Annotated in this window: 48 protein-coding genes, 1 tRNA gene and 3 pseudogenes (1 of these 52 running past the window's edge); 17 read left to right on the forward strand and 35 right to left on the reverse strand. The window is 45.6% G+C overall.

Annotated features, from left to right (window positions below; all coding sequences use genetic code 11):
* Positions 1 to 467: pseudogene (locus tag QUA58_RS10960) on the reverse strand (photosystem II D2 protein (photosystem q(a) protein)); the annotation flags it as partial.
* A 203-nt stretch (positions 468 to 670) separates the two neighbouring features.
* Here QUA58_RS10960 and QUA58_RS10965 point away from each other — a divergent pair.
* From QUA58_RS10965 to QUA58_RS10995, 7 genes are all read left to right on the forward strand, one after another.
* On the forward strand, positions 671 to 1237 hold the full coding sequence (locus QUA58_RS10965) for a photosystem I assembly protein Ycf4 (RefSeq protein WP_333251357.1): 567 nt from the start codon (positions 671 to 673) through the stop codon (positions 1235 to 1237).
* A 316-nt stretch (positions 1238 to 1553) separates the two neighbouring features.
* Positions 1554 to 2339, forward strand: coding sequence for a peptidylprolyl isomerase (locus QUA58_RS10970; protein WP_445301872.1), 786 nt, complete (start codon positions 1554 to 1556; stop codon positions 2337 to 2339).
* 37 nt (positions 2340 to 2376) lie between these two features.
* Positions 2377 to 3549, forward strand: a complete 1173-nt coding sequence (locus QUA58_RS10975) for a beta-ketoacyl-ACP synthase (RefSeq protein WP_333251351.1) — start codon at positions 2377 to 2379, stop codon at positions 3547 to 3549.
* 336 nt (positions 3550 to 3885) lie between these two features.
* A complete protein-coding gene (locus QUA58_RS10980; RefSeq protein ID WP_333394041.1) occupies positions 3886 to 4995 on the forward strand; it encodes an ATP-binding protein in 1110 nt (369 codons plus the stop codon).
* A 182-nt stretch (positions 4996 to 5177) separates the two neighbouring features.
* Entirely contained in the window at positions 5178 to 7055 is a 1878-nt protein-coding gene (gene mutL / locus QUA58_RS10985) for a DNA mismatch repair endonuclease MutL (RefSeq protein WP_333251346.1), read from the forward strand.
* A 168-nt stretch (positions 7056 to 7223) separates the two neighbouring features.
* On the forward strand, positions 7224 to 8048 hold the full coding sequence (locus QUA58_RS10990) for a transglutaminase family protein (RefSeq protein WP_333251371.1): 825 nt from the start codon (positions 7224 to 7226) through the stop codon (positions 8046 to 8048).
* Positions 8049 to 8377: 329 nt separating this feature from the next.
* The gene (locus QUA58_RS10995; protein ID WP_333251345.1) at positions 8378 to 9064 is read left to right on the forward strand and encodes an alpha/beta hydrolase; all 687 of its coding nucleotides are present in this window, start codon (positions 8378 to 8380) and stop codon (positions 9062 to 9064) included.
* A 129-nt stretch (positions 9065 to 9193) separates the two neighbouring features.
* Here the strand turns inward: QUA58_RS10995 and QUA58_RS11000 are convergent, their stop codons facing one another.
* A complete protein-coding gene (locus QUA58_RS11000) occupies positions 9194 to 9658 on the reverse strand; it encodes an SRPBCC family protein (RefSeq protein WP_333251342.1) in 465 nt (154 codons plus the stop codon).
* A 148-nt stretch (positions 9659 to 9806) separates the two neighbouring features.
* Between QUA58_RS11000 and QUA58_RS11005 the strand changes: the two genes are divergently transcribed.
* Positions 9807 to 11021: a transposase gene (locus QUA58_RS11005; RefSeq protein WP_333251340.1), complete on the forward strand. Its 1215-nt coding sequence runs from the start codon at positions 9807 to 9809 to the stop codon at positions 11019 to 11021.
* Positions 11022 to 11105: 84 nt separating this feature from the next.
* Entirely contained in the window at positions 11106 to 12782 is a 1677-nt protein-coding gene (locus QUA58_RS11010; protein ID WP_333394042.1) for a mechanosensitive ion channel, read from the forward strand.
* A 166-nt stretch (positions 12783 to 12948) separates the two neighbouring features.
* On the opposite strand, the pseudogene QUA58_RS11015 reads toward QUA58_RS11010, so the two are convergent.
* From QUA58_RS11015 to QUA58_RS11055, 9 genes and pseudogenes are all read right to left on the reverse strand, one after another.
* Positions 12949 to 13879, reverse strand: a pseudogene (locus QUA58_RS11015) (IS701 family transposase); the annotation flags it as partial.
* An 84-nt stretch (positions 13880 to 13963) separates the two neighbouring features.
* Positions 13964 to 14446, reverse strand: a pseudogene (locus QUA58_RS11020) (ferrochelatase); the annotation flags it as partial.
* Between the two features lie 447 nt (positions 14447 to 14893).
* On the reverse strand, positions 14894 to 15190 hold the full coding sequence (locus QUA58_RS11025; protein WP_333251335.1) for a chaperone modulator CbpM: 297 nt from the start codon (positions 15188 to 15190) through the stop codon (positions 14894 to 14896).
* Complete coding sequence (locus tag QUA58_RS11030) at positions 15187 to 16170, reverse strand: J domain-containing protein (protein WP_333394044.1); 984 nt, start codon at positions 16168 to 16170, stop codon at positions 15187 to 15189. Before QUA58_RS11030 ends, QUA58_RS11025 begins: the two co-directional genes overlap by 4 nt.
* 335 nt (positions 16171 to 16505) lie before the next feature.
* On the reverse strand, positions 16506 to 17528 hold the full coding sequence (locus QUA58_RS11035; RefSeq protein ID WP_333394045.1) for an NADP-dependent oxidoreductase: 1023 nt from the start codon (positions 17526 to 17528) through the stop codon (positions 16506 to 16508).
* 11 nt (positions 17529 to 17539) lie between these two features.
* Positions 17540 to 18295, reverse strand: coding sequence for a DUF6920 family protein (locus QUA58_RS11040; protein ID WP_333394047.1), 756 nt, complete (start codon positions 18293 to 18295; stop codon positions 17540 to 17542).
* Between the two features lie 566 nt (positions 18296 to 18861).
* Positions 18862 to 21153 (reverse strand): DEAD/DEAH box helicase family protein, encoded by a 2292-nt coding sequence (locus QUA58_RS11045; RefSeq protein ID WP_333394050.1) that lies wholly within the window; start codon positions 21151 to 21153, stop codon positions 18862 to 18864.
* A 476-nt stretch (positions 21154 to 21629) separates the two neighbouring features.
* Positions 21630 to 21800, reverse strand: coding sequence for a hypothetical protein (locus QUA58_RS11050; RefSeq protein WP_333394052.1), 171 nt, complete (start codon positions 21798 to 21800; stop codon positions 21630 to 21632).
* A gap of 119 nt (positions 21801 to 21919) precedes the next feature.
* Positions 21920 to 22591 carry a glutathione S-transferase gene (locus QUA58_RS11055; RefSeq protein WP_333394053.1) on the reverse strand — a complete coding sequence of 224 codons (672 nt, stop codon included), beginning with the start codon at positions 22589 to 22591 and terminating at the stop codon, positions 21920 to 21922.
* A 330-nt stretch (positions 22592 to 22921) separates the two neighbouring features.
* Here QUA58_RS11055 and QUA58_RS11060 point away from each other — a divergent pair, with 330 nt between their 5' ends.
* Positions 22922 to 24139, forward strand: a complete 1218-nt coding sequence (locus tag QUA58_RS11060; RefSeq protein WP_333251319.1) for a transposase — start codon at positions 22922 to 22924, stop codon at positions 24137 to 24139.
* On the opposite strand, the gene QUA58_RS11065 is transcribed toward QUA58_RS11060, so the two are convergent.
* The 9 genes from QUA58_RS11065 to QUA58_RS11105 form a co-directional block, all read right to left on the reverse strand.
* Entirely contained in the window at positions 24095 to 24817 is a 723-nt protein-coding gene (locus QUA58_RS11065; RefSeq protein WP_333394055.1) for an HAD-IC family P-type ATPase, read from the reverse strand. The genes QUA58_RS11060 and QUA58_RS11065 overlap by 45 nt on opposite strands.
* A 309-nt stretch (positions 24818 to 25126) precedes the next feature.
* Positions 25127 to 25426, reverse strand: coding sequence for an ISAzo13-like element transposase-related protein (locus QUA58_RS11070; RefSeq protein WP_333276469.1), 300 nt, complete (start codon positions 25424 to 25426; stop codon positions 25127 to 25129).
* A 22-nt stretch (positions 25427 to 25448) separates the two neighbouring features.
* Positions 25449 to 25661 carry an ISAzo13-like element transposase-related protein gene (locus tag QUA58_RS11075; RefSeq protein ID WP_333251365.1) on the reverse strand — a complete coding sequence of 71 codons (213 nt, stop codon included), beginning with the start codon at positions 25659 to 25661 and terminating at the stop codon, positions 25449 to 25451.
* Between the two features lie 68 nt (positions 25662 to 25729).
* A complete protein-coding gene (locus QUA58_RS11080) occupies positions 25730 to 25963 on the reverse strand; it encodes an ISAzo13-like element transposase-related protein (protein WP_333394129.1) in 234 nt (77 codons plus the stop codon).
* Positions 25964 to 26667: 704 nt separating this feature from the next.
* On the reverse strand, positions 26668 to 27681 hold the full coding sequence (locus QUA58_RS11085) for a tyrosine-type recombinase/integrase (RefSeq protein WP_333394057.1): 1014 nt from the start codon (positions 27679 to 27681) through the stop codon (positions 26668 to 26670).
* Positions 27682 to 27949: 268 nt separating this feature from the next.
* Positions 27950 to 28023 (reverse strand) — tRNA-Pro (locus QUA58_RS11090).
* A 37-nt stretch (positions 28024 to 28060) separates the two neighbouring features.
* Positions 28061 to 28429 carry a DUF1818 family protein gene (locus QUA58_RS11095; RefSeq protein ID WP_333251312.1) on the reverse strand — a complete coding sequence of 123 codons (369 nt, stop codon included), beginning with the start codon at positions 28427 to 28429 and terminating at the stop codon, positions 28061 to 28063.
* Positions 28430 to 28830: 401 nt separating this feature from the next.
* Positions 28831 to 29478 (reverse strand): hypothetical protein, encoded by a 648-nt coding sequence (locus QUA58_RS11100; RefSeq protein ID WP_333394059.1) that lies wholly within the window; start codon positions 29476 to 29478, stop codon positions 28831 to 28833.
* A 252-nt stretch (positions 29479 to 29730) separates the two neighbouring features.
* Positions 29731 to 29964, reverse strand: coding sequence for a DNA-directed RNA polymerase subunit omega (locus tag QUA58_RS11105; RefSeq protein WP_333251308.1), 234 nt, complete (start codon positions 29962 to 29964; stop codon positions 29731 to 29733).
* A gap of 80 nt (positions 29965 to 30044) precedes the next feature.
* Between QUA58_RS11105 and QUA58_RS11110 the strand changes: the two genes are divergently transcribed.
* Positions 30045 to 30737 carry a GDSL-type esterase/lipase family protein gene (locus QUA58_RS11110; protein ID WP_333394061.1) on the forward strand — a complete coding sequence of 231 codons (693 nt, stop codon included), beginning with the start codon at positions 30045 to 30047 and terminating at the stop codon, positions 30735 to 30737.
* 193 nt (positions 30738 to 30930) lie between these two features.
* Here QUA58_RS11110 and QUA58_RS11115 read toward each other — a convergent pair whose 3' ends face one another.
* Positions 30931 to 32409: an amidase gene (locus QUA58_RS11115; protein WP_333394064.1), complete on the reverse strand. Its 1479-nt coding sequence runs from the start codon at positions 32407 to 32409 to the stop codon at positions 30931 to 30933.
* A 477-nt stretch (positions 32410 to 32886) separates the two neighbouring features.
* Between QUA58_RS11115 and QUA58_RS11120 the strand changes: the two genes are divergently transcribed.
* The gene (locus QUA58_RS11120; RefSeq protein ID WP_333394066.1) at positions 32887 to 34140 is read left to right on the forward strand and encodes an S-layer homology domain-containing protein; all 1254 of its coding nucleotides are present in this window, start codon (positions 32887 to 32889) and stop codon (positions 34138 to 34140) included.
* 127 nt (positions 34141 to 34267) lie between these two features.
* Here the strand turns inward: QUA58_RS11120 and QUA58_RS11125 are convergent, their stop codons facing one another.
* The 5 genes from QUA58_RS11125 to QUA58_RS11145 all read right to left on the reverse strand — a co-directional run bounded on the left by QUA58_RS11125 (position 34268) and on the right by QUA58_RS11145 (position 38826).
* Positions 34268 to 34792 (reverse strand): pentapeptide repeat-containing protein, encoded by a 525-nt coding sequence (locus QUA58_RS11125; RefSeq protein ID WP_333251300.1) that lies wholly within the window; start codon positions 34790 to 34792, stop codon positions 34268 to 34270.
* A gap of 20 nt (positions 34793 to 34812) precedes the next feature.
* A complete protein-coding gene (locus QUA58_RS11130; protein WP_333394068.1) occupies positions 34813 to 36159 on the reverse strand; it encodes an LCP family protein in 1347 nt (448 codons plus the stop codon).
* Between the two features lie 14 nt (positions 36160 to 36173).
* On the reverse strand, positions 36174 to 36521 hold the full coding sequence (locus QUA58_RS11135; protein WP_333251295.1) for a DUF6717 family protein: 348 nt from the start codon (positions 36519 to 36521) through the stop codon (positions 36174 to 36176).
* A gap of 426 nt (positions 36522 to 36947) precedes the next feature.
* Positions 36948 to 38123: an aminotransferase class V-fold PLP-dependent enzyme gene (locus QUA58_RS11140; RefSeq protein WP_333251294.1), complete on the reverse strand. Its 1176-nt coding sequence runs from the start codon at positions 38121 to 38123 to the stop codon at positions 36948 to 36950.
* Between the two features lie 97 nt (positions 38124 to 38220).
* Positions 38221 to 38826 carry a molybdenum cofactor guanylyltransferase gene (locus QUA58_RS11145; RefSeq protein WP_333251291.1) on the reverse strand — a complete coding sequence of 202 codons (606 nt, stop codon included), beginning with the start codon at positions 38824 to 38826 and terminating at the stop codon, positions 38221 to 38223.
* Here QUA58_RS11145 and QUA58_RS11150 point away from each other — a divergent pair.
* A complete protein-coding gene (locus QUA58_RS11150) occupies positions 38815 to 39039 on the forward strand; it encodes a hypothetical protein (protein ID WP_333251288.1) in 225 nt (74 codons plus the stop codon). The genes QUA58_RS11145 and QUA58_RS11150 overlap by 12 nt on opposite strands.
* On the opposite strand, the gene QUA58_RS11155 is transcribed toward QUA58_RS11150, so the two are convergent.
* Together QUA58_RS11155 and QUA58_RS11160 are read right to left on the reverse strand one after the other, a co-directional pair.
* Positions 39023 to 40087 (reverse strand): anthranilate phosphoribosyltransferase family protein, encoded by a 1065-nt coding sequence (locus QUA58_RS11155; protein WP_333251285.1) that lies wholly within the window; start codon positions 40085 to 40087, stop codon positions 39023 to 39025. The genes QUA58_RS11150 and QUA58_RS11155 overlap by 17 nt on opposite strands.
* 121 nt (positions 40088 to 40208) lie before the next feature.
* Positions 40209 to 41183, reverse strand: coding sequence for a LysR family transcriptional regulator (locus tag QUA58_RS11160; RefSeq protein WP_333251283.1), 975 nt, complete (start codon positions 41181 to 41183; stop codon positions 40209 to 40211).
* An 820-nt stretch (positions 41184 to 42003) separates the two neighbouring features.
* Between QUA58_RS11160 and QUA58_RS11165 the strand changes: the two genes are divergently transcribed.
* Entirely contained in the window at positions 42004 to 45420 is a 3417-nt protein-coding gene (locus QUA58_RS11165) for a PAS domain S-box protein (RefSeq protein ID WP_333394070.1), read from the forward strand.
* 106 nt (positions 45421 to 45526) lie between these two features.
* Here the strand turns inward: QUA58_RS11165 and QUA58_RS11170 are convergent, their stop codons facing one another.
* Positions 45527 to 46825, reverse strand: coding sequence for a HEAT repeat domain-containing protein (locus QUA58_RS11170; protein ID WP_333394073.1), 1299 nt, complete (start codon positions 46823 to 46825; stop codon positions 45527 to 45529).
* 228 nt (positions 46826 to 47053) lie between these two features.
* Between QUA58_RS11170 and QUA58_RS11175 the strand changes: the two genes are divergently transcribed.
* Entirely contained in the window at positions 47054 to 47923 is an 870-nt protein-coding gene (locus tag QUA58_RS11175) for a lipid kinase (RefSeq protein WP_333394074.1), read from the forward strand.
* Between the two features lie 91 nt (positions 47924 to 48014).
* On the opposite strand, the gene QUA58_RS11180 is transcribed toward QUA58_RS11175, so the two are convergent.
* The 4 genes from QUA58_RS11180 to hemW form a co-directional block, all read right to left on the reverse strand.
* A complete protein-coding gene (locus tag QUA58_RS11180; protein WP_333394075.1) occupies positions 48015 to 49580 on the reverse strand; it encodes an FAD-dependent oxidoreductase in 1566 nt (521 codons plus the stop codon).
* 236 nt (positions 49581 to 49816) lie between these two features.
* Positions 49817 to 50089, reverse strand: coding sequence for a DUF1830 domain-containing protein (locus tag QUA58_RS11185; protein ID WP_333251235.1), 273 nt, complete (start codon positions 50087 to 50089; stop codon positions 49817 to 49819).
* Positions 50090 to 50203: 114 nt separating this feature from the next.
* On the reverse strand, positions 50204 to 50464 hold the full coding sequence (locus QUA58_RS11190; protein WP_333251232.1) for a hypothetical protein: 261 nt from the start codon (positions 50462 to 50464) through the stop codon (positions 50204 to 50206).
* A gap of 226 nt (positions 50465 to 50690) precedes the next feature.
* Positions 50691 to 52034, reverse strand: a complete 1344-nt coding sequence (gene hemW / locus QUA58_RS11195) for a radical SAM family heme chaperone HemW (RefSeq protein ID WP_333394077.1) — start codon at positions 52032 to 52034, stop codon at positions 50691 to 50693.
* A 396-nt stretch (positions 52035 to 52430) separates the two neighbouring features.
* Here hemW and QUA58_RS11200 point away from each other — a divergent pair, with 396 nt between their 5' ends.
* The gene (locus tag QUA58_RS11200; protein ID WP_333251228.1) at positions 52431 to 53510 is read left to right on the forward strand and encodes a PIN/TRAM domain-containing protein; all 1080 of its coding nucleotides are present in this window, start codon (positions 52431 to 52433) and stop codon (positions 53508 to 53510) included.
* A gap of 308 nt (positions 53511 to 53818) precedes the next feature.
* On the opposite strand, the gene QUA58_RS11205 is transcribed toward QUA58_RS11200, so the two are convergent.
* Positions 53819 to 56029, reverse strand: coding sequence for a Tex family protein (locus QUA58_RS11205; protein WP_333394080.1), 2211 nt, complete (start codon positions 56027 to 56029; stop codon positions 53819 to 53821).
* Between the two features lie 169 nt (positions 56030 to 56198).
* Between QUA58_RS11205 and QUA58_RS11210 the strand changes: the two genes are divergently transcribed.
* Complete coding sequence (locus QUA58_RS11210) at positions 56199 to 57059, forward strand: Uma2 family endonuclease (RefSeq protein WP_333394082.1); 861 nt, start codon at positions 56199 to 56201, stop codon at positions 57057 to 57059.
* A gap of 54 nt (positions 57060 to 57113) precedes the next feature.
* On the opposite strand, the gene QUA58_RS11215 is transcribed toward QUA58_RS11210, so the two are convergent.
* A protein-coding gene (locus tag QUA58_RS11215) for a class II fructose-bisphosphate aldolase (RefSeq protein WP_333251219.1) crosses the window boundary here: on the reverse strand, positions 57114 to 57671 show its 3' portion. It continues 420 nt past the right edge of the window; the window shows 558 of its 978 coding nt (coding positions 421–978); its start codon lies off the right edge, out of view — the gene reads right to left on this strand; the stop codon is at positions 57114 to 57116.

A 57671-nucleotide genomic window follows, 5' to 3' on the forward strand; every position in this document is an offset into this window, starting at 1 on the left:
ACCGAAACAAACACGGCGATGGGGCCGGTGAATGCTAGGGCGTTGTAGGGACGGATGCCTACCAAACGGGCGATTTCGATCTGACGCAGGCAAAAGCCGATCAGTGCGAAGGCGCCGTGGAGGGCGACAAATGTCCACAAACCACCGAGTTGGAACCAGCGGGTGAAGTCCCACTGTGCTTCGGGGCCCCACAGGAACAGCAGGGAGTGTCCGAGGCTGTTGGCTGGGGTGGATACTGCTACGGTGAGGAAGTTGGCTCCTTCGAGGTAGGAGCTTGCCAAACCGTGGGTGTACCAGGATGTGACGAAGGTGGTGCCTGTTAACCAGCCACCGATGGATAGGTAGGCGCAGGGGAATAGCAGGATGCCAGACCAGCCTACGAAGACGAAGCGATCGCGTTTGAGCCAGTCGTCGAGTACATCAAAGATGCCTCTTTCGGTCTGGGCGCGTCCGACTGCGATTGTCATTGCGGTAAAATCCTCTTGCTTGTTAAAAGACCAAGGTTTCTAATTAAAGTTAACATAACTATATATTATAAGTTCATTAATTTTCAACTAGAACGGCAGGAGTTGATACAGAATCGCGATCGGTCGATAGTGATCGCGCTAGCCAAGCGTGACGCTCGGTGGGCTAATTGAATTAAGATTTGGCTTTAAGGCTGTTTAATTTTATGACTGCAAAAACAATGACCTCGATCGATTCTGTCCTGCGCTACCCGGTTTTGGGCTCCCGCCGCTTCAGCAATTACTGGTGGGCGACGGTGGTCAGCATGGGAGGGACTGGTTTCCTGCTGTCGGGCCTTTCCAGCTACTTGCACGTTAACCTGCTGCCTTTTGCTGACCCGACTCAGCTCATTTTCATCCCCCAAGGCATTGCGATGAGTTTCTACGGTGTCTGCGGTGTGCTGTTGGCGCTTTACCTGTGGCTGACTGTTCTGTGGGATGTCGGCGGCGGTTACAACGAATTTGATCGACAAACTGGTAACATTCGGATCTTTCGCTGGGGTTTTCCCGGCAAAAACCGCAAAGTTGATTTTAATTGCAAGACATCGGACGTGCAATCTGTGCGGGTGGACATTAAAGAAGGTCTCAGTCCCCGTCGCAGTATTTATCTTAAGCTCAAAGACCGCCGTCAGTTTCCCCTGACTAGAGTCGGACAGCCGATTGCTTTGTCTGAAGTGGAAAATCAAGCGGCCGAATTGGCTCGATTTTTGCAAGTTCCCCTAGAAGGACTATAGGGATTTTCGATGTGCGATTTTAGATTTTAGATTGGTAATGTCTCGTAGGGTGCGCCGGGCCGCGCACCTTACCTACCTGGTAAGTGAAAAATATCGCTCTGCGAGTAAGCCCGTTACCAATTTTTGAATCTATCAATTAACAATACTTCGGATAGTTTTTGATTTCCAACCGTAGAATAAGGGTTTCAAGGCGATTAGGCAAGTTCGCTATCCAAGGAAAATCGATTGTTTCAGACTACGAACTAAAAACAGTTCGGACTATTGAATTAAAATCTTTAGTTGCAAAGTCCGTAATTGACTCAAAGTGAAAATACAAATGCAAATGCAAATCAAAATTCAGCGGTGGTTGTTCTCACTTTTAATAATTGGCGCGTTGTTTGTCGGAGGATGCGGTAGTTCTCCTGTGGCAAACTCGACTCCGACATCGAATCCGGCGTCGGGTGAAAATATTTCTTTGTCTCCCTCTCCTTCTCCTGCTGCTGTAGCGGCGAGTTCGCAATTTAGCAATTTGCCACGATTGGAAGGAAAAGCAACGGTGATGATGACGGTTAAAGGTGCTCCAATTACGATCGAACTCGACGGCACAAATGCGCCAATTACTGCGGGCAATTTTGTCGATTTGGTTCAGAAAGGAGTCTACGACGGGCTGGTATTTCACCGAGTCGTGCGGGAACCTCAGCCTTTTGTAGTTCAGGGCGGCGACCCCCAGGGCAAAGACCCTAAATTCCCTACAGCGCGACTGGGAACTGGCGGTTTTATTGACCCGAAAACTTCGGCAGAACGCAGGATTCCTCTGGAAATTAAAGCTAAAGGTGCTGCCAATCCGACTTATAGCCAAACGCTAGAAGAAGCTGGGGTTAAGGAGAAACCCGTGTTAATGCACACTCGCGGGGCTGTGGCTATGGCTCGATCGCAGAGTCCTGATTCGGCTTCTTCTCAGTTTTACTTTACTTTGACCGATGTACCGTTTTTGGACGGTAGCTATGCAGTTTTTGGGTACGTGAAACAAGGCATGGATGTGATTGATAAGATTGAAGCGGGCGATCGCATTGAGAAGGCTACCGTTACTCAGGGTTTGGAAAATTTTAAGGCTGCTAGCTGAAGGTAGTCATTAGTCATTAGTCAGCAGTCATTAGTGAATGGATGTTGTTGTTACTGGAATTGGTCTTGTTTCGGGTTTAGGGACTCTGGAAACGGGCTGGAAAAGACTGCTGTCTGGAGAATGTGGAATCGATCGGCATCAACCTTTTTTAGAACTTGAACGGCGACCTTTGGCTTTAATTGGCAAAAAACCTGTCGATTTAATAACTTTAATTAGGCAGGTTTTAGCAGATGCTTTGCAAGATGCTAATTTGACTTTGCCTTTGCCTGATTGCGGGGTTGTGATCGGTTCTAGCCGAGGCTTCCAGGCAAATTTAGAACAGTTAGCAAGCGAAGGAAGAAGCAAGAAGGAAGAAGAAAAAGGGAAGAAGAAAGAGGGAAGGGAATTACCGATTACCGATTATCGATTAGTGAATTTTTTGCCTCACATGGGGGCGATCGCAGCGGCGAGGGCAATTGGTTCGACGGGGCCGGTATTGGCGCCGATGGCTGCTTGTGCGACGGGCCTACAGTCGATCGCCCGTGCTGTTGATTTAATCCGCACTGGTGAGTGTCAGCGGGCGATCGCAGGTGCTGTGGAAGCGCCTATAACACCGCTGACTCTGGCTGGATTTAGCCGGATGGGTGCTTTGGCAAACAATGGGTGCTATCCGTTTGATGAAAATCGTGAAGGCTTTGTACTCGGTGAAGGCGGGGCTTTATTTGTATTAGAATCCGCCCAATTGGCAAGGCGTCGTGGTGCTAAAATCTACGGTCGAGTTTCCGGTTTTGGCTTGACAAATGATGCTTGCCATGCTCATGCGCCGGAGCTGGGGGGGGAAAGTGCGATCAGGGCGGTAAATCAATGTTTGAAACGCAGCAATTTAGCGGCGGTTGATATAGATTTTATTCATGCTCACGGTACTGCAACTGAGTTAAATGACCGACACGAAGCACTGTTAATTGAGAAGTTATTTCACCGAGGAGTTGCTGTTAGTTCGACTAAGGGGGCTACGGGTCATACTTTGGGAGCTTCGGGAGCTTTGGGCGCGGCTTTTTGTTTGATGAGTATTAAATATCAGATGTTGCCGCCTTGCGTTGGAATGAAAAAACCGGGGTTTGAATTAGATTTTGTTCGCTGTTCGCGATCGGCTATTGTCAGAAATGCGGTTTGTTTAAGTTTTGGCTTTGGCGGGCAGAATGCTGCGATCGTTTTATCGGGAGAGCGTTAATTTTTGTAAACTCGGTCGATCGGCATTTAAATTACACAATCTCTCTACAGTTAAAATCTTCTGAGGTAGCCGGAGAACCCCCTGCGAATCCAATTTAAATCTAAAAAATAGTACAATACTTATGTATTTGAGTCAATCAACTGAGAGTTTTGGTGAGATTACTGCTGCTGCTATGCTAGTCTGGCTCTCCATGCCGACCCAGATCCTTGCGTCCAAGCCTGGGATGTCAGAAAATAGAGGCAGATTAAAGCAGTATTGTATTTTATTAACGCATCGATGCCGATCGGCGAAAATAGAAGAAAGAAACTGTTTAAATTAAGTCTCAGGTATTTTAACATGGATCTGGCATCTCATCGATTTATGTCTTATTTTGAACCAGAGCAAGCTGCTCACCTGTGCCAAATAGCTGTTTTGGAGAGTTTTGCTGAGGAAACGCTGGTTTTTGAAGAAGGAGAAACAGCGGATTTTTTCTATCTAGTTTTAGAAGGTAAAGTCGAGTTTAGCAAGCGGCTTGAAAACAATAAATATCAAACTGTTGCTGTGGCTAAGCCAGAGGATTATTTTGGCGAACTCGGAATTTTAGACGGAGAGCCACGCAGTGCTAGAGCTGTGGCAGTTGCAGGCTCGACTTTGGCTAAAATAGCCCGTGAAGAACTAATAAAAACTCTCCAGTTTGCTAAAGGCAGTTCGGTACTGCAAATGTTTAGTTTCATTACTAAAAATTTACGGGATACGACGGATCAATATGTTAGCCAGTTGGTACACAAACAAAAAATGGTATTGGTAGGAGAAATGGTGAGTACAATTATTCACGATTTCAAAAGTCCTTTTACCGGAATTAGACTCTCCAGTGAAATACTCAAAGAAATGCACCCAGATGAGGAAACTCAGGAGTGGTGTGAACTTATTCAATTGCAGGTTCATCGAATGTTGGGGATGGCTGAAGAAGTATTAGAATTTTCGCGCGGTAATTCTGTATTAAATAAAAAACCAGTTAATCTAATTCAGACGTTGCAGCAGTTTGAAAAGTTGAACAGAGTTTATTGTGAAGCAGCAAAAGTAGATTTAACAGTACGGGTGACAGAAGTAATAGTGGAAGCGGATGAAAATAAGATTTTGCGCGTTTTACAAAATTTAGTTGGGAATGCTGTTGAGGCTTTTGGCGGAAGAGGGGGTCGGGTGGAGATTGCGGTGACACAAAGTGAGGAGTGGGCAGAAATTAGCATTTACGATAACGGCCCAGGCATTCCACCGACAATTAAGGAAAAGTTATTTGAACCGTTTGTGACTTATGGCAAGCGGACTGGTACTGGGTTGGGAACGGCAATTGTTAAGTCGATCGTTGAGGCTCACAAAGGGAAAATTACTTATGAGTCAGAGGACGGAAAAGGCACAAATTTTTACATCAGCTTGCCGAAAAGCATGGCTTTAGCAAATAAAAATTAAGTAGGTAGGAAGATATATATTTAGGACTTTCTCACTCAGCCTCAGAGACTTGGTTGATGAATAGATATCTTGTTATAAAAAAATATTTTTCTAATAAACCGGGTTTAAGAGCGTAAGTCCTAATACTGTGTAGCGACTTGCAGAATCAAGTAGAATTGAATTAACGCAGCGCTAAAAATCTGATGCCAGTTACTATTCAAACCTTACCCACAGAAGTTATCAATTTAATTGCCGCCGGCGAAGTGATTGACTCGATCGCCGCTGCGGTACGAGAATTAGTTGAAAATTCTCTGGATGCTGGCGCAACTCGTATCGTTGTGTCTGTTTGGCCCGAACAGTGGCGGGTGCAAGTTGCAGATAATGGTACGGGAATGGATCTGGAAAATTTGCGGCAGGCGGCTTCGCCCCACAGTACGAGCAAAATTACCACTGAAGCTGACCTTTACAAAATTGATACTTTGGGATTTCGTGGGGAAGCTTTGCACAGTTTAGCTCAGTTGGGCTGTTTGGAGGTTTTGAGCCGATCGAATGATTTGGGATTGGGGGATTTTTCGGAAAATCGAGAATCGGCGCAAACCCCCGCCAAATCATCCTTTAACAAGGGGGGAGTTGAAAATGCTCGATCGGGATGGCGGGTGGTTTACAACAACGCAGGCGTTGCTGTGGAGGTGGAAACAGCGGCGATCGCTCCGGGTACGGTGGTGACTGTTGATAATTTGTTTGGCAATTGGCCTGTGCGCCGCAGTTTTTTGTCGCCGGCACAGCAAATGCGATCGATCCAATTAACTCTTCAGCAAATTGCTATTTGTCACCCGCACGTTAATTGGCAGTTGCGTCAAGGAAATACGCCTTGTTTGCACGTAACTCCTGGGAGCACAGCGGAACAACTTTTACCTCAATTCGTGCGCGGTGTGCGATCGAGCGATTTGCAGTATTTAAAGTTAGATTTGCCTGCGAGTCCTCAAAATCAGAAAGCAGCAAATTTCTTGGTAGAAACTCAACTTGTGGGCGCTACAGTTAAGCCTAATTACCAATTCCCAGTTGCTACTTCCCAATTCCAAATGCCCAATTCCCAGTTTTTAGAATTAGTAATTGGTTTGCCCGATCGCTGTCACCGCAGGCGGCCGGATTGGGTGAAAGTTGGGGTAAATCGGCGAGTTGTGCGATCGCCCGAATTAGAGCAAACGATTCTCAGCGCCTTTGCCCGCACTTGTCCGCGCGATCGCTATCCCGTGTGTTTTGTCCACCTGCAAATCTCCCCTTCGGAAATCGACTGGAACCGCCACCCCGCTAAGGTGGAAATTTATCTGCATGATCCGAGTTTTTGGCAAGAACAAGTTAGCGCAGCAATCGATCGGGCTTTGCACCTGAATGATGAGGTTTTGCCGGCTGCGCCAATTCCCGATCGAGTGGGACAATTGCTGAAGGCGTCGGAACAAAAAAGTGCTTACAGTGTCGGGATTTCTGCTCGACAGAATGATGACGGCAGCGAAGAGGCAAAACGTAATAAAATAGGATTGATGGAACTGAGGGCGATCGCTCAAGTTCACAATACTTACATTGTTGCGGAACATCCCAGCGGAATGTGGTTGGTGGAACAACACATCGCTCACGAGCGCGTTTTGTACGAGCAATTGTGCGCGGATTGGCAGCTAAAATATCTCGAAAAACCAGTGATTCTCAGTCAATTATCGGCGCTGCAAATTGAAAATTTATCCCGCTTGGGTTTGGAAGTAGAAACTTTTGGAGAACAGCTATGGGCGGCGCGGGAAGTTCCTGAATTGTTAGCTCTTCGAGATGATTGTGCGGATGCGCTTTTTGAACTCAGTAAAGTCGCAGATTTGCAAGCGGCTCAAGTCGCTACTGCTTGCCGCAGCGCTATGCGAAACGGTACTCCTTTGAGTCTTTCCCAAATGCAAAATTTGTTGGATGAATGGCAGCAAACTCGCAATCCGCGCACTTGTCCTCACGGCCGCCCTATCTATTTTGCTTTGGAAGAATCGACGCTGGCTCGGATTTTTCGCCGCAGTTGGGTGATTGGCAAAAGTCACGGGATTTGAAGGTTAAAAGTTAAGCTGTAAGGTGTGCGTTACATACAGGACTGTTTTTTTTGAACCGCAGAGGGCGCAGAGAACGCAGAGAGGAAGAGAAGAGAGATGTTTTTAATATTTTTTTGGGCAACTGGATATTCGTATAAAATGTCAATTAAAATCAAATCAATCATAAATATGGATTTTCCGATCGCCCGACAACTATTTTATCGAGAAATAAATCAGCCTGATGGCTCGATCGACCTGGCGAAAGCTGCTCTTTATATGGCTTTGGAAGAATACCCCAATTTGGAGCCAGAGGAGTATCTAAACGCTCTCGACACGATCGCAGATGAAGTGCGCGATCGCCTGCCGGCACAGAATTATCCGCTGCGGATTATTCAAACTATTAACGCCTATTTATATGGGGAGTTGCAGTTTTCGGGCAATGATGCTGATTATTACGATCCCCGCAATAGCTTTTTGAATGAAGTGATCGATCGGCGTACTGGTATTCCGATCTCTTTATCTTTGGTTTATTTGGAGGTTGCTAAGCGGATTGATTTTCCGATGGTGGGTATTGGGATGCCGGGACATTTTTTAATTAGACCGGATTTTGAAGATGCTGGTATTTTTGTTGATGCGTTTAACGGCGGGGAGATATTATTTCCTGAAGATTGTCAAGCCAGACTTTCTCAAATTTATGGGCAACCTATGGAGTTGCAGCCGACTTTTCTCGCCCCGATAAGTCGCCGGCATTTGTTGGGGAGAATGCTGGGAAATCTGAAGGCGATTTATTTGCAACAGCGAGATGCTTTGAGGGTGCTTTTGGCGATCGAACGGATTTTGCTGCTGTTTCCCGATGCGCTGGGGGAACGGCGCGATCGCGGAATTCTCTACTATCAACTGGGGCGCTTGGCCGAGGCGCGCCACGATTTGGAACTATATCTGAGAAATGCTCCTAATGCTCCTGATGCTGCTAGAATTCGCCAACTGGTCGATCAGCTCGATCGGGATATGTGAACTTAAATTTGGTATCGATCGCACACTATAAGCCGTGAAAGCGACATTCAATAAACTGCTGCCCCACGACTCAATTTCGCTTTTATAATTTTTGCAAAGGTATCTAAAATTGTCAAACCGCTAATTATAACATATTAATGGTCAATTAATACCTATCTTTTGATAGGTTAAATTTGCTTGACGTGACTGTAAAATCATAGGTCATTTACCGAACTTCCGAGTCCACTTTCCCGACTGATACCCGCACAGATACCCGCACAGATACCTGCACAGATACCTGCACAGACGACCGATCGAAAAAGTATTTTGACGTAAAGAGGCACAAACTCATGAACTTTCAGTTTCAACAAGGTTATCTCAACGGAATGCAATCGCTGTCAGCCCATTTAACCAAAAGAATGTCAAAGTCTTTATCATTAGGTTTGGCGCTTTTGGTGGGAACAAGTGCAGTATTCCTAAGCAGCGGCAAAGCCTTTGCATTAGATAATCTTACCGTAAAATACGGTGCTGTTGACGTAACATTACCGATGAGCGACTTGCAAAGCTTTGCACAAACTGGCCAAGCATCATCTCAACTGCAAAGCGTTCTGAGTCTTGCGAAACAAACTCCCGAGTCGATGCGCGAAATATTAACGCGAGAAGTGCCTTTAGATTCCCAATTGGTAGCGCGGCTAGCAAGCACTTATTTTGGGGAAATTGTTTTCAAAGAATTGGGCGAGGTTGCTTATGCGCCGACTGCTCGGCTTCAAAGCGTGCCCGCACTGCGCGATGCTTTAGTCGCAGCTTCCAAAGATGGCAAAATATCGCTGATTGAAGTGATGCAAAATTACAGCCCTGCTGCCTTAGAAGTTAACGGCAATCAAGCGATGGTTATCTACGAGCGAGTGATTAAAGATGTGCAAGATTTGCAAGCTTTGTATCAGAATTCCCCGGCTTTGCAAAATACGGCTAACCAAGCCGTGAATTCGGCGAGAGAAATGATTTGTCAGCCAAATCCATCGGGAAGTGTGAAGTAAATAACTGAAATTCCAGGGAATTGGGAATTGGGAATTGTGAATTGGTGCTTTTTTTCCTATTAGCTCTAAGTTTTCAGCTATTAGCAATTACTCATTAGCAATTACCAATTACCAATTCCCCATTATCCCTTACCCATTACCCATTTTTTGAGATAGTTGCTCGGCTACCCGCTTAAGTCGGCGCAGTTGGTCTTTCATATCTTTCTGCGTCCAAGGGGCTGCAAAGCGATTGAAACCCAATCTAATGAAACGATTGGGAATTTGAAATTCAAAGCGGTTAATCAAGAGAGTTCCTTGGATTTGGGGCTGGCATTCCCAACGATCGCATCCTTTGAAAAATCCGTCAAACCCCCACACAATTAAACCTGGTTGTCGCTCCAACACAACACTCTCTAAAGTGGGTTGCAAAACTGGAATTTTTATGATAAATAAGCTGCGACTTCCTACAGCAGTATCCCATTCGCCCTGGGGATCGCAGCGTAGCAGGGGATTGAGCCACTTGTGCATTAAAGTGCGATCGACTATACACTGCTCCACCAGAGTAGCAGCAGCGCGAATTTCAATGGATTGCTCGAAAACTTGACGAATTGACATGAGAACCTGCAACAATGATGGTATTACAAAAATTTTGCTTACTTTATAGTCCTTTATTTACTTGTACCGTCAATTTTTCCAGAAATTAAAAGATTGACACACTCATAATTACAGTGTATCATCTTGAATTAAAGTATATATACCAATTATGCAGCTAGTCGAAAGGCACATCATTAAACCAAATTATAGGTTTTATCTAGAAGCCGATCGACTATCTTGGCTATGCAAAAATTTTTACAACAGCGCTAACTACATCTACCGTCAAAACTTTTTCGCCAGCCAACAAACAAACGCTCTGGCTGTTTATCCCGCGCTCAAAACAAGTCCTGATTACAAACCACTGCCGGCCAAGGTAGCACAAAGCACGCTCGGCTTAGTCCTCAAAGCATGGACTAGCTATTATCTGGCGGTGCGAAACTATCAGGAAGACCCAACTAAATTTCAAGCGGTACCGAAAATCCCTCATTATAAAGGTTCAAGAGAGCGAAAAAGAGAGGACTGGCGCTATGTAGTTGTATTTAATTGTCAAGCTGTCAGCAAAAGAGCCTTAAAAAAAGGATATGCTCGTCCCTCTGGGACTAATATTTGGTTGCCATCAAAAGTTACCTCGATTCTGGAAATCCGGATTGTTCCCAAGGTAGGTTGTTATGTTGTCGAGGTACTCTATGAAAAGTTAGAACAGCCTTTACAAGTTAATCAGAGAGTAGCTGCCATAGATTTAGGATTAAACAATCTGGCAACATTAACCTACAATGTTCCTGGGTTAGTACCGACAATCTACGACGGACGGGCTGTTAAGTCAACAAACCAATACTGCAATCAAGTTTCATCGCCATTGAAATCATTGCTGCCCGCCGCAAAAACCACTAAAAAACTCGCCAGATTGTGGCACAAGCGTAACTGTAAAGTGGATTACCACCTCCACACGACGAGTTCCGCAATTATTAAAGAACTCGTTAATCATCAAATTGGCTTGCTGGCTATAGGCGGGAACCAGGATTTCAAAGATGGGATTAAGACGGGCAAGGTTAACAATCAAAATTTTGCCTGCATTCCCCATCGCCGATTCGTGCAAATGTTGCAGTATAAAGGACAAATTGCGGGAATTCAAGTTGTGTTAGTTGAGGAGAGTTACACCTCCAAATGTTCAGCTTTGAATTGGGAACCAATTCAACAACATTCCGACTACATTGGCAGTAGGGTAAAAAGAGGATTGTTCAGAACCAAAACTGGACAACTAATAAATGCCGATGTGAACGGTTCTTTGAATATAGGTCCAAAAGCAGTCGGAGATGGGTTGATCCCAAATTCGATAGAGGGTTTGGTAGTTAACCCAGTACGATTAAAAGTGTACAAACATTAAATTTAGGCGATGTCTAGATTTTTTGGAACTATTATTAAAGTTTCGTCTTCTCCTAGTCAAATCTGACGTTAACCTGAGAAAAAAATGAATGAAACTTGGCAAGAGATAACTCAACCGATATCTGGCCCCATAGCGGCTTTGTCCGATCGCATTTTGGCACAGGCCCAGCCCGGGAATGCCCTGACAGATGCCGAACGCGGAATTAACAATTTCATTCAGGGCTCAAACATTGAAAATCTCATCTGGGCCGTCGGTATCCTGCTCATTGGCTTGATAGTATCAGCCCTCGTGTCTTCTGTCGTCGGGGGATTGCTCAAGAAGACTACGATCGACAATCGGCTGGCTGCTTGGATTACAGGCCGCCCAGAAGGAGCTGGAGCCCCGCAAGTGGAAAAATGGATTTCCGCAGCGGTGTTCTGGATCATTTTTGTCTTTTTCCTAATTGCCTTTTTCAATCGGCTGAATCTAACGGCTGTCTCGCAACCCCTCAATACTTTTCTCAATCAAATTACCGGTTTCTTGCCGAAGTTAGCCGGGGCGCTAATTTGGTTGGGGATTGCTTGGGTGTTGGCAACTGTCGCCAAAATGGCCGTATCGCGGGCGATGCGGACTTTTAGCGTGGACGAGCGCTTGAATCAGGAGGTGGGAACTGTGCCCAGCGAGCGCCCTTTGCTGCTGAGCGATACTGTGGCGAATGCGCTGTACTGGTTCATTTTTCTGCTGTTTTTGCCGCTGATTCTCGACTCGCTGGAAATGCAGCAGGCTCTGCTGCCAGTTAATAATTTACTCAACCAAATTCTGGCGGCCATTCCAAAAATTCTGGAAGCTGTGCTGATTGGGTTTGTCGGCTGGCTGCTGGCTATGGTGGTGCGGCGGATTGTCACAAATCTGTTGGCTGCTGCTGGGGCGGACAATTTGGGCGCTCGGTTTGGAATTTCGCGGACTTCGGGCGGACAATCGCTGTCGTGGATTGTCGGGACGATCGTCTATGTTTTGATTTTGATTCCAACGGCGATCGCAGCTCTGAACGCTTTGGACATTCAAGCGATTTCGCAGCCTGCAATCGGGATGCTCAACGACATTTTGGGTGCGGTTCCCAAAATCTTCACGGCGGCGCTGATTCTGGCGCTTGCTTACATTTTGGGGCGCTGGGTAGGCGATTTGGTTACTAATATCCTGACCGGAATTGGCTTTAACAATGTCTTTTCTTGGTTGGGAGTGCAGCCACCGAAACAGTCGCTGAGGCTACCGCCAAGTTCGATCAATCCGGAGGCAACGATTCTTCAGGAACCCGAACTTCCAGCCCGCACGCCTTCTGAGTTTGTCGGCATTGTGGTGCAGGTGGGCATCCTGCTGTTTGCAGTGGTGGCGGCTACCGACGTGCTGCAAATTCCAGCGCTGACGGCGATTGTTAGCGGTATTGTCCTAGTTGCAGGCCGGGTGCTAGCCGGTTTGGTGGTATTTGCGATCGGCTTGTACTTGGCGAATCTGGCGTTTAGTTTGATTGCCAGTTCTGGAACTCGCCAAGCGAGGCTTTTGGGCCAAGCGGCTCGGATTGCGATTATTGCCTTTGTTTCGGCCTTGGCGCTGCAACAGATGGGAATTGGCAGCGATATTGTCAATTTGGCTTTCGGGCTGCTGCTTGGGGCGATCGCAGTTGGGATTGCTCTAGCTTTTGGTTTGGGCGGGCGCGAGATTGCGGCCGACCAAATTCGCGAATTGTTAGCGTCGTTTAAACAAGATAAGACGCCACGTTTGTAATTCTATAAAATGGCGTTTGTCAAGTACAAACGCCATTTTTTTTTGATTAATTTCATTGTGAGAGTCGCGAAGCAATCGCAAAGCCTTTGAATTTGAGGATACAGCTATAGACTGTAGGACTTACGCATTGACCAAAAACATTATCTATGTATTCTCGACCATAGCATCACTCTGAAGGAAAGCCAAAAATATGCTCACGTATAACTAAACTGAACATATTTCTTTGTATTTGATACCAATTACTAATTATTTTTTCAGACCGCATCAACTCCAATTTAACAAATGCTTGAAGTGAACAAAATATATGAGTTTTGATTGCATTGGTATCTCTCACCATGAACAGACAAATTCCACAGACTTGTTTGATTGCTCTGTGAAAGGTTTCAAGGCCCCAATGAATATCATGAATCGTGACAAATTGACTTCTAGTTGTTTCTCGGAGTTTTTCCGAGTTTGGTAAATATAAAATATAGTGTCTAGAGTCATATTTTTTGAACACTTTCCTCAACAATTTTATAAATCCAAATTCTTTCAAGTGAGTGATTATTCCTTCATCTGGAATGTCCATAATCCCTACTGCACAATACTTTTTGGTTTCACTTGAGACAGTTCTATTCTTTTTGACTGCGAATAAAAACCCCAATTTCTGGTTTCTGAGAAATTTTAAATTTTCTACTCCTGAATACCAACTATCACCCGTAACTATTTTGGGCTTCACCCCCCAATTCATGATTTTCGTCGTCATTTCTATAAAATATTGATTTTTTCTTTTCCCCTCTTCTCGATCATATATTCTATAATTGAGCGGGACTGAATTACCATTGATATCACTATAATACAGGGTAATCAAGTTTAACCCTATCATCGTTTTATGGTATTTGCCAGACCAAAAATTACCTATTAGTTTTGTACTTTTGGGGTCGCTATAAGGTTTTTCTATTACTGTATCATCAATACTCAGTATCCCTCCTTCGCTTGGTGATAATATTCTGAGCTGTCTCGAATAAATCTTTCGGTTCAGATCTTTCTCTTAATAAAAATCGATTGATAGAATCATGCGAAACATCTCCCAATATCTCTGCTAACCGATTACACCCCCAAACTTTGGTTATGAGATAAAAAATAACATATACTTTTCTATCTGGAGAGTGTTGAGGATTATTCTGAGGTGCGTTTGCTGCAATAACTTCATTGACTTGTTCGATCGCAATTGCTCCCGTAAAGGCAGAATCGACAACCAGCAAAGGATAGATCAATAAGTTCTGAAAGTCTTGCTGAATCAGGTCTGCGACAACCTGCTGCACAAAAGGCTGACAGAAATAAAATCCCTTGAACACTTGCACGCGATCGCCCCATCGGTCTTGCAACTCTGTTTCAATGCCGAGGCGCTGTTTTTCAAATATCTCATTTTCCGGTGACATGAACTGATGATGCTTGACCCCAAAATTGTACAAATCTTGAAGCGCCAGAAACTTGCCAGCCAAGGGGTACAGCCAATGTGGAATTGGCACAAACTGAGCCGCGATGTACTTGGTTGCAGCTTGATTGTAGCGACTCAGATCGCGGTAAGATTGCACTTCACCATAACCTGCAAGCAACACTGCAACGCGATTTTCACTTTGAGATGCGGCGGAATCGGTCGATTGAAATTGATGATTAATCATTGGATTATTGGGTTGAATATTAAATATTTCAAAAGCGGTTTTGTTTCAAAAATTATCGAATAACAAAGACTCGACTGGTATCAGATTTGATTAATGGTTATGGACTAATCAAAGACAAAATACCTCTGATAAAACAATACGGTTCACTTAAGAAAGATCCCCCCTAACCCCCCTTAAAAAGGGGGGAACAAGAAAGCTCTTAAAGTCCCCCTTCTTAAGGGGGATTTAGGGGGATCTCCGGGGAATAAAAATTGTTAAGTGAACTGTATTGTCTTATAAAAGTCGCAAACTATCTTTAATTATCTGCGTTCATCTCCGTCTATCTGCCTGACATCTGCGGTTGACCGGCTAGCCTCAAAGATTTATGCAATTCAAGTCTAAATAAACCCGCTTTCTGACCACCCATGCGTCCAGGAGCGAAGATGACAGAAATAATATTTTCTCAAGTCAAGCCTGCAATGCTTTTAGCCTGGCCCGAAGTTGGGCGATTTCCTGCGCCATATCTACAACCATTACCGCCCCTACGAGATTTAGTCCTAAATCCTGGCGCAACCGTTGGATTTGACCAATGCGCGCAATTTCCCGCGCGTGCAACATTGAGCCGATCGGCTCAATCAACCCCACTTGCACAAATTGCTCAATTATCATCGTTGAAGTTTCCGTCACCAAAGCTGCATATTCAAACGTATACAGCCGATCGCCATCTGGGGAAACAACCATAGTGGACAAGCTAAATTCGGTCATAGTCTCACCTCTTCTATTGCGGAACGCGGGTTAAAACTGCTACTCGCCTTAATTTTTTCATAACACTCCTGCTCGATTTCACTCAACTCCTTCGGAGACACGATCTGAAGTTTTACAATCAGATCCGTGCGATCGCCTTTGGGTAATATCCAACCCTTGCCGCGCAGCCGCAGCAATTGCCCGCAACTCACCCCTTTCGGCACAGTCATCATCACACCCCCCTCTGGCGTTGGCACTTGGATTTGAGTACCTAAAACAGCTTCATCTGGGCGAATAGGAACCTCGCAACTTAAATTATCACCTGAAAACTTAAAAAATGAGTGGAGAAATAGTTCGATCGTCAGATACAAATCGCCTCGCTGTTGAGAAAAAGGGCTGACGCGACCTTTTCCTTTAATCCGAATCCGACTGCCTGATTTAGCACCTGCGGGAATGCGAACGTTAAGGGTTTCATCGTCCAACTGCAAGCGTTTCTGCACGCCGTGAAAGGCTTCTGAGAACGAAAGCGCGATCGCCGCTTCAGTATCAGGTGCAGGTGCTTGAGTGCGAAATCCCGCAAAATCATCAGCCTGATTCGAGGTGCCCGAATGAGTTTGTCGCGATCGGCTTTGGCCGCCGCGACCCAGCAAATCCTTGATAAAATCATCAAAATTGCTGTATTCGTCGAAATTAGTGGACGGATCGAAATCAAATCCCCCGGCATTCGTGCTAGTTCCTCTGGGAGGAGCGCCGCCAGCCCCTGCTTGCTTCCAGTGCTGCCCAAATTGGTCATACTTGCTGCGCGTTTCAGGATTTGATAAAACCTCGTTGGCTTCATTCAAATCTTTAAATTTATCCTCAGCTTCTGGATTGCCGGGATTCACATCTGGATGATGTTTGCGGGCTAGTTTGCGATAGGCTCGCTTAATTTCTTCAGGAGTTGCAGTTTTGCTGACTCCCAGAATGGTGTAGTAATCTTTGAAGTCGGTTGCAGTTGGCATGATTTAAGTAGAAGGAAGAAGGAAGAAGGAAGAGGGAAGAAGGAAGAAGGAAGAAGGAAGAAGGAAGAAGACATACACAGCGACATTTTGAGCGATTTGTATTTGACGTTTAATTAGGTGAATTTATTGATCACTCAAAATCAGATGATTCTGCACTCAAAAACCTCATAAATAGACCTCTTGTAAAAATAGCCAGAACGGGAAAAATGCCCATCCCATTTTTTTTCTTTCTTGTGGGATGGGCGTCTCGCCCGTCCCACAAATTCATTAAAAGGACTTTTGCAAAAAGTCTAATAGGTGATGCGCGTCAAAAAACTCAATCTTTTTTGATGCTATCAATTCTTTGTTGGATCGTCACTAACCTGAACGATTAACTTGCCAAAGTTTGCCCCTTGCAGTAAACCAATAAAGGCGTGGGGTGCGTTTTCCAACCCTTTTACAACGTCTTCTCTGTACTTCAGTTTGCCTGCCTGCAACCACTGAGACATATCATTGATAAACTCTTCGTGACGCTGCTGGTAATCGCCAACCAGAAACCCTTTAATCAGCGCACGTTTAACCAATAGTGGCATCAGATTAGGGCCGGGAGGTGGATTTTCGGCATTATACTGGGAGATTAAACCTACTAAAGGAATTCTGGCTCCCAGATTAATCTGTTGCAAAACTGCTTCGAGAATCGGGCCAGCCGTATGATCGACGTAGACATCGATTCCATTTGAACAAGCAGCTTTTAATGCTGAATTCAGGTCTTGAGTTTTGCGGTTGATGCAGGCATCAAATCCTAATTCATTGACAACATAATCGCATTTTTCATCGCTGCCAGCGATGCCTACTGCCCGACAACCCTTGATTTTGGCAATTTGACCGACGATCGCACCAACAGCACCAGAAGCAGCAGAAACCACGACTGTTTCGCCGGCTTTCGGCTTGCCAATATCTAGCAGTGCAAAATAAGCGGTCATTCCAGGCATTCCGGTAATGCCTAATGCGTAAGAGATTGGTACTTGACTGGGGTCGAGTTTTCTCAAGGTTTCGGCTTTGGCGATCGCATAATCTTGCCAACCGCCATATCCCAGCACGAAGTCTCCTGCTGAAAATTTGGGGTTGTTTGATTTCACTACTTGGCTGACAGTGCTCCCCACCATGACTTCGCCTAACTTTGCCGGACTTGCATAGGACTCGCGATCGCTCATTCGCCCTCGCATATACGGATCGAGAGATAAGTAAATGGTGCTGCTGAGTATTTCTCCCTCTCCCGGTTCTGGAATTGCTGTTTCAACTAAAGCAAAATTACTCTCTTTTGGTTCTCCCGTCGGGTAACTTTTGAGCAGAATTTGTTGGTTCATTGACTTAGACATGGATGCCTCCTTTATTGATAGATTGCCCGATCGATCGAACAGCGGAAGAATTCGCCTTCAGACTCAAAGCGATCGCTCCCCAAAAACCAGCCTACCCGAAGACGAGTCGGGATTGTGTAGCCGTCAAAGGTACTGCTTTGCTCGACAATTCCCCCAAAATCCACATAGTGAAACGCTTCACCTTCTGGATTGCCCCAGCGATCGATTTTGGCTTCCTCCAACATTCCCCGATCGCTAACTGTCAGGGTGAGTTTGACAGGTTCGCCGAGGGCTGTGAAGTTTGCCTGTACCTGTGAAGCGTTCAACTCTGTCCAGGAGATGTCGGGATTGCAGAGGATGGAAGGCAGCAGCATCGACTCTACTTGAACTCCGCCCACACTAGAGCGGGTGATATCAGCACCAGATGCCTGCACCACTGGAAACAGCCCCAGGATTTTCCACTGCGACTCGCCGACACCATCCACGATGCGATCGCCTCCCCAAATCGGTAAGCCCTTCGCCCAAGTCGTCGCCCGCCAGATCATGCCACGATGACCGTAGATAACTTCTTCTCCCTTGAAGGGATGCCATTTTTGATCGAGTTTGATTTCACCGTGCATCCACAGTCGAACAGCGGATGCGAGGGGTGTACCGGGGGCGATCGCATTCTCCAAATAGCGGCGGGCTAGATTGGGAAGATTGATTAATGATTCAGGATTGAAGGGGCGATCGCTCTTCGGTGCTGATTCCCACAAATCGTCTAGAGAAATTTCTTGGATTTTAGTCATGTTTTAAAAGGTGGAAAGGGCAAGATACAGCACTTTGCGCTGAAGGTTTGGTTAAAAATACGATGTATGTTACTGGTTAAAAGCTTTTGGTTATATCATCCAGAATAGCGATCGCATCATATATATATATGTATCTGCAGGCGGATATTCTGATTGCCCATCAACTCAACAATCTAATCACAAGAAGCAGAAGCGCAACTATCAGCAAGCCACCATAGAGCGTGAAAATGCGATCGGCGAACCACTTTGGCAAGAAGAAAATGTCGATGACTTGACCGTTAAAGTTTGCTGTAGGCGATCGCTATTCCACCCAACAACAAATATTCTCAAATGATTTGATGTTTTAGAGGGCGATCGCCAATAACTTCTCCGAACTCAACAACGAAGTCTACTATATTCGCTTGCCTAATCTCGAACTGAAATAGATAATCTTAATGGACTTATCGATTCGGCATAACGGTTCGTTTGAGCGCCTGCAAGTAACCTTGAACTCAGTACCAATATCTTTCAGCAGTCTGCTCCAAGCGAATTGTTATACTGCGGATTCGTTCAAGCTTTGCGACTCACTACCTTTTTAGATTCTCCAACCGAGTTTTTTCTGCGTGTGCTTTGGGCGACAACACTTGGAGATTTTCCAATCTAGTTAAGCCACCTTCTGACATTGGTATAATGTGGTCAATTTGAAAATCTCTTCGCATCTGGCTCTTAAACCCACTAGAGGCACAGACGATGAATCCTTTCCCGTCAGTATACTTGGCAAAGACAGCATTCTTAATATCCCGATACTCTGCTGGATCACGCTCTCGGATTTCCACAAGTGAAAGGCTTTCTAATGGAACTGTATCAGGAATTACAATGGTCGGGGTAACTGTTAGATCGGGGTAAACTCCAAGTAGCTTATTGATTTCGATATCTACCTGTTTCTTGAAATAAACGTAATTATATCCAAATAAAACCTGCCAAAAGGATTTACTGTCATTCCATAGCGATGTAAGATATTCATTTATTTGCCTAAGTGTTAAATCATTCTCGTAGATATGTCTTGCCACAATTGACAAATCACACTTTCTACGCTCACTAAAAGCGATGAACTCTGGCTCCATCTCCTTTTGAGCATAGAAGCGTAAAATATTTTTAACATCATCATCTCTGTATCCAAGCAGGAAAGGATAGTCTGGGAAGTAGAGGTTCTTCGTTAGTTGCAGTAAATATTCCAGCTCCTCGTCAGTCAAGACTTCTCTATTTTGGATATTTACACTCTTAAATACAGCATCTAGGTCATTAACAAAACTATCATAGGCTTCCTCAGTGCCGTTATATAAAAGTACATCATAGTTTCTAGACACTGGTTCAGCGTTTCTAGACACTGGTTCAGCAGACTCAGAAGATTCAAGAATAGAAAAGCGATAAATTCCAACAGGAACCCGCCTCAGAAAATCTAGTTTTTCTAAAGCAGTAGTGTCGATGGAATCATCCATCATACGGGCAAACTCTTCTATCTTTTCAATTGAGATAAGTCGAGCAATTCTCTTCATTGTCTCGATATCTCTATCAACAAACTCAGCGCCATCAATATCAGTCAATTTTTCAGGATTAACCCAGTTAATTTTATCTTCCCAATTATCGATGAAGCTTACAACATAGGCTTTTTCTGTACCTCCTGCTTTCTGTCCGCGCAAAGCCCTACCAATCATTTGGGTCATTAAAAGTGTAGAAGTAGTTGGGCGTGTCAGAAAAACTGTTTGAACATTAGGCAAATCAGTTCCTTCGGTCAACATTTCTACGTTTATGAGAACTTCGAGTTTTCCGGCCCTGAAGCGCTTGATTTTTTCTGAATTTTCTTTTACAGAAATTGTAGCTCCAGTGCCTTCGTCTATGATTTTTGATGCCACGAAGTCAGAGTTTATTCCTCGTTTTTTAAATAATCCGTTTAATGCGATCGCGTGTTGGATGTCAACTGCGAAAACCAGAAGGGGCTTATACTTTTCTCGGTTCTCAACATAGTGATCGACAATCCGTTTATTGCGGATACTCGACATCGCAATTTTTTCGGCAACCTTCTTAGGTAATTTGTCGAAGTCCTCAATTGATCTAATATCTCTGTCTGTTAATTCTTTATAGAAATCTAGCTCGGTCTCTAAGTTCTCGAAAACTGGTTCTGCAAGAATTCCTCTTGTAATGAGCGTCCTCAAGTGTTCTGAAAAGATAATGTCATCGGGAAAAACTTTTTTAAGCAAACCTTGCTCACTTTTATCTGTTCTGAATGGAGTTGCTGTCAACCCTAACATTCTGAAACCATCTGCTTTTCCTCTATCTTTAAAGTTTTGCTTAATGCTGTCAATTAATTTTCGATAAGTCTTTGCTGTTGCATGATGGGCTTCATCCACTACTAAAAGTATCGCGTCGGAATGATTAACCCAATTATTTGTGAGGTAATTTAGCCCACTGTTTAAACTATCTTTGCTGGCAATAATAATATCATCACTTTTTTCGATGTTAACAGGGCGATCGTGCTTGGGATGACCAGAAATCACGCGATACTTGAATCTTTCAGTATCACTTAGTAATGATGGGTAAGCACTAAATTTTAAGGTTTCAAACGCTTGATCAAGTAGCTCATGTCGATGAGCAATCCACAAAACTTTTTTACGCTTGTCGATGAAATTGCGTAGTAACCAATGAACGGCTGTCAACGTTTTTCCACCACCCGTAGGCAAAACTAACAAACCCTCAAAAGGAGACTTATTTTTCTGATCAAGTGCCTTAATTGCCTCATTTTGATGGGCGTAAAGTTCTCTAGGATTTTTGCCTTTATTAACTTGGATTTGACCTGAGTATTCAACTTCAATAGTTTGCATATTAATGAAAAACTGAAGATAACTTTAAATTTGTGGCTTGTCCGACTGCTGCTCTATCGATAACTCCAAAGTAGGTGAACTATGGATAATGACAGATAAGCTTTCGGCTGCACCTCCACCGATAGAACGAGCAGTATACCTATCTATTATCACGCAACTGAGGCTTAATTCTTATTTTAACGTAACATTACCGCATCTTTTATTACAAGGTCATTGCGATCTCTTCAACAATCGTCTGCTAAAGCGTGCAGAGGCGATCGCAAAAAAAAATTGTGCGTGAATGTAAATTCTGCACCATAGGGAAAATATTGCCATCTCTCAGGTTCATTTTTGCTGAAGACAGCTCGCGAGCGCTTGAACTGCCGCATCAACTCCATTCTCGTTCTGAATCTTTTCTCCCAATATTTTAGCTTTCTGTTGGAATTCTTTTGTCAAAGCGTAGGCGATCGCGATGACTGCCACATCGTTTGTTCAAATCAGATAAATCTTTGTGCTTCGGGGGGTGCATTGTCAGCGTCTCGCCATTCCACGTAAATCTCAGATTGCCGTTGTGATCCTCTTCCACGTGTGCGCTCGCGCTGAGCGTCGATCGCAACTTTAATGGCATTGATGGGTAACTTCAAGCGTTCAGCGATCGTCAATTGCACCTTGCGATCGCCTCAACAATAGAAAGTGTGATGATGTCAAATGCATCACAGACTTTCCAGCATTATTAACAATGGTTTCGGGCTGAACGCTTCACCTCAGTTTAGGAAAGGATTTCCACTTAATTCAGCAGATCGTATGCCCCGCCACGTTCTAATGCACGGCGGTATGCGGGACGTGCATGAATGCGATCGAGAAATCCCATCAGTTTCGGTCGGCTGCTGTCCAACCCTACCTGTGCAGCCGCCGCCTCCAATGGAAAGCTCATCTGAATATCGGCTGCGGTGAACTCACTACCAACAAACCATAAGCTTTTCTCAAGTTCTGCTTCTACATAACCCAGATGCAGTGCGATTTGAGGATCAATGAACGATTTATTGACGCGAGCCACAATTGCCCGCGCGATCGGTCGAGCGAAAAACGGCATCGGACTTGTTTCGACTTGGTTAAAGACTAGCTTCAACACTAGCGGGGGCATCGCAGAGCCCTCAGCATAATGCAGCCAGTAGATGTATCGCAACCGTTCCGGCGTGCCAAGCTCTGGAGCGAGTCGTCCGCCACCGTAACGCTCAACTAAGTATTCGACGATCGCACCGGATTCAGCCAGAGTCAGCGCACCATCGGTAATCACGGGAGACTTGCCCAGTGGATGCACTGCACGCAGCGACGCGGGAGCGAGCATTGTTTTCGGGTCGCGCTCGTAGCGCTTGACTTCATACTCTAGGTCGAGTTCCTCTAGCAGCCAGAGCACTCGCTGGGAGCGAGAGTTGTTCAAGTGGTGGACAGTAATCATGTTTTTCTTCTCAGCTTACCAAAAAATTGGGTCAAAGCCCCGTTCTTATAGGACGGCTTTAATTGCGATCGCATAATGTAAAGAATTTTCAAATAGTTTATTTTATAGACACAAAACTCTATAGAACCCATTTGAGATCTATTCTGCGTAAATCTCAGAAACCGGGTTTCTCTCGGTATTTCTCGTCATCCAACCCAAAAACTCGTAGAAACCCGGTTTCTCGCCATGATCGTAAATATCAGAAACCGGGTTTCTCTCGGTATTTCTCGTCACCCAACCCAAAAACTCAAAGATGTCAAATGGGTTCTATAAACGTGATAGGATCATTTCATGATTGTATTAGAGTTGAAGTTAAAAGGCAAAGCACAGCAATATCGGGTCATCGACGAGATGATCCGTACAGCTCAGTTTGTCAGAAACAAAGCTCTTAGGTACTGGATCGACAATCAAGGAGTTAAGTTAGTTGACCTGTACAAACAATGCGCCGTCATGGCTAAAGAGTTTGAATGGGCCCGAAAACTTAACTCAATGGCACGTCAGGCTTCGGCCGAACGTGCCATTTTTGCTATTCAACGTTTCTTCGCTAATTGCATCGCCCAAAAGCCAGGGAAAAAAGGATACCCGCAGTTTAAAAAACACACTCGCTCAGTAGAGTATAAGACATCAGGTTGGAAGCTTTCTGCCGACAAAAGATGCCTAACATTTACGGACGGTTTTGCTGCTGGGACGTTTAAATTAGTCGGTAGTCGAGACTTGCATTTCTATGCTCCTAGTGAAATTAAGCGAGTTAGGGTTGTGCGATGCGCTGATGGCTACTATGCTCAGTTTTGCATCAATGTGGAACGGGCAGAGGAATCTATTCCCACAGGTAAAGCTATTGGAATAGATGTCGGATTGAACCATTTCTATACCGACAGTAATGGTGAGACAATCCCTAACCCTCGCTATCTTCGCAAAAGCGAAAAAGCCTTAAAGAGAGCGCAGAAACGAGTTTCCCGAAAGAAGAAAGGTTCTAGTAATCGTAAAAAAGCGATTAACAAGTTAGGAATAAAACACCTTAAAGTTAGTAGGCAGCGCAAAGACTTCGCCATTAAGACAGCGTTGTGCGTAGTAAAATCTAGCGATTTCGTAGCCTACGAAAACTTGCAGGTGAGGAATATGGTCAAGAACCATAAGCTTGCTAAATCAATTAGCGATGCAGCTTGGAATCAGTTTGCTCAGTGGCTACAATACTTTGGAAAAGTGTACGGCAAAATGGTTGTTGCTGTTGCTCCTCAGTACACATCTCAAGATTGCTCAGCCTGTGGCAATAGAGTCAAAAAATCGCTGTCGATCAGAACCCATATTTGTGGATGCGGCGCGGTATTAGACAGAGATCACAACGCAGCGCTCAACATTTTGGCCCTCGGATTGAAAGCCCGTGCAGGAATCACTTTGAATACGGTGGGGCACACCGAAATTAACGCGATCGGACAGAACGAGCTCTACTCATTGGTGGTGACATCAACGAGCAAATCGACTGGCCCAAGCAAGAATCCTCGCGCCTGATAGCCGAGGAGTGTCAACAAACTCAGTCTCCTTTCCGGTATGCACCACCACTGCTTTGCCAGTACCGCTGATAACATTAGTACCCATATAAAGGATGTTAGTGCGCTTACCGAGATCAGTTTCAGCAGGCAAAACGCCACTAAGTTTGTCAGCCGGATAAGTTTCCCCAGTCAGCGCCGCTTCATTCACTGACAAATCTTTCGACTCTAAAATCAGGCAGTCACCGGGAATACTATCGCCAGCGTTAAGCAACACAATGTCACCCGGAACCACCTCTTCATTGGGGATTTCTTGAGATTTACCATCCCGCAACACCGTTGCTTTTACTTGCACCAATGCCAGTAATTTTTCAACAGCATTTGTCGCTCCCCTTTCTTGCCAAAATCCTAATAATCCGCTAATTAGGACGATCGCCAAAATGACGATCGCATCTGCCGCATCTTTCAGAAATATCGACAGCACAGCGGCAAAAATCAGAATTAAAATAATCGGACTCTTAAACTGATTGAGCAACAGCGTCAGTGAGTTCGATTGCTGTTTCTGTTTCAGGCTGTTCGCACCGTATTCGCTCAGGTGTTGTTGAGCATCCTGACTGCTTAAACCTGCGGGCGTAGACTTCACCTGAGTCAGCACCCGATCGGCTGGTAAGCTCCAAAACGTCGAAAGTTGTGAATTCATTGTTTGTTATTTAATACGATTTCTACAAAATATTGCTACAAAAAAAGTTTTGGGCGGAGGGCACTGGAGTGTTGTGTCTGGGCCCTGTTGGTCAGATGCGGATCTGTGAGATTGTCTGTCAAACTTAGGGATTGTCAACGGCAACGCACCCTACGGCTACTTCAACTTTGCCAGCAACTTAGGAATGAAAATTTAATAACTCCACTATAGCAATCCTTGCAGGAGTCGTAAACTTTTTACCCCACCCCAACCCTCCCCTTATCAAGGGGAGGGAGTAAGAAATTCACAAATGATTTAGGATTGCTATATCTACTCAATTGTCGGAACTGCACGGTAATTCCATTTTGGCAAATATTTATCAAAAATAATTTTCATGGTATTCTTAAATCCATCAGCTACTTTTTGACCAGTTTGATAAATTTTATCAAGCACATTTACTACCAAAGAAAGTCCGGTTTTTGTGTGGTTTTTTTCCATGAGTTCTTTGACCAACTCAAGGCTGGTAAAAATCACTCCTTGACCAGCTCTCGTTACATGAAGAAATAAGCGATTTGCAATAGGATTGTACTTGGATTCATCAGGAGGATAATGTGCTATTTTGATTTTTATATGGAGCTACGTTGACTAATTTTTATAAATCCGATTTAAAGATATAATGATTAGAATTATGACTGCCACTTCCATCACATTTAATCAAAATTGAACCTGCTTGAGGGTAGAGAGAGATTCCGTAATTTATCCACCATGATTTAATCGATTCATAAGCAAATTCACTCGTATCTTTACTTGTGCCTAGGCTTAAATATCCTCGGTTATGTTGCACATCATAAATTCCATGAGGCACTACTTGGCCATCAGCCAAACTGAAAAACTTATGGTCAAATGTGGTAACTGTTTCGGTAGTATACAGAGTTACTGAGCGATATTAATTTCCAATAAATTCCTTTTTTTGGTATCCATAATAATGATAGAATTTCCCTGTAACTCATACTCTTCAGTAATTGTGGCAAGATTTTCAAATTGTTGATTACGATTATTTGTGATTTTTGTTGTTTGTTTTTTTTGAGCTTGACGTTTCACATATCCGTGCTTTTTTAATAATTTCTGAACAACCGTCACGCTGACTGTTATGCCATGAAGTTTCAGGCCTTAAACTATTTCTTGTTGAGTGAGATTAGTCCATTTGATTTTCTCATCCATTGGGTCTCCTGCTGTATAATTTTTTAAGACTTCTAAAAAAGTTTCATTCAAACCAGGTATCTGAGAATCGCTAGTTTTTCTTCCTCCTCCTTTTTGACGAATTCTTTGTTGATTAAAGGTAGTCTATGATTCACTTTTTAATTCCTTAATGCCTTTGGCTATTGTATTCCTGTCTACTGATAAAGTTCTCGCTATGTAACTAATTCCACCACAGCCAAGTTTTTGGGATTCTATTGCTGCATATCTTCGTCGATCTTTTTCCGATAAAGATTGATAAAGTTTCCGCATCTGAGCAGTAATTTCAGAGGAGTAATACATAAATTTACCGGGAGAAAATTACTTGAATCAACCAACCAATTATTAGCGACAAAAACAGGGTGAATATCGAAAAAGGATAAGTTTTGACCAAGAAATTCAAATATCAATTAATTGATATTCACTCATTTGTTTATTATACCTTGCTTATGTTATTAAATTTTCATTCCTTAATTGTAGCGATCGAAACCTTCTTCAGCACAGACAACAAAACAGACTTATAGAAGGAATTCACTGGGGTAGAAATCCTGGCGGAAAAATTCTATACAATCAACAACTGATTAAACAATTGATAACCTGTGGTGGGGATATCAATCATCCAGATCATCAGAAATTTATGGAGAGGTATCTCGGTGAGAAACCGGACAGTCAACATCAGAAACCGGGTCGAAAACAGGGAACAAATCTGGTAGTTTTGGCGGGTTGACAAGTCCGGCATAATTTTCGTAGAGAGTGCGGACATCGTGGCCGGTAAGGGCTGCGATCGAAACAGGATTCATGCCTGATTCCAAACCATGCGAAATTAGCGTATGTCGGGTATTGTAAGGTTTTCTATAATCAATTCCAAGGGATGCAGGCGCAGGTTTCCAGTAGCGATTGCAGAAATTTTTGGAGTCGTAGCTTGCGGGGCGGTACGCCATCGCTCTGCCTTCAATGCTGGTGAAAATTAAATCATCCGGTTTCTGATTCTCTTTTCGGCGATCGAGCAGTAGTTGTTGCAGCCGTGCTGTTAGCGGCACGGTGCGATCTTTATTCCGCTTGGCTGCTTTCCGATCACGATTGCTCAAACTTTCTCCGATCCAGGTGCGATCGCAGTTTTGGGAGCAATGTCGCCAGAGAAGCGCTGCTGCTTCACCGGTGCGGAGCCCAACACCAAATTTGAATTCCACATAGTCCGCATAATGTGTCAGATTTGAGTCAGAGCGGAATTTCTGGACGATCGCGCTTATTTCTTTCAGCGTGAACGGTTCTGGGCGCTGTTTGGGCGCGACCGAGACTTTGACTTCCTCCCAAGGATTTTCGAGAACCAGCTTCTTTTTCTGTGCCCATTCCCAGCAAGCGTTCATCATCACAATCCGTTCGCGTACCGTCACCGGTTCAAGGGAGCGATCGGATAATAGCCAATCTCTAAATTTCTCAGCAACATTTTCAGAAACAGAAATTGTTGTTTTGTTGTTGAAAAACACAGAAACGTGTTTTTGAAGTCCAAGATATTTAGCGAAAGTAGCAGGCTCGATTTTCCGGCGCTTGTACTCGATAAATTGGTGAAACAGGTCAGAAACAGAGATGGATTCTTGTTTCTGGGGTTTGTATTTTGCCAGAGATGGGTCAAAATTCCCACTGGTCATGTCAAGCTTTGATGGAAGCGGCTTTACGGTTGACGATCGAATCCGGCAAACCGAGATAGAGCCAGAAGCGTTTCCCCCTCCCATGACCAGGCAAGCCGTAACCGATCTTTGAAAACTTCTATATTTACTGAGCCTTTTGGCATATCCCTGATTTATCGCACTTTCTGTCTGAGTATGTCACCCTTTGTCGGCCCCTTATTGAGAATGCGTAACCTACGATTTATCTAGTAAAAATAATGGAACCCTTATAAAATAAGGATTCCATCTATCGGAGCGGCGGGATTTGAACCCACGACCCCTACTACCCCAAAGTAGTGCGCTACCAAGCTGCGCTACGCCCCGACAGCTTTAATAGCTTAGCATAGAATTCCCAAAAAAGTCAAAAAACTTTTAAAACTTTTGCAGCCTGCACCAAACTCGGAACCGCAGCCGCCGCCCAAAAACCCTCGCAGCGACGGCCAGCATTCAAGATCAACTGCACACTGTAAGCTTCGGGATAGCCTTCCACCTGCACCCACAGCAAATCGCTTTCGGCTTCAATGGCTATTTTTTCCTCGTCCATCAACTCAGAGGCCATCTGACTCATTGTGCCGGCTAATTGCCCCAACAATCGGCAAAAATCGTTCAACTCAGCCTCCGTTAGTTCGATCGCCCAACCGTCGCCAGCCACCAAACCCTTAAACTCCTCCGCCTCCGGGTTCCATCCCAAACGCCATCCGCTACCAGTCTTAATTACACGTTCCACCATTGAGGGTTTTTAGATTTTAGATTTTAGATTTTGGATTAGTAGGACTTATATCAATTCCGGTTGCATCGGAAGAGTCAAATCCCGTCAACAGCGAAGCCATGAGCGAAGCCGAAGGGTCAACAATTCCCGATGGTGAAACCGAAATTGATCTAATTCATCTGCGTTAATCTGTGTTGCATCTGCCTGTATCTGCGGTGGTAAAAAAAAGATAATTTCTCAGGCCGCAGATGACAATGGATTGACGCTGATTCACGCAGATGTCGAGAATAGAGATAGGAATAATTCCGATGCTAACAGATTTGATATTACCCATAAATACGAAAGAAACCGGGTTTTTTACCATTTTCAAAGGCCGGGATGCAGTATTTCCGTAAAAAACCAGGTTTCTGCATTCCTGAGTATTAAGGTGCCAGCAACTTCGCATCTCCCGGCTGCGGCTGCGATATCTCCGGCGAATTCGATCGCCCTTGTGGTTTTTCCCCCGCCGCCGGTGTGGGCCCACGCTCGGAATTCTCCGTAAAAACATCAACCAAAGCTTGAACCAAAGCATCCCGCTGTGATCTATTTAACCTTTGAATAGCACCACGATCCTGTTCCATTGGATTTGATCGCAAAACGTCGTTTCCGGGATACACACTTTCCACCAAATAATCGGGAGTCGCCCCCAAATAGTCAGCTAAAGTCAACTTCCAATCTAAGCGGTAATTGGGCGGCCGTCCTTTGACAAATACGTGATATCGAATCAACCGCCCGACTAAAGTATTAGTAGGATCGACTTTTCCTGTTTCCTTGGAAATGTAGTTATTCTCGATCGGGAAATCCGGCAATTTTTCGTACACAAATTTCCACGCATCTTGCACCCTCACTTGCGGCGGTGCAGATTGTTGAGCCACCCGCTGCACTGAGGCAGACTCAGAACTCCGCAGCAGCGAAGGTTCCAAAGCCGACAGACTCAGTTCCCCGGATTCCAATACCCAACTCAAAAGCGTGAAAATCGCTACACTCAAAGTAACCAACAGAAAACTTAAGCCCTGCTTTAATATATTCACGGTTTTGACAAAAATTTCAAAAATAGAATAATTTCATAAACTTACCCCCAAGCAGATGTCCTAGTTTCTAATTTTAGGATTTACACTCCTCAACCCGGTTTATTAGAAAAATCAGAGTTTTGTTAACGAGGGAACTAGGAATAAACCGGGTTTCTCGTCCCGTGCGCCCAAGTCTAGTTGGAAAAAGTTGTGAGTTTTGAGTTGACAAAAATTGCTCGCAATTCACCACTCAAAACCCAAAACTCCCAAAGTCTAGATGTCTCCGATAATTTCCGGCTGAGTCAGTTCGTCCGACATCTCAAATATCGCCCGCATTACAGGTTTCATTTGATGGTCGTCCATATTGTCAAAATCTTCATAGCGACGGCGTTTTGCGCGGTTCGCCACCTGCACCGTAATCCGATAGCGGTTGGATGCACCGTTAATCAACTCTTCCGCCCGACGGGTAAGCTGAGTTGAATCGAAGGGTGGACGCTTATTAGCCATGAGACTCCCTACTTTATGTAATGTTACATTCTAGTCTAGTATGTCAAGATTCATAATTTATTAACTGAGTATCATTGCTTATGCAGGCAGCAACAGCCTATTCCTTTGGTAACTTGCATCGGGTAAATTCTCATCCCCTCAAATTGGTTGCTTTCGGCGACAGCTTAATCTACGGTTTCGGCGACGGTGTAGGCGGTGGCTGGGTGGAAAGATTGCGGCGCCAGTGGATGTTACCGGAGAGTGCAGGACACGTTTTATACAATTTGGGCGTTCGGGGCGATCGCACCTATCAAGTCTCCCAGCGGCTCGAAAACGAGTTTCGCCACCGGGGCGAGCTCAGAAACCGCGTCCCGGATGCTATGATACTTTCCGTCGGCCTCAACGATTCGGCGAGGGTGCAGTCACCGACGGGGCGCAGCTATACTGATTTTGAACATTTTAAAACTGTTTTGGATAATTTATTAAACCTATCCCAACAACTTTGCCCGGTAATATTTGTCGGGATGGTGCCGGTGGATGAAAGTAAAATGCCTTTTCAAGATTGTTTGTATTACAGTCATGCTGACCAATATCGGTACAAGGAAGCAACCAAATTAGCTTGTGAGTTGCGGGAAATTCCCTATTTAGATATTTTTGATAAATGGATCGATCGCGGCAGTGATTGGTGTAGTTCGTGTCTAACTTCGGATGGTCTCCATCCCAATGCAGCGGGGTATCAATCTTTATTTGAAGATGCAACGAGTTGGGAGCCGATCGCAAGTATCAGTCATTAGACATCAGTAACAATCAAGTAGGGTGCGTCAGCTAGCATTATTTTCGCTACAAACTAACAATCTCACAACTGACGCACGCCCGCAAAAAACGGTGCGTCAGAGTCATACTTTCCGTGCAAATGGAAAATCTCAAACCTGACGCACCCTAACACTGATTGTATTCTTGACCATCAAGTGAAACTTGATAAAATGCTCAGTAACCAGGAGGGTGTTGCAAGCCACCAACCACTTTGTCGATCGCACTTGCGATCGCCAACAAATCCATTTCACGCCACCGCTTACCAACAATTTGCATTCCAATCGGTAAACCATTTTGAGTTTGTCCAATTGGAATTATGACGGCAGGATGTCCGCTAAGATTAAAAGGTATCGTGTAAGTTCCGTTTGCCACTGCATGAGGATAGGATCTGCCATTAATGTCAACGGCACTCCAAGCGCGACGATGGGTAAACGCAGCGGTTGCCGCAACGGGACAAAGCCAGACATCCCAGGGTTCCAAAGCCTCATCCATATAGGCTGTGAAGCGATCGCGCTGTGTGAGTGCCTCGAAATATCCTTTCAAACTTGGATTCAATATCTCAGGTAGGAATCTGCTGAAATCTCCCAATTTTCGGAGTTCCTTATCGCCCTGGGTTGCTGTACGGAAAAGCAACTCCAAACTGCGACGGATATTATATCTATCCTGCGGTTGAGCGTAGACATTGAGGTATGCTGAAACCCGTCCGTAGAGATTAAATATGTTTGAAAGGTCAAAGTCTTTGGGAAGCCAGCGTTCGGTTTGGACACCTGCGTGAGAGAGTGTCTGCACGATCGACTCCATAGCTGCTCGAATTTCAGAAGCAACGGGAACTTCGGCCCATTCATCGCTCCAAGCGATTTTGAGATGCTGCAAAGGCTTGCCAGAGGGTCGATCGAGCGGAACCGGCCCGACATCAGGACGCCGCAGATCCGCGCCTGCAATTAAGGAAAAACATAGCCGGATGTCTTCGAGCGATCGAGCAAAACACCCCACAGTCATCATTTGCCGAATAGACAGTGGCATTCCCGGCACTTCAGGAATCTGCCCTGCTGTAGAAATACGGCGATCGGTCGGCTTTAAACCATATATGCCGCAGAAATGAGCGGGTTGACGCACCGAACCCCCGAAATCGTTGCCCAAATCTAACGGTGAAAGTCCGGCTGCGACAGCCGCGGCACTCCCTCCAGAACTGCCCCCAGGTGTGTAGTCAAGATGCCAAGGATTATTCACCCGTGGAAACAGAGAATTTGTGCTTTGATAATCTGCAGCTAGTTCCGCCATGTTGGTTTTTCCCATGATGACAGCACCTGCTGCCCGCAATCTCGCAACAGCAGTTGCATCCTGTTGAGGCACATAATCTTTGAGGGGAATATAGCCTGCTGTGGTGCGGAGTCCGGCTGTTTCAAAAATGTCTTTAATCGTGATGGGAACCCCATGTAAAGCACCCCAGTTTTCTCCTCTGGCTAGGGCTTCATCGGCAAGTCTTGCTCTAGTACGGGCATTGTCTTCATCCAGCGTACAAATGGCGTTTAATTGCGAGTTATGCTTTGCGATTTGAGTAAGGTAAGCGTCGAGAACTTCGACGGCAGAGACTTGGCGATCGCGAATCATTCGCGCTAGCTGATGGGCAGAGGCAAACGTCAGGCTACTCATAAGCAACAAACAGGTATTTCTCGATTGAGTCAATTATATTCACTTTTAGTTAACTCATATCTTGCACCATTCTCAAGAACAGGCAAGATGCCTGTTCCACAAAGAGTGAATTTTCTTGTGGAACAGGCATCTTGCCTGTTCATAAAAAGCTTATTGAGAATGGTGCAATATCTCAGTTAATATAGTTAACTAATATCAAACGGCTTTCGGCTTTGTCCCTAAATCCTGTTAATTGCAGACACAAGGTAGATAAGGGAGATAAGCAACATAAGGATTTTAAGGAATTTAAGCATTTTAAAATTCCAAAACAAGCATCAAAATATTTATTTTAAAAGACCGTATCTTCCCCGCACCAGAAGTAAAATGCTTCAATAATGATTACATAACAGAGGGAAAAAGCAAGTTGAACCGAATCAATCAGCCTCTCAAAAGCTTAGTTCTCCTCAATAAAAAAATGTGTAAATTGGAGAATCAAAAATGTCTGTATTACATCGCATTAAATCTGGTACATCTGTTTTATTAACACTGGGAACAGTTGCCGGAACCGCAGCGCCCATGCTAACTCCCGCGCCTGCTTTTGCTCAGACAGCTTTTTCGGATGTTAATAATAACTACTGGGCAAAAGACTTTATTCAAGATTTGTCAGAAAGAGGAATTATCAAAGGATTTCCCGATCGCACTTTCCGCCCGGATGCACCGGTAACGCGGGCTGAATTCGCGGCAATGATCCGTTCTGTGAAAAAGGCAAAAACCCGCGCTGCTGTGGGGTTTGCCGATGTTCCGTCTAATTTTTGGGCAAGCGGGGCGATCGCCGAAGCTTACGAAATGGGATGGATGTCTGGCTATCCCGGCAATGTTTTCAGGCCGACACAGCAGATTCCTCGCGTTCAAGTTGTAGTCGCTTTAAATAACGGAATGGGCTATGAGCCTACGTGCGATTTTCAAGATGTTCTCAACTACTATAATGATGCGGGTGAGATTCAAAGTTATGCTGTAAAAAGCGTTGCTGCTGCTACTGAAAAACAGTTGGTTGTCAGCTATCCCAATCCTAAATCTCTCAAACCCAACAAGTCAGCAACGCGAGCTGAAGTAGCTGCTTTTATCTATCAAACATTGGTGAGTACCAATCAAGCAAGAGCAATTAATTCTCCTTACATTGCCAAGATTGATGTTAGCGAATCTGTGGCTGTGAAAATTCCCAGCGGGGTGACTATTCCAATCGAGTATGCAAAAGGTAAGATTTTGCTCGGCCCCAATGACAAGTCTCCGATTACGCTGACTGTGGCTGCGGATATCACGGGTAATAATGGCCAAGTGCTGATACCCGAAGGCTCGAAAATTAGCGGCGAATTGCGATCGACTGCTTCGGGCGTTCAGTTTGTGGCTCAAGAATTAAGTATAATCAACGGCAGCAGAGTGCCTCTGGTGGCCACTTCGCAACTGATTACTAGGAAAGAAACTGTTACCAAGGGCGTTAATGTTGGTAATCTGGTTAAGAATACGGCGTTGGGTGCAGCAGCAGCGGCGGCGATCGCAGGTGTTACGGGCGATCGGGCGATCGCGACTGAAGAGGTGCTGGGGGGCGCGGGAATCGGGACTTTGATCGGGGTGTTTTTGGGTAGAGATAAAGTCGATTTGTATGCTGTTAATCCCGACACCGATTTAGATTTGCTTTTGAATTCCGATTTGGTAGTTGGTACTGCCAGCACAGGCATTTGTAGCGCTCGATAGAGCCGACACTTGGAATTTTTTTCAAACCCCTCGCCTTGCAGGAGAGGGGCTTTAATGTGTGTATTTTACCTCGCTACAGGTGCATTTAATCAAATAATTAGCCAGGGATTTTTTTAAGTGTGAATTGCTACGGACATCCCAAACTTTCGCTGGTAGAAGCTCCAGTCACGGGATTGACACCATCTGCTTTCTCGCACAGGAGAGTAACTTGATAAGCGTCGATAATCGCGTCCGTAAAATCAGCGCCGGAAATTGCCGCATCATAAAACCGAGTTCGAGTCATAATTGCCTCTGAAAAATTCGCATTCGTCAAATTAGCGCCGTCGAATGTAACTCTATCTACTAAAGCACCGGAGAGGTTGGCACCTGACAAGTTGGCATTCAGCAAAACTCCTTTAGTCAAAATCGCATTAGTTAAATCAGCGCCTTGAAAGTTGGTTCCCCGCATTTCGGCCGCGACAAATGTTCCGCCCGCTAAGTCAGAATTGGAGAAATCGCGATCGGACAAATTAATATTTGTGTAATTAATATTTGTTTTCGGCAGGGCAAATGCCGGAGTAGCACTCAGCAGCACCCACCCAAAAGCCAACACTAAACTTACAAACAGGCTCAGGAAAATTCGGAAGACACTTTTCACAGATATTGCACTCATGGTAATTGACTCATGACTAATTAAAATCGTTTTACCCAATCTTCGCCAACGCGAAGTGTCAAGTCAGAATTGATTTCACCGGTAGAAGATGCTTCTATTTTACCGCCGCCTAACTCTTTTTGCAGTAGATTCGCTGCCTCTAAATCGCCTTGCTGAACAATAATTTGACTTTGACGCTGCTTCTCCGGTGAATCCTGCACTACAGATACATTAAAAAAGCCCTTTTTTCTGAGAAATTCAGCAACGGTTTTTGCGGTTGCTGGTTTATTAGAAGCGTTTTGGACAGCTATTTTGAGGTTTTTGGGCAAAACAGACTCGGTTGGATTGCGAAATCGTCCTTGTGCAAAATCCGGCACGCTCTGGTTGAAATATTGTGTGATAATGCGATCGAGCCCGATCGCATCTAAAATCCAATAACTCCTCAAATCGGCTTGTTCTGAACTAGAACTTCCCGGCAACATTACCATTTTAAAATTCTCTCGCTCCAATTGCAAACCGAAATTTGCCAGGGTCAATATTTCCTCATAATTTAGGTTTGTATCCACATATTTTTGCATCAATCGAACAATTTGTGGCAAGCGCACCAATACTGATGGACTTGTGAGGCGGTTCCGAATAGCTTGAATTAAAGATTGCTGTCGCTGAATGCGACCAATATCTCCTAAACCATCGTTGCGAAATCGAGCAAATTGTTCTGCTTGTTCTCCGTTGAGAGTTTGCCATCCCTTGGCTAAGTTTATTTTTAACTTTTGGGCGGTATCTGTATAGGACATTGCGCGAGGTACAAATACCTCAACTCCGCCCAACAAATCGACTAATTCCCGAAACGCACTGCTGCTGACTCGCACGTATCTTTCAATTCTCGTATTGTTCAGCATACTGCTAACCAATCGCGTCGCCAAAGCTGCTCCTCCCCTGGCATTGGCTTCGCTAATTTTGCTGACGCTAATTCCGGGAACTTCGACTTTAGTATCTCGCGGAACAGAAAGCAAACTAATAGATTTATCTCTAGGATCGAGGTGGAATAAGAGGATTGTATCGCTGCGACCGTTAAACATCTTAGGGCCATTGGCTGCAGCTTCCGGCACGCGGTCAATTCCCAATATCAAGATATTAACTGGGCGCGATAGGCGGTATCCAGAGTTGGATGATGAATAGTTAAAGCCAGTAGCCTCTAAGACTCTACTGATAACTGGCGGTTCCACGGGAGCTAACAGGGCGGTAATTGCCCCGATTGCGGCGGAGATGGCGGCTGTGAAAACTAGGAAAAATAGCCCAAATATATACAGGAATAATTTAGGCTTTTTTCGAGAGGTTTTATCGACTGGTTTAACAAAGTTTCTTTTAAAAATTGACAAGTTTTTCATTGACTTGCTGTTGATTATTGCAGTTTTTCAGCTTGGCAGTAAAACTTGGGCGGTGCTTCTCGAAAGTATTTGAACATAGCCGGACACAGCCAGCCTTCGAGATTTTTGGATTCCCACCGATACCAGTTACCGCCGTATTCTGCTTTCAACCACAGCATTTCTGCTTGATATCCGGGAAATGGGTTGGCGGAAAATAAAAGTCGGAAACCTCGATCGGCATTGGGAATGTCTGCGACGAGCGCGTTAATCATTTCGGGGACGCCCTGAACAAATGGTTCTCGGACAAGTCCGACTCGCTCGTCGTCAAAAACCCAGGTGTACTGTTCGCGATAGGGGTAAATTACCATCATGGCATTGGACATGGTATTCTCCTCTTTTCCTTTCCTTTGTTTTGTCTGCGAAAATGCAAGTGTTGATACATTATATTCTGTTGCGCGGAAGTTGTGCGCTATCCGATTTGACAACCCTGTTTTAACTTAGGAAATTTCGCGGGTTATTTACAAACTTTATTAGGATTGGGTGGATTGGCGAAATCTAGGGCTATCGGGATTGAGAGCTGTTTTTTTGACTTTTTTTGAGTTGAGGTAAATGGTGGCAAATTTAAAGAGCGTTAAAGGTTATTCGTTGCCGGATTTTGCGATCAAATTGTGCCTTGTTTTATAACAATTATTATGTGGGTAGTAAGGACGAATACTCTGTATTCACCACAATTATGAAAACTACACCCTAACTACAAACCTATAACTGTTTGTAGTTGGGTGTTATGTTTGTTTTCGGAAAGCTCGCGCTCAAATTCTCGTCAGCTCAACCAGCGCCTTAGCTAAATATTCGTACTGCGGCAAAGTATTGTAAAACTGAGCCGAAACCCTCACCAACTGCTTACTAGCATCCGGCCAAGGAATCACCGGAACTTCTATTTTAAAAATCTCCCACAGCGCCTCTTGCAAAGGTGGAATTCCTCCCTTTGCAACCGCATCAGATTGGGAGTCTGCCAGTGGCACAACAGCCATTGAACCCACCATTTCATCAGGACAAGGCAGCGGCAAATCTAATTTATCGGCCAATATTTTTCTCCCCGCCAATGCTAAAGCATGATTTTTGGCCCTCAATTCCGGCCAGCCGCCGCTCAATAAAGAACCCATAAAATCAATAGCTACAGGCACGCACAAATAAGGACTCGGATCGACAGTTCCCATCCAGTCAAATTCTAGTTGAAAGCGTGATTTATCAGCGCGCGGCGAGTTAGCACCGTGACTGATTGTAGTTGGCCGAATGGCATCTTGCTTGTCGCGTCGCACGTATAAAAAGCCCGCACCTTTGGGCGCGCACAGCCACTTGTGGCAATTTCCCGTATAGTAAGCCGCGCCAATTTCATCTAAATTCAGCGCTACCATTCCCGGCGCGTGAGCTCCGTCTACTAACACATCCACGCCACGGTTAGCTAACTCGCCTACTAATTGTTTGATGGGAAAGATTAAACCTGTTTGGCTGACAACGTGGTCTAATAAAGCTAACTTTGTTTGCCGTGAAACGCACTTAATTATTGCTTCAATAATTTGGTCGGGTGACTCAATTGGAAAGGGGACTTCTGCTACTATTACTTTAGCACCTGTACGCTCGGCTACAAAATTAAGTGTGTTGCGGCAAGCGTTGTATTCCTGATTTGTAGTTAGCAATTCGTCGCCCGGAGAAAAACAGAGCGATCGCAAAACTGCATTTACTCCCGTGGTTGCATTCGGGACAAAAACCAAGTCATCCTCACTCGCACCGATAAATGCTGCTAACTGATTTCTTGCATTATCCAACAATGGTTCAAATTCCCGCATTAAAAAGCGCAAGGGTTCTCTTTCCAGTTGTTCCCGAAAACTGGTTTGCGCTTCCAGTACGGGAATCGGACAGGCCCCAAAAGAGCCGTGATTGAGGAAAGTTATATTGCGATCGAGCAACCAATATTGGTTAATCATTAGTATTAGTCAGTAGTCATTAGTAATTAATCAGTAGTCATTAGTCTGTCAACTGTCAACTGTCAACTGTCAACTGTCAACTGTCAACTGTCAACCGTCAACCGTTACCCATTTTACCTTTTAATTGCTCAAACTCTTCTAATGTATTGCAATTCGATAACATTACTGCTTCTCGTTCCCCTACAGGTAGAGGGATTGCGGGGATTTGATTTAACCACACTTGAAAGGAACGTCCCCCTTTGTCAATAAAACTTTGCAAACTTGGCAGAGATTGTTGGCGGTAGAAGCCACACAAAGGCTCCCAGCGCGAATTTTGATAAGGCACAACTGCTAAAGTTGATGCGGGAAACTCGGTTAACTGACTTGCCCAATTTTGAATAATCTGGGCATCCAATAAAGGCAAATCGCAAGCTAACAGTAAAATCCACTCGGCGGCAATTTCTGTCAATCCCTGAGTCAATGCAACCAAGGGCCCGGAGCCCGGATTGTACTCTACCAGAAATTGGGATGTTTCGGTTAAGGTCGATCGATAGCGATCGGGCCAAGCAGTCAGAACATAAACTTCTGGCCCTACTACTGCTGCAACTTCCAACGCCCGCTGCAATAGGGATTTGCCCTCAATTTCCAGCAGAGCTTTATCCCTACCCATCCGCGAACTTTGACCGCCTGCAAGCACAATTACAGCAATTTTATGATTTGTCATTGGGAAGAAGGAAGAGGGAAGAAGGAAGAAGGAAGTTCGGCAACGGATTATGTAACGGATGTAACGGATGTCAGGAAGAAGGAAGAGGGAAGAAGGAATAGGGAAGAAGGAAGAAAAATTTCTCTCGGTAGGGTGCTGTGTACAAAGCCTGCTCAATGTAGCGTACCCACTGCACACACAACCCGATTAATCATTCTCAACTCAAAACACTAACGGCTTTGCTAACTTCCTCAAGTTTTTGCACGACTTGACCGCTGCTCAATAAATTTTCTGCCTCAATCAAACCCGAGCTCATATCCAAACAAACTCCACTGCGCCACAGATAAAAGCCGCCGTTCCAGATAGCGGACTGCATCAATTCCGATGGTTTACCCAGCAACACTTCCTGCATTTGTTTTAATAACTCAGAGGCTGATTCCAAGGGAGGATTTGTGCTGCTAAAACCGTAATCTCCGTGGGCTAAAAGCACTCGCTCAAACTCGGCACCCGGCTTAGCAATGCCGATAATTGCAGTCCGATCGCGCGGCAAATCGCAGCTTCCCTCCAATCCCTTGACAGTGGTATAATTTTTGATTCCGCGCAACTCAAAGGCTTTTTGAAACATACCTTCTGTCGGCGGGTGCACGTAGCCCGATATAACGTTAACGTCGCCGGCACAGGGACACCACATCAACTCCATTGTCGAAAAAGGTGGCCGTTTACCAATTTCGCGGCGGTAGGGAACTAAAGCGGCGGCTTGAGGAAAATGCTTGGGAAGGTAAACAAAACCTAAACCCGTACTGTCAAAAACTTGCTGGACTTTTTCTAAACTCAGTTTTCTCCAGTCAACTCCCAAACCGCGCCAAATTTCAATCAAGGGAATACCTTCCTTGGTTGGCATGGTATCGCCGCCGTGCATGATGGTTGGGACGCCCCTAGCGGCTAAAATTAGGGCTGTTAAAGGGCTAATTGGAGCCGTGCGCGATCGCCCGTCGTAAGCAACGCCAAACACGGCGACGGTAGAGACGGAAAACCCTTTTTCTCGGTTTGGAGGGGCAAGCATAGGCCCCAATTCTTCATAAGCATCGAGCATTCCGGCTAATTCTTCACCGGTGGGCCGTTTAATGCGGTGGGCAATCATAAAAGCTCCGATTTGAGCTGGTGTTGCTTCTCCCAGCAGCATCATCCGGGTGGCTGCTGCTGCTTCGGAGCGAGTTAAGTTTTCTCCTGTGTGTACTCCGCTGCCAATTTTTCGCAGCAATTCTCTAAATGCGTCACTCATAACTTTTGAAGTTAGTAATTGGTAGTTGGTAGTGGGTAGTTAGTAAGTGGTAGTTAGTAATTGGTAATATTTGAATCGTTTTAAATTTAAAATTCCCAACTCTCAATTCAAAATTATCGAATTAACTCCCTGATTTTCCTAGCTTGATTACATCAAATGGCGGCACAAATTCGCGTACCAGATTCCAGAAATGGGCGATCGGCGGAATTTGCATTCGATCGTGAGTTGTCACCAACACGACTTCGCGAGTCCAAGTCGGATCGGCTACTGATTGACCGATAGCCGAAACCTTGGAATTTGACCGATCTTGGGCGATCAACCGAATTGCTAAAGTGTGATCGCCCTTCGCGTCCACCAAAGCTGAATGCGGCAGCAAAGCAATCAATTCCCCCTGTCGCACCACACCCCGAAAAGCATCAAGAGTGTTGAGTTCCAAAACAGCATGAAGTTTAGCACCCATGCGTCCAAATTGTTCTTGCACCATCCGCTGCATTCCGTACCCGTCCTTAAACACCACTTGCGGGTAACAAATCAATTCCGGCCAAGGTACTCGATCGTACTGGGCCAGGGGATGACCCGCCGCCATCAACACCTCGATCGGCTCATTGTAGAGCACCTCAACCAACATTTCCGGGGCTTGAGTAAAATAGCGGTTGTTCATCACCACCGCTATGTCCACCAAACCGTCTTTGAGGACTTTCAGAGCTCGATCGCTCCCCAGGGAAGTCACCCGCAACTGCACGTTAGGATAGTCGTGGCAAAACTTTTGCAGCACAGGCGGCAAATAAGCAGCGCAAACCGAATGAATTGCAGCCACGCACAGTTCCGGCTGCTTTCCTGCCCGTAAATCTCCCAACTCTTCAGCAGCATTTCGCCAAGTCTGACAGATTTTGCGAGCGTGAGGTAGCAGGCATTCCCCTCCCACAGTCAGTTTCGCGTGGGCCGTGCGGTGAAACAGCGACAAACCCACTTCCGCTTCTAATCCCTGCACTTGGCGGCTAATAGTCGATTGGGTAACGCCGCACTTCCGGGCCGCTTGCTGAAAGCTACCCGTTTCAGCAACTGAAAGAAATGCTTGAAGCTGCTCTAAGCGCATGGAGGTTTAATTCGAGATGGTTTCAGAAATTTTACTGGAAGATAATCTGTGACATTAACCGATTTAGTAGAAGAATTTAGTACACTTTGATACAGGTACAGATTAGTTTTGATTCCGGGGCGAGAGGCGGGGATGCTACGCTCCAAGCATCAATCTGCTCCGGCAGGATTTCTGAGCCTCCAATTAGAGGTCGATTCTCCTATGTTGAAGGGATTTCTGAATCTGCAAACCTCTCAAAAAACGGCTTCAATAGACCTCTTGCATTCATTCGCATACTATATTGAATTATCTGGGTTTATCTGTGTTTATTTGCTTTTAATCTGCGGTTAACCCATCAATCAAATATTTATGCAAGAGGCCTAATAAAGATGAACTTATAGAATTTTGCAAGCTGCTAGCTAAAAGGTTTGAATGAACTGCACAGTCAGTCGATTTTAGATTTTAGATTGACTCCCCAGATTTATCTGGAAGCTTGAATTTGGATCTCAAACTTTGATCTCTCCACGACTTAAGTCGGGTGCTTTTATCCGTTTTTTGTCGTTATAATCGCTTCATCAATTGCGCTAAATTGCTTGGTTTCTCCCTAGGCTTTGGACTCTAAAACTCGCCTTCCATTTTTTACCTCCTTGGGTCTTATAGTACCTCACTCTCTCTCAGCCTCTCAATAAATGTACGAATATTGCAGTCAGGTTAAAACCTGCGGTGAACTTTCATCGCCGGATTCAAGTCACTCTTGTTTTCTGTTTCTTTCTGTATAAACTAGAAATTAGCGGGTCAGCAACACAAGTGCAACTATGATCGATCGCACAGGAAAGCCGAAATGCTGCAATTTCTTTCGATTATGTCATTTAACCACAATTTTATTCCCCAAGATGGATGTTGCCAGTGGCAGCCCCAGTTGATGGGACTGCAGGCGGTAAGCGATTTGTTAATTGCCTTGGCTTATTATTCAATTCCAGCACTTCTGACATACTATGCCCGGAAGCAGCGGGACGTGCCTTTGAGCAAGGGGTTTCTCCTATTGGGAGCCTGGTTTTTCTGCGGGGGGACAACTCACTTGATGCAAGTTTGGATGCTGGTGCATCCCAGCTACGGGCTGTCAAGTTCGATCGCCGCCGTTACGGCTATCATCTCTTTGTGGGCTGTAGCGTCCCTGATACCCTGGGTTTCTCAATTCTTGGCTATGGCTGGGGCGGCCTCTTTTCCAGGAAATAGGGCGCTGGGAACTGAAAAGGTCGATCGACCGCAAGCCGACTCTGCCATTAAAAATTCCCTCGCATTCCCCACAACCGAACTCCAGCAAATTAACCAGCAATTGCTTGCAGAAATAACGCAGCGCGAGCGAGTCGAGGAACTCCTGCTTGACACTGTAGACAAGTTGCAAGAAAGCGAAGAACGCTTCCGCGTTTTTCAGGAATTATCTCTAGACGGATTTAACGTGTTCCGCAGCATTCGCGACGAATCCACAATTGTGGATTTTGAATGGGAATACGTCAATCCCGCAGCGGCAAAAATTCAGCAGAGTACCCCGGGCGAATTAATCGGCAAGCGCTTGCTGCAAGTGCTGCCCGGCCATAAAGATAACAATTTGTTCGACTGTTACGTCGAAGTTCTAGAAACAGGAATTCCCCTCGAAACCGAGATTTATTACAACAGCGAAGGCATTGTCGGCTGGTTTCGGATTATGACCGTTAAATTGGGCGATGGCATTGCTATTTCTTTTGGCGATATTACTAAGCGCAAGCAAGTAGAAGCATCCCTGCGCGAGGCGCTGCAAAAACTCACTTCTCATTTTGAAAATACGCCCCTAGCGGTGATTGAGTGGGATGAAAACTTTCGTCTCAGCGGGTGGTCGCCGGCGGCACAAAGGATTTTTGGTTGGGAAAACATAGAAGTTTTAGGCAAGCATTTTAGCGAATGGAACTTTATTTCTAAGGGCGATTTGTCAGAGGTAGAATCGGCAATTTATAGTTTAAAACAACCAGAAAATCGCTGCAATGTAGTTCGCAACAGCAATTATAATAAGTGGGGTTCGTTGGTACACTGCGAGTGGTACAATTCGGCTTTTTACAGCGATTCGGGACAGTTGGTATCGGTGCTGTCTCTGGTTTTGGATGTGACGGAACGCTTTAAATTTCTGGAAGTGCTGCGACAGTCTGAAGAGCGGTTTCGGATTGCGGCAGAAAGTGCCAGTGATTTAATTTATGAATGGAATATCGAAACGGGTATCGTGCTGTGGTTCGGTCACGTAGACGAACATTTGGAGTACAAAAAAGGCGGATTTCCGAGGACAAGAGAAGCTTGGAACAGTATCTTGCATCCGATCGACCGCGATCGAGTTTTGGCCGCAGTCGATCGGTATTTGAGTGCGCCAGACAGTTCTGCCGCCCCATTTTTTCAGGAATACCGCGTTCAGTGCCAGCGGGGCCGCTTGCTCCACTGGATCGATCGGGGCAAAGCAGTGCTTGACAAACAAGGTAATCCCTGCAAATGGATCGGCGTGATTAGCGACATCACCGCTCGCAAAGAGGCCGAAGAACAGCGGAATTGGGCATTGGCGCGGGAACAGGCCGCCCGTCGCCAAGCCGAAGCCAGCGAACAGTTGTACCGCGTCCTCGCTGAAGCCATCCCGCAAATAGTTTGGACTGCCAGAGCCGACGGCTGGCTCGACTACTACAACCAGCGCTGGTTTGAATATACTGGCTTGACGCTTGAGGAAACTCAAGGCTGGGGTTGGCAGCTAGCCCTGCATCCAGATGACGTGGAAGATGCTGTAGAAAGCTGGAAGACCTCGGTGGAGACAGGGAAGACTTACGAGGTGGAATACCGCTTTAAACGCGCATCTGACGGGGCTTACCGCTGGCATCTGGGCAGGGCATTGCCCGTGCGGGACGCGGAGGGGCAAATTCTCAAATGGTTCGGGACTTGTACCGATATTGACGATCGCCAGCGATCAACCCAAACAGCCTATTTTAGCGCTCAAGCTTTGGCTTTGCTGTCGTCGGCTTCCCTGGATTATGAGAAGGCGCTGCAAGGTTTGGCAGATTTAACAGTACCGGGGCTGGGAGATTGGTGCTGTGTGCATTTGCTCGATGCCGACGGCTCGATCCGTTTGCAAGCAGTTGCTCACTCAGATCCGAGCAAAGTCGCTCTGCTGTGGCAAATCGATCGGCGTATGCCACTAGACCCCCAGGGACGGCACGGAGTAGCAAAGGTGCTGCGGACTGGGGAGTCGAAGCTCTACCCAGAAATACCGGAATGGGTGATCGAGGCGGTTGTGCCCGATAGGGAACTGCAGTTGGTGCTGCGATCCCAGGTGCTGTCGGCAATCTGCGTGCCGCTGATCGCTCGCGGGCGGACGCTGGGAGCGATTTCGCTGCTGTGCGGGGAGTCCGGCCGCCGCTGCGGGGAGGGCGATTTGGTTTTGCTGCAGGATTTGGCGCGGGATGCGGCAGTGGCGATCGACAATGCGCGGCTTTACCGGGAAGCAGCAGAGGCCAACCGGATTAAAGACGAGTTTTTGGGAACGCTTTCTCACGAGTTGCGGACGCCTCTGAACGCGATTTTGGGCTGGGCCCAGATGCTGCGGCAGCGCCAGATGAGCGCCGAAAAAACCGCTGTGGGTTTGGAGACTATTGAGCGAAACGCGCGGTTGCAGACTCAGATGATTGAGGATTTGCTCGACGTTTCCCGGATTGTCAGCGGCAAAGTGTGTTTGAAGCTGTTCCCAGTGGATTTGGTGCGGATTGTAGAAACGGCCGTGAAGGCACTGAGCCTTGATGCTGAAGCTCGGGGAATTGAATTGGTCAGTTTTTGTGGCGAAGGGCTGAGCTCGGTGAGGGGCGATGCTACTCGTTTGCAGCAGGTGGTGTCTAATTTGCTCTCGAATGCTATTAAGTTTACGCCGCCGTCGGGTCGCGTGGAAATAAGGCTTTCGGAGGATGGGGAACCGGGAGCGGCGGGTGGCGCCATCTTGTCTGGGCCGTCTCTGGTTCACTCTGTTTCGATCGTTGTCAGCGATACGGGAATTGGCATTAGCAAGGAGTTTTTGCCGTTGGTGTTCGATCGCTTCCGCCAAGCTGACAGCACTTCTACGCGCAATTACGGCGGGCTGGGACTGGGATTGGCGATCGTCCGCCATCTCGTGGAACTCCACGGCGGCAGTGTCTGGGCCGAAAGTCCTGGGGAAGGACTCGGCTCGACTTTCCGAGTGCGATTGCCAATTGAGCAGAGTTAAAGTTTTGATTTTTCAGTTATCGAGTTCAAAATTCAATATTTAAGTTCTACGTAAGGTGTTGAGGGCACACCCTATATTTAAATGTTCTCCGCAAATTCACTCGCTCTTAATTTTCTTGCCATTCTTGCAGGGCGATCGCAATTCCCTGTTTTAATCTTGGTTCGAGACTCTCTTGCTTAACTAAACTTTCTAATTGCTGCCTCGTTTCGGCAGCACCTAGCTGTTTGAGCGCTGCCATGCAGTGTAGCCTGATGCTTGTGTCGGCGTCTGCTAACATTTTAATCAGGACATCTAGCGCTCTCATATCCCCTAATTTCCCTAACCCTAAAGCTAAAGATTGTTTGATTTCCACAGACTGCACGGCGGGATGATTGCTTGCGAGCAAATCGATCATAATTTCAGCAGCTTTGGCTTTTAATTCCGGCTTTTCCAGTCGCCCTAAAACAGTGACAATCTCTTGACAAACAGGAGAGTTTGTGTTAGTTAATTCGGCAATTAAGGTTTGCTGCAAATATGCTAAAGCGGTTGCAGTTTCGCTCCAGCTTAGGGCGCGCACAGTTTCGATTTGCAATTCAACCGGAGTTATGGGCGATCGCAGCAATTCAAATAAAGCAGCCGCTGCAGCATCGGTTTTCACTCGCCCGATCGCGATCGCCGCTTGCTGACAAACTTCTAATCGGATGTCCGAAAGCAAAGGTTTGAGCAAGTTAACTAAATCTAATTCTGCATCTAAATAGGCGCGCACCCCGAGAGCTCGCACGGCTTCTTTTCTGACTGCTGTCGCCGGATCTTTGAGTGCTGCTACCAGTACCGGCGGGATGCGGGAGTCGTGAAAGCTGCTCAGGGCGTCGATTGCGTGCGCCCGCACCGCAACTTGAGAGTCTCCAACTACGCTCAACAGCGGTGCGATGGTTTCGGTGCGCCGAATTTGGGCGAGTGCTGCTGTTGCAAACTGTCGCGAGTCTTCTTGGAGTAGGAGAGCTGCGAGGGATTCTATGGCCCTCGGGCCGAAATTTCCTAGGGTTTCGGCAGCGATTTGGCTCAATTCTTCGTCGGAATTTTTGACTAATTCTACTAAAGCTTGAATCACTTCCGGGCGATCGAACTTTCCGAGGATGCGGGCGGCAAACCACCGGGGCTCGGTGTCTGCGTCTTCGTCTTCGAGTACGGCAATTAAAGGTGCTATCGCGCCATTTCCCAGATTTGGCAATACTTTAGCAATTTCCCAGCGGTCTTGAAAATCGCCCCATTCTAAGGCTTCTATTGCTAAACTGACAGCTTGCTCTAAAATGTGTTGTTCCTGCGGCTTGCCGGCCTTGGCTGTCACTTGCTGCAAGCATTCGACTAACAAGGGCCAGTTTTGGCGATCGGCAGCGACTTGGGCTTTTTGTAAAAAATTATACATGATTTTAAATTAAGTTCGATCGAGAAGCGAGGTTTTTTGCTGCTAGGTCAGAGCGGGAGGGAGCTACTTTTTACGAATCTTTTGCTACAATTATCCATTTTTTAACATTTTTGTCAATCCATCATAACTGGTAAAATGGAAGTAAAGCATTAATTTCATGCAGTTAAGGCATCAAGCTATACTTTTTGTAATTTAAAATACGCAATATTCCTAATTAAAAATTAACAAATGAAGAAAGCTCTACTTTTAGTAAACCAACACTCCCGAAAAGGGCAAAAGCTATTATCTCAAGCCACTGTAAAATTGCAAGCACTGGGTTTTGACTTAATGGTAGAATCTACAGACCGCGCCCGCGAACTTTCCGACACAATTCGGCGCTACCAAAATCGAGTCGAATTAGTAATAATCGGCGGTGGCGACGGCACTCTCAACGCCGCCATAGAAGGTTTGATGGACACTAAATTGCCCTTGGGTATTTTGCCGATGGGAACGGCTAACGACCTAGCTCGCACTCTGGGAATTCCTACAGATTTATCCGCAGCTTGTCAAGTAATTGCCAGCGGTCAAGTTCGGCTAATAGACTTGGGTTGGGTGAACGGCCAACATTTTTTTAATGTGGCGAGTTTGGGATTGAGCGTGCAAATTACCCAGCGATTGACTAAAGAATTTAAGCGCCGTTGGGGAATTTTAGCTTATGCTTTTACAGCTTTGCAAGTAATTTTGGAATCGCGACCATTCAGAGCACAAATTATAGTTAAAAACCAATCTTTTAATGTTAAAACTATTCAAATCGCCATTGGAAATGGCCGTTATTACGGCGGAGGCATGACAGTTGCCGAGAATGCCACAATCGACGACAGAAAACTAGATTTGTACAGTTTGGAAACAAAAAACTGGTGGGAAATCATTGCTTTGCTGCCGGCTATGAAACAAGGCAATCATACCAGTCGGCCTAACGTTCGCACATTGGAAGCTCAAGAAATTGAGGTTAATACTAGCAAACGCCATCCGATTAATACCGACGGTGAAATCACAACTTACACGCCGGCAACATTCCGAGTGATTCCTCAAGCTTTAGCAGTTATAGCTCCTTCATAACTCACAACTAATATAATTATGTTGTGGAACAGGCCGGAAAGCCTGTTCATATATTAGCCACGGGCAAGATGCCCGTGCCACAATTAATCAATTAATAATCGCCTCCAGCGCCGTATTGCCACGCTTCAACTAATCGGTGAAAATAGTATTGCTGTGTCGGCGCTAAATTTTTTACCTGCGGTTCTACGGCTTTCCCCAAAGGCTGCAATCCCGTATAAATCCCTAAATTTACATAATGAACCATCCAATCGAGCAAATTAGCTATTCCTACCTGCGGGATAATTTTTATCACTAATCCGGGATGGCTAATTGCTGTTTTAAACAGAGTTTGTGACAAAGCCGGAAACAACACGATATCTTGAAGAAACGGTTTGAGTACAGGTTCTCCCAACTCTTCCATTACCTGAAAGACGGTAGCCAAAAGTTGATTGATTTGATTGGGGTCTATTTTTTGATTCATCGCAGCACTCATCGAACGCTGAAACAACCAAGTGACAGATAGATTCGGTTGGTAGGGTTGCAAAAGTGCCAGGGAATTTTTGCTGAGACTGTCGCTTGTCAAAGCTTCCTCAATTCCTAGAGTCAAGCGTTTGAGGTGGCGCACCATTGCCCCGAAACCGCCGAAGCTGAGGGGAGATTGGCTGCCGCTGCTATCTCCGACTGGGAGTATGCGATCCCAAGGCGTTTTTAGAGGACTTTGGCGATAGCAGGGGAAGAATCCGTAGAGTGCTCTTTGGAATTTTAACTGTTCGAGTTCGACGTTTTGATATTGGGGAAGCAAGCGCAAATAGTCTTCAAATAATGTTTCTAAACTGAATCTTTCTGTGTCGGCGTCTATGTAGGTAAATAAGTAGGTTGTGCGGCCGTCTCTGGCTGGAAATGCTTCCCAAAAATATTGGCACTGATTTTGCATTGGGGTGAAGGATGCAAATATATCGCCAGTGTCGTTTTTGGGGTATCCTTGAGCGCAACTGCCGACTACTAAACATACGGCGTCGGGTTTTTTACCTTGTCTTGCTTGGCGGACAATGGGCGAAAAATGTCCCATTGCGTCTAATAATAATCTGGTTTTAAATAAATTTGTAGCAAGTGGTAAATCGGTATTTACAGATTCTACCAAGACTCCATCCGGGTGAATGGTTGCTGTTTTAAATGGTGTATTTTCAAATAGCTTTCCTCCCGCTTGGAGAAATCGCTGTTTCAAGGTTTCTAGGAGGTAAACTGGGTCTATTCCGATGTTTAGTACGTCGCGCACCCAGATGTCGGAGGTGTTGGCAAAGCTGATGCGGGCTGGGTTATATTCGGTGGCGATGGCCTTTTCTATCTCTTCAACTGATAGCAAATTTAGTTCGAGGAAGGCGTCTAATTCTTTGCGAGAAATGTTCCATTCTTGATCGCGTCCTCGCAGGGTGCCGCGTTCAAGCAGGGCTACTCGCCAGCCCCGCACGGCTAAGGCTGTACCGATTAATATTCCTAGGGTTCCACCGCCAATAACTATGTCGAAATCGAGGGTTTCGAGGGGTTGTTGGCTGTGTGTGACTGCTTGGGGTGCTGGTGCGGTGTTTTGTTTGAGGTTTTCCCAGAGTCGATCGACGTTTCGCAGGCCTCCAAGGGCATCTCCCGGCACTTGGGAGAGGATTTTTTCGGTGAGGGACATCGGGTTTTAGTATTAAACAGTGGTGGATTTTCTAAAATTAATTTAACTTATAAGCTGGTCTGCATTTAAATTTAACTTTTCGGGCGGGCAGAATGCCCACCCACCTATTTTCTTGAAATTCTTGTGGGGTGGGCTTCGACGCCGCCCGAAATATACAATTTATAATTACAACGAGAAACCCGGTTTCTGAAAAAACTGGGTTTCTATTCCTCGTTGGTAAGTCTGGGGAATTATCTTCAATCAGCCGTGCTTAATTCTTCAACTCGCAGCCGATCGCACAAAATTCGCTCGCACACTATACCACCCGTATCCGCACTCCTGCAAACTTCTAGCTGAGCTTCCGGCAGCGCTTCAAACAAAAAACGTTCCCCCGGAAACACTGTCCGCTCAAAATACCAATTAGGAATATTTGTAATGCGAGCGATTTGCACTTTGCTAGTATTATTAAGATACCAACACAAAATGCTCGTATGACCTTCGGAAATTACCTGATTTAGTGTCAAATTCATTTTTTTAACTTGTTTGTGCAATTGTGCGAGCGATCGGCAACGGACCTACAATAAATATAGCATATTCCCGTTAAAACACAATTTTTTATACATTTTTTTTTTAAATTGTTTGGGTTAATTAATCAATTTCGCCGTGGAAATATCAGCGCCTTCCACGTATTCCCAAGAAGGTGCAAAAGCAGGCATTGCTAAAGTGCAAGATTTCCATCCTCCCCTAACAGGTGCGTTCAACAATTGACAGTGACCGACTGAACCTCTTGCCTGTTGGTAGTGACCGCAAAAATTACACTTGGAAGTCGGATTGCACCCGCGCTCGCTAATTACAAGGCAGGGCTGGTTTTGGGTTTGGTTGCGATCGATAGTTAAAGTGTTCATTAAATTACTTTTTAAATGTTCAGTCTTAAGTATGACGGCTGGAGTGCAGTCGTGGCCTCTATCTCAAGGCTTAGTTCGCCTTTAAGTTTTGTGTAGGGATCGATAGAAAATATATTATTTTTGACAGGATCAAGCTAGGGAGCAATTGAATTTCCTTTAGGTCGCATTGGCGGCCCCGGCTTTAGGGCCGATCGCGCTTGCTGGGGATATACTTCCTCAGACAGAGCTAATTATCCTCACCTAACTTGCTGAACAAATCGGCTAAAATTGTATTAGAAAATAAAAAACCTTCGGGATCGCTCAACCTCAAATTGCCCGAAAGCGGCAGTTTCCCGCCCTCGCCTAAAGTTGCGCTCCCCCTATCCTCAGTCATAATTTCCACCCATCCTTGTCGCCAGTAGGGCTGCAAACAATGCCAAATTTTATCAACCGTTTGTTGAGTAAACTTTTCAGTCAGCGCCGACAGGCTAACTCCTTCTGCTAAACGCAAACCTAGCATCAGCGTTTCTAACAAAACGTCATTTTCTGAGACTTGAACATTTTGCTCAATTGCTGGGTAAATATCTTGCTGGGTTTCCCCCCCAATTTGAGGAGTTGCTGGGGAATTGAGGCCAGAGATCGATCGCACCCAATGATAATATTCTTGAGTTTTGCGAGGTCTTGTCAACCTCCTGCCTTCCACGTAACTCGCCGCCCCCATTCCCAAGCCGTAATAAGGGCGATTTTCCCAATAAACGCGGTTGTGCCGGCACTGATAACCGGGCTTAGCGTAATTAGAAATTTCGTAATGTTCGTAGCCAGCCTCAGTCAAAATTGAGCGCGCCAAACGGTACATTTCAGCAGCGGTTTCATCTGCAGGTAGTGGCTGCGCGCCTGCTTCAAAGTAGCGCCCGAAGGCCGTTCCAGGCTCAACAATTAAGTCGTAACTCGACAGGTGAGTCGGGCCAATTTCTACCGCCGATTTAAGGGAAGTTTCCCAATGTTCTAAAGTTTGGTGCGGCAATCCCGAAATTAGGTCTAAACTGAAATTAACAATTCCAGCCGATCGCACTATTTCTACTGCTTCAAAAATATCAGCGACAGAGTGCGATCGTCCGCAAGCTTGCAGCAATTCATCCTGAAAAGCTTGCACTCCCAAACTAACTCGATTTACTCCCGCCGCTGCATATCCCCGCAACTGTTCTAAAGTAAAGGTACCAGGGTCTATTTCTATAGAAATTTCCGCCTCAGCAGCAATCCCAAATTTGCCGTCGAGAGTCTCTAAAATATTGCTCAACTGACTGACAGAAAGCAGCGAAGGCGTGCCACCACCAAAAAAAACTGTTTTCAGAGATGCGCCTAAATTTTTAGTTTCTTGAATTTCTTGACACAGTACAGCAACGTATTGCACGATTGTGCCGGAATTCTCGCCATTTTTGCGATCGCCCACCACAAAAACCGGAAAATCGCAGTAGTAACAGCGACGGCGACAAAAAGGTATGTGCAGGTAAGCCGAACTAGGAATCCCGGAATTTCCCGCTTGCACACTTTTTTTTAATTCAAATGTTAAATAATCTGTGGTAGGGTTCATTACATTTCAAGCCGAAAGCGCCACTTCAAATCTAAAGTTTTCATTAAACAATCATGAATAATTATGTATATTATGACATTTTCTTACCAAAAAAGCGCTGCGAACGATGGCGTCCCGCCCCGCAAGCTACGGCTCTTTTAATTTAACCTCGTACCGGTTTCGAGCTGCCACAATTGCCGAACAGCAAGCAGGGCGGTCTATTCGCACCTCGTGCCTGCTTTCGGCGGGCCATGGTAAATGCCGATCGACTCCCTGGCACATCCCCCAAAGGGTACAACCGCGAAATATAAGTTTATGAAAATCCCTGAGTAAATAGGGCGATATCCGACCAAAGCATGAAAACAAGTATCAGCACTGCAAAGATATAATGTGAATAAATTCATTAACCTAGAACTAATGCTAGACGCAATCATAATAATCTCATTCATAATCGCAGGCGGAGGCATCGGCTATTACGGAGTCGAACTCCTGCCGAGCAATCTGCTGGAGCAAGTTACAAATATACAAGGTTTAAGTTCTGTACTAGGTTCGTTTGGAGCATTAATCGGCTTCGTGATGGGATTAGTGGCTCAAACAACCTATCGACGCTTGGAAAAACAAGTCCGCGATATGCCAGTGGAGATGCTGCTGACGCGGGCGATCGGCTTAATCATCGGACTGCTAGTAGCAAACTTAATGCTGGCTCCGCTATTCCTGCTGCCAATTCCCCGCGAGTTCGGCTTCATCAAACCTCTAGTCGCCGTCTTGGGTAGCGTCATGTTCGGCTTCACAGGCGTCAGTTTGACCGACACCCACGGCCGCGCTTTCTTGCGACTGATCAACCCCAAAAGCTTTGACACGGTGTTGGTAGCCGAAGGTACTTTCAAACCAGCAAGTGCCAAAGTTGTCGATACTAGCTGCATTATTGACGGCCGAATTGAAAACCTGCTAGAAACAGGTTTCCTCGAAGGTCAAATTATCGTGCCGCAATTCGTACTCCAAGAACTGCAACTTGTAGCGGATTCCGCCAACGATCAAAAGCGAGTCCGCGGGCGCCGCGGCTTAGATGTACTCAACCGCATCAAAGAAACATATCCAGAACGGATTCAAATTCACTCGGCAGACTACGAAGATATTGCCACAGTCGATGCAAAATTAGTCCGCTTCGCTTTGGATATCGACGGCATTTTGCTCACCAACGATTACAACTTATCGAAAGTAGCTACCGTCCAAAAACTGCCGGTTTTGAATATCAACGATTTGACTCATGCGGTGCGCCCCACTTATTTGCCGGGAGATACGATCGAACTAAAAATCCGCAAAGAAGGCAAAGAACCTTCTCAGGGCATCGGTTACTTGGATGACGGCACAATGGTTGTCGTAGAAGCAGGTAGCAGCTATGTCGGCGGCGAAGCCAGAGTCGTAGTCACCAGCGCCCTGCAAACTAGCGCCGGCCGCATGATTTTCGCCCGTCCTCAAGAATCGGTTATTGTTTGAAACTGAGTAACAATGGCCAGGGCAATCAGAATCAAATATTGCGATCGTTCCAATCTGCCTCGACTCTCTACCGCGCCCGGTATGACGAGTCGGGGCAGTGGTTTTTTTTTGTGTCTTAAATGTTGGGAATCGGTAAGTAAAAACAATCCTTTTTACTTCTACGGTGGCACTTGGAAAGCTAGCAAGAAAAAATAGCAATTACCAACTTCTCCTTCTTTTCTCTTCCTTCGTGTCCTACCCTACGGGAACGGCTTCGCCGAACGCGTCTTCGCGGTTCGATCGCCCTTTTTCAGCTTTCCCCCACAGTTTTAACGTCGGCGCGGGGCCGGAAGCCTCGCACTATTGCCATTTTGCGGTTGCGGTTTTTCTTGCAGCTTCATCGTCAAACTAACCCGCTTTAACTTCTCATTCACCTCCAAAACCCGCACTTTCACAACTTGTCCGACTTTGACAATTTGTTTGGGGTCATCTACGAAGCGATCGGCTAATTGAGAAATGTGAACCAAACCATCTTGGTGCACTCCCACATCAACAAAGGCTCCAAAGTTAGCTACATTCGTGATTATGCCTTCTAATTCCATCCCAACTTGCAAATCGGAGATTTCTTTGATTCCTGCTTGGAAAGTAGCATATTTAAACTCGGCGCGCGGGTCTCTTCCCGGTTTTTCTAGTTCAGAAATAATGTCTCGGAGTGTCGGTTCTCCGACTTTTTCCGTGACATATTTCTTGATATTTACAGTCTTGATTTTTTCCGATATTTGTGTTATTCCTGTCAGCGGCAAGTCTAAATCCTTGGCGATCGCCTGCACTACAGGATAACTTTCTGGATGGACTGCTGTATTGTCCAGCGGGTTTTCGCCGCCGCGAATGCGGAGAAATCCCGCTGCTTGTTCAAAAGCTTTCGGGCCGAGTTTGGGAACTTTTAGCAGTTGGCGGCGATTTTTAAACGCGCCGTTTTCGTTGCGGTAATTGACGATATTTTTGGCAACTGTTGCCGTCATTCCCGATACAAATGTCAGCAGTTCTTTCGATGCTGTGTTTAAATCAACTCCGACATAATTAACGCAGCTTTCGACTGTTTCGTCTAGTTTCTTTTTGAGCAGTTTTTGGTCAACATCGTGCTGGTATTGGCCGACTCCTATTGATTTCGGGTCGATTTTCACGAGCTCGGCGAGGGGGTCTTGCAAGCGCCGTCCGATGCTGACTGCGCCGCGGACGGTGATGTCGAGGTCGGGAAATTCGGCGATCGCCACATCACTCGCTGAATAGATCGATGCACCGGATTCATTCACCATGACTTTAATCGGTTTTTTGTCCATATCTGCCAAAACTTCCGACACAAAGTCGTCTGTTTCGCGGGAAGCTGTACCGTTGCCGATCGCAATTAATTCAATTTTATATTTTTCAATTAAATGCTTGACAATTTTACCAGCTTGTTGTCGCTGAGCGGCCGCTTGGTGGGGGAAAATTGCTTGATATTCCAAAAACTGCCCGGTTTCATCGAGGGCGGAAACTTTACACCCCGTGCGAAATCCCGGATCGATCGCCAATGTGGGTTTCATTCCCGCTGGCGCCGACAGCAGCAACTCGCGGAGGTTGGTTTCAAAAGTGGCGATCGACTCGATGTCAGCGATGGCTTTGTTGTGCGATCGTACTTCCGTAATCAACGAAGTCTTCATCAGGCGGTTGAAAGCGTCCTTCAAGGTCGATCGATAAAACTCCTTAACTGCTGCTATCTTAGTTCTAATTTCCTGAGATTCCAAATAAGCCATCACTGCGGATTCATCAAAGGCTAAGTCTAAATCTAAAACCCCTTCCGTTTCCCCGCGAAACAGCGCTAACATATTGTGCGACTGAACGCTTCTCGCTGCAACTTGGTAATTGCGGTACATTTCAAATTTAGTGCTTTCTTCCGGAAAATCATCTTTAATTTTCGATACAAAAACCCCAGTTTTCATCAAAAAATCTCGCAAATAAGCTCGGTATTCAGCTTGTTCGGAAACCGCCTCCGCCAAAATATCCGCAGCACCTTTGACAGCTTCTTCTGCAGTTTTAACGCCCTTTTCTTCCGAAATGTATTTAGCGGCTTCCGCCTCAAGATCAGCGGGTTTAGCAGTCGGTAAGTTTAGAGATTTGATAAAACTTGCCAGCGGTTCCAAACCTTTTTCTCTAGCAATTGTCGCTCGCGTCCGCCGCTTTGGTTTGTAAGGCAGATAAAGGTCTTCTAGTTCGTTTTTTTGCAAACACGATTCGATTTTAGCTTGCAGTTCTTCAGTGAGTTTGCCCTGAGAGGCGATCGTATCTAAAATCGATTTTTTGCGGTCTTCTATTTCCGTCAGATACGTGAAGCGATCGGAAATGTCCCGCAACTGAATTTCATTCAGCAAATCCGTCCGTTCTTTGCGGTAGCGGGCAATAAACGGAATAGTTGCTCCCTCGGCGAAAAGTTCCAGAGCATTATTAACTTGGGACAGATTAATGGAAAGTTCTTGAGCAATCAGTTGAGGAATGTCGATCATAGTGCAGAAGTTCGGGTCAGTCGATTTTAGATTTTAGATTTTAGATTTTAGATTGACTTCACGGAAGAGACGAAGAAAAGTTTGAAATAAACGTTTTACAGGGTGTTGGCGCTCGTCCTGCAAGTATAAAAATGATGTTAGCATAAATGCAGTCATTTCTCAATATTATATGTTGCCTTTTAAATATCCTGTGCCGCAAACCGATCCGCCGCGATCGCCCAGAGAAACGCTGCCGACAATGTACGATTTACCCAGCGAAGACCCGGAGGAACCTGGTTTACCTGACGAATTTCACGATTTGCAGCCGCAGTTGTTGACCCTGACGTTTCGACCTCGGAATTATCCAGCTTCTGAGATATTTAGCGGCACCGACATGAACCTTTATTATGACGTGCATCACACTCTGTGGCACAAGCGGCCGGATTGGTTTGGAGTTGTGGGAGTTCCCCGACTTTACGATCGATCCGAACTGCGGATGAGTTATGTTACTTGGCAGGAAGGCGTGAATCCTTTTGTAATTGTAGAACTGCTTTCGCCGGGAACAGAAAAAGAAGATTTAGGCGACAATACCGATGAAGAAAAGTTGCCACCTCAGTCGGGAAACACTGCGGGTAACGGGCAAGCTTTGCAGCCGGAGACGAAGGACGAACCGCCGAGAAAATGGGAGGTTTACGAGCAAATTTTGCGGGTTCCTATTTATGCCGTTTTCAGCCGCTATACTAACAAATTGCGAGTGTTTGAATTGAAGGGCGGACACTATCAAGAATTAGAATTGCCCGAGTCGCGAGTGTGGATTCCTGACTTAAGTTTGGGCTTGGGTTTGTGGCAAGGAGAGTTTCAGGCAATCGATCGACTGTGGTTGCGCTGGTATGATGTTGATGGCAATTGGATTCTGACTGAAGCGGAACAGCAACGGCAGCGGGCCGAGTCAGCGGAATCTAGGGCTCAACAAGCGGAAGCTCAATTGCAGTCTTTAATGCGGCGGCTGCGGGAATCTGGCATCGATCCCGATCAATTTTTAAACGGTTAGAGAGGACTGAAGTCCTGACTACAAACTGGTTCGCAGTCAGGACTTTAGTTTTTTTTACTTCACAAGAAGACAGAAGGCCTCACTATACACAGGCTTTAACATTTGATCGAAACTTGATTGGTTGCGGCTTGTTTGTTTGTTGCGGGTAATCTTTGCGGTCAATTCATCCGTCTCGACAGAGTGATGCAAATAAGCTTTACCGACAGAACCAAAAAGTTGCAGTTTGTCAGAAATGACCCATCGCATGGCATCGATAGCTTTTTCCATTATTTCCAACAAATCCGGATGTGCCTCAGAAATGCTACTTTTTAACACGTCCATATAAGCTTCGCGAACTTCCGTATTCACATTAAATTTAGATACTCCGAATTTAATACATTGATGAATCATTGAGTCCGGCAAACCGCTAGCACCGTGAAGCACTAATGGCACTGAAACAGCAGCCCGGATTTTTGCCAGACGCGGAAAATCAAGTTTGGGTTGGCTGAAATATTTGCCGTGAACGTTACCAATTGTTACGGCTAAAAAATCCACCTTAGTTTCTTTGATAAACTCTACTGCTGCTACGGGATCTGTCATTTTGGCAGCTTTCTCATCGATTGTCAAACCGTC

The sequence above is a fragment of the Microcoleus sp. N9_A1 genome (genome assembly GCF_036701795.1).
Taxonomy (GTDB): domain Bacteria; phylum Cyanobacteriota; class Cyanobacteriia; order Cyanobacteriales; family Microcoleaceae; genus Microcoleus.

Excerpts from the sequence above, each read along its gene's own strand:
- QUA58_RS11140 (WP_333251294.1), bottom strand. The coding sequence starts at position 38,123 with ATGATTAACCAATATTGGTTGCTCGATCGCAATATAACTTTCCTCAAT.
- QUA58_RS11060 (WP_333251319.1), top strand. The coding sequence starts at position 22,922 with ATGATTGTATTAGAGTTGAAGTTAAAAGGCAAAGCACAGCAATATCGG.
- QUA58_RS11040 (WP_333394047.1), bottom strand. The coding sequence starts at position 18,295 with ATGACTAAAATCCAAGAAATTTCTCTAGACGATTTGTGGGAATCAGCA.
- QUA58_RS11035 (WP_333394045.1), bottom strand. The coding sequence starts at position 17,528 with ATGTCTAAGTCAATGAACCAACAAATTCTGCTCAAAAGTTACCCGACG.
- QUA58_RS11185 (WP_333251235.1), bottom strand. The coding sequence starts at position 50,089 with ATGAATTTGACACTAAATCAGGTAATTTCCGAAGGTCATACGAGCATT.
- QUA58_RS10970 (WP_445301872.1), top strand. The coding sequence starts at position 1,554 with ATGCAAATGCAAATCAAAATTCAGCGGTGGTTGTTCTCACTTTTAATA.
- QUA58_RS11115 (WP_333394064.1), bottom strand. The coding sequence starts at position 32,409 with ATGAGTAGCCTGACGTTTGCCTCTGCCCATCAGCTAGCGCGAATGATT.
- mutL (WP_333251346.1), top strand. The coding sequence starts at position 5,178 with ATGCCAGTTACTATTCAAACCTTACCCACAGAAGTTATCAATTTAATT.
- QUA58_RS11135 (WP_333251295.1), bottom strand. The coding sequence starts at position 36,521 with ATGTCCAATGCCATGATGGTAATTTACCCCTATCGCGAACAGTACACC.
- QUA58_RS11120 (WP_333394066.1), top strand. The coding sequence starts at position 32,887 with ATGTCTGTATTACATCGCATTAAATCTGGTACATCTGTTTTATTAACA.
- QUA58_RS10975 (WP_333251351.1), top strand. The coding sequence starts at position 2,377 with ATGGATGTTGTTGTTACTGGAATTGGTCTTGTTTCGGGTTTAGGGACT.
- QUA58_RS11065 (WP_333394055.1), bottom strand. The coding sequence starts at position 24,817 with ATGAATTCACAACTTTCGACGTTTTGGAGCTTACCAGCCGATCGGGTG.
- QUA58_RS10980 (WP_333394041.1), top strand. The coding sequence starts at position 3,886 with ATGGATCTGGCATCTCATCGATTTATGTCTTATTTTGAACCAGAGCAA.
- QUA58_RS11095 (WP_333251312.1), bottom strand. The coding sequence starts at position 28,429 with ATGGTGGAACGTGTAATTAAGACTGGTAGCGGATGGCGTTTGGGATGG.
- QUA58_RS10965 (WP_333251357.1), top strand. The coding sequence starts at position 671 with ATGACTGCAAAAACAATGACCTCGATCGATTCTGTCCTGCGCTACCCG.
- QUA58_RS11200 (WP_333251228.1), top strand. The coding sequence starts at position 52,431 with ATGCTAGACGCAATCATAATAATCTCATTCATAATCGCAGGCGGAGGC.
- QUA58_RS11175 (WP_333394074.1), top strand. The coding sequence starts at position 47,054 with ATGAAGAAAGCTCTACTTTTAGTAAACCAACACTCCCGAAAAGGGCAA.
- QUA58_RS11030 (WP_333394044.1), bottom strand. The coding sequence starts at position 16,170 with ATGCCAACTGCAACCGACTTCAAAGATTACTACACCATTCTGGGAGTC.
- QUA58_RS11155 (WP_333251285.1), bottom strand. The coding sequence starts at position 40,087 with ATGAGTGACGCATTTAGAGAATTGCTGCGAAAAATTGGCAGCGGAGTA.
- QUA58_RS11180 (WP_333394075.1), bottom strand. The coding sequence starts at position 49,580 with ATGTCCCTCACCGAAAAAATCCTCTCCCAAGTGCCGGGAGATGCCCTT.
- QUA58_RS11190 (WP_333251232.1), bottom strand. The coding sequence starts at position 50,464 with ATGAACACTTTAACTATCGATCGCAACCAAACCCAAAACCAGCCCTGC.
- QUA58_RS11005 (WP_333251340.1), top strand. The coding sequence starts at position 9,807 with ATGCAGCTAGTCGAAAGGCACATCATTAAACCAAATTATAGGTTTTAT.
- QUA58_RS11055 (WP_333394053.1), bottom strand. The coding sequence starts at position 22,591 with ATGATTACTGTCCACCACTTGAACAACTCTCGCTCCCAGCGAGTGCTC.
- QUA58_RS11105 (WP_333251308.1), bottom strand. The coding sequence starts at position 29,964 with ATGGCTAATAAGCGTCCACCCTTCGATTCAACTCAGCTTACCCGTCGG.
- QUA58_RS11160 (WP_333251283.1), bottom strand. The coding sequence starts at position 41,183 with ATGCGCTTAGAGCAGCTTCAAGCATTTCTTTCAGTTGCTGAAACGGGT.
- QUA58_RS11210 (WP_333394082.1), top strand. The coding sequence starts at position 56,199 with ATGTTGCCTTTTAAATATCCTGTGCCGCAAACCGATCCGCCGCGATCG.
- QUA58_RS11150 (WP_333251288.1), top strand. The coding sequence starts at position 38,815 with ATGATTTGTCATTGGGAAGAAGGAAGAGGGAAGAAGGAAGAAGGAAGT.
- QUA58_RS11165 (WP_333394070.1), top strand. The coding sequence starts at position 42,004 with ATGCTGCAATTTCTTTCGATTATGTCATTTAACCACAATTTTATTCCC.
- QUA58_RS11025 (WP_333251335.1), bottom strand. The coding sequence starts at position 15,190 with ATGACCGAATTTAGCTTGTCCACTATGGTTGTTTCCCCAGATGGCGAT.
- hemW (WP_333394077.1), bottom strand. The coding sequence starts at position 52,034 with ATGAACCCTACCACAGATTATTTAACATTTGAATTAAAAAAAAGTGTG.
- QUA58_RS11000 (WP_333251342.1), bottom strand. The coding sequence starts at position 9,658 with ATGTCAATTCGTCAAGTTTTCGAGCAATCCATTGAAATTCGCGCTGCT.
- QUA58_RS11110 (WP_333394061.1), top strand. The coding sequence starts at position 30,045 with ATGCAGGCAGCAACAGCCTATTCCTTTGGTAACTTGCATCGGGTAAAT.
- QUA58_RS11010 (WP_333394042.1), top strand. The coding sequence starts at position 11,106 with ATGAATGAAACTTGGCAAGAGATAACTCAACCGATATCTGGCCCCATA.
- QUA58_RS11125 (WP_333251300.1), bottom strand. The coding sequence starts at position 34,792 with ATGAGTGCAATATCTGTGAAAAGTGTCTTCCGAATTTTCCTGAGCCTG.
- QUA58_RS11170 (WP_333394073.1), bottom strand. The coding sequence starts at position 46,825 with ATGTATAATTTTTTACAAAAAGCCCAAGTCGCTGCCGATCGCCAAAAC.
- QUA58_RS11145 (WP_333251291.1), bottom strand. The coding sequence starts at position 38,826 with ATGACAAATCATAAAATTGCTGTAATTGTGCTTGCAGGCGGTCAAAGT.
- QUA58_RS11130 (WP_333394068.1), bottom strand. The coding sequence starts at position 36,159 with ATGAAAAACTTGTCAATTTTTAAAAGAAACTTTGTTAAACCAGTCGAT.
- QUA58_RS10990 (WP_333251371.1), top strand. The coding sequence starts at position 7,224 with ATGGATTTTCCGATCGCCCGACAACTATTTTATCGAGAAATAAATCAG.
- QUA58_RS11045 (WP_333394050.1), bottom strand. The coding sequence starts at position 21,153 with ATGCAAACTATTGAAGTTGAATACTCAGGTCAAATCCAAGTTAATAAA.
- QUA58_RS11085 (WP_333394057.1), bottom strand. The coding sequence starts at position 27,681 with ATGACCAGTGGGAATTTTGACCCATCTCTGGCAAAATACAAACCCCAG.
- QUA58_RS10995 (WP_333251345.1), top strand. The coding sequence starts at position 8,378 with ATGAACTTTCAGTTTCAACAAGGTTATCTCAACGGAATGCAATCGCTG.
- QUA58_RS11205 (WP_333394080.1), bottom strand. The coding sequence starts at position 56,029 with ATGATCGACATTCCTCAACTGATTGCTCAAGAACTTTCCATTAATCTG.